This window comes from Paenibacillus sp. GCM10023252 (assembly GCF_042653305.1).
Taxonomy (GTDB): Bacteria; Bacillota; Bacilli; order Paenibacillales; family Paenibacillaceae; genus Pristimantibacillus.
In genome coordinates, this window is the sequence record NZ_JBHSHW010000008.1 from 115344 (window position 1) to 173014 (window position 57671).

Annotated in this window: 45 protein-coding genes and 1 riboswitch (2 of these 46 cut by a window edge); of the genes, 11 read left to right on the forward strand and 34 right to left on the reverse strand. The window is 51.3% G+C overall.

The window, feature by feature from the left end:
* The 10 genes from ACFO9Q_RS05495 to ACFO9Q_RS05540 all read right to left on the reverse strand — a co-directional run.
* Positions 1-1050, reverse strand: partial view of a D-alanyl-D-alanine carboxypeptidase family protein gene (locus ACFO9Q_RS05495; protein WP_379179525.1) — the 5' portion only. It extends 333 nt beyond the left edge of the window; 1050 of the gene's 1383 nt are visible here — the first part of the coding sequence; the start codon lies at positions 1048-1050; the stop codon falls past the left edge of the window.
* A gap of 31 nt (positions 1051-1081) precedes the next feature.
* Positions 1082-1966 (reverse strand): DMT family transporter, encoded by an 885-nt coding sequence (locus ACFO9Q_RS05500; protein ID WP_379179527.1) that lies wholly within the window; start codon positions 1964-1966, stop codon positions 1082-1084.
* A gap of 18 nt (positions 1967-1984) precedes the next feature.
* Positions 1985-2851: an AraC family transcriptional regulator gene (locus ACFO9Q_RS05505; RefSeq protein ID WP_379179529.1), complete on the reverse strand. Its 867-nt coding sequence runs from the start codon at positions 2849-2851 to the stop codon at positions 1985-1987.
* Positions 2852-2959: 108 nt separating this feature from the next.
* On the reverse strand, positions 2960-4345 hold the full coding sequence (locus tag ACFO9Q_RS05510) for an ADP-ribosylglycohydrolase family protein (protein ID WP_379179531.1): 1386 nt from the start codon (positions 4343-4345) through the stop codon (positions 2960-2962).
* Positions 4346-4574: 229 nt separating this feature from the next.
* Entirely contained in the window at positions 4575-4997 is a 423-nt protein-coding gene (locus ACFO9Q_RS05515) for a VOC family protein (protein ID WP_379179533.1), read from the reverse strand.
* Positions 4998-5126: 129 nt separating this feature from the next.
* Complete coding sequence (queF, locus tag ACFO9Q_RS05520) at positions 5127-5633, reverse strand: preQ(1) synthase (RefSeq protein WP_379179535.1); 507 nt, start codon at positions 5631-5633, stop codon at positions 5127-5129.
* Between the two features lie 14 nt (positions 5634-5647).
* A complete protein-coding gene (gene queE / locus ACFO9Q_RS05525) occupies positions 5648-6409 on the reverse strand; it encodes a 7-carboxy-7-deazaguanine synthase QueE (protein ID WP_379179537.1) in 762 nt (253 codons plus the stop codon).
* On the reverse strand, positions 6406-6849 hold the full coding sequence (queD, locus tag ACFO9Q_RS05530) for a 6-carboxytetrahydropterin synthase QueD (RefSeq protein ID WP_379179539.1): 444 nt from the start codon (positions 6847-6849) through the stop codon (positions 6406-6408). Before queD ends, queE begins: the two co-directional genes overlap by 4 nt.
* A complete protein-coding gene (gene queC, locus ACFO9Q_RS05535) occupies positions 6846-7547 on the reverse strand; it encodes a 7-cyano-7-deazaguanine synthase QueC (protein WP_379179541.1) in 702 nt (233 codons plus the stop codon). The genes queD and queC overlap by 4 nt, the downstream gene beginning before the upstream one ends.
* A gap of 133 nt (positions 7548-7680) precedes the next feature.
* Positions 7681-7724: riboswitch (PreQ1 riboswitch) on the reverse strand.
* A gap of 83 nt (positions 7725-7807) precedes the next feature.
* Complete coding sequence (locus ACFO9Q_RS05540; protein WP_379179543.1) at positions 7808-8029, reverse strand: hypothetical protein; 222 nt, start codon at positions 8027-8029, stop codon at positions 7808-7810.
* Positions 8030-8606: 577 nt separating this feature from the next.
* On the opposite strand from ACFO9Q_RS05540, the gene ACFO9Q_RS05545 reads away from it, so the two are divergent.
* A complete protein-coding gene (locus ACFO9Q_RS05545) occupies positions 8607-8900 on the forward strand; it encodes a hypothetical protein (RefSeq protein WP_379179545.1) in 294 nt (97 codons plus the stop codon).
* Between the two features lie 100 nt (positions 8901-9000).
* On the opposite strand, the gene fsa is transcribed toward ACFO9Q_RS05545, so the two are convergent.
* Genes fsa through zwf form a run of 3 tightly spaced genes read right to left on the reverse strand, consistent with a single transcriptional unit; the run spans position 9001 to position 13189 of the window.
* The gene (gene fsa, locus ACFO9Q_RS05550) at positions 9001-9666 is read right to left on the reverse strand and encodes a fructose-6-phosphate aldolase (RefSeq protein ID WP_379179547.1); all 666 of its coding nucleotides are present in this window, start codon (positions 9664-9666) and stop codon (positions 9001-9003) included.
* Positions 9667-9693: 27 nt separating this feature from the next.
* Positions 9694-11685, reverse strand: coding sequence for a transketolase (tkt, locus tag ACFO9Q_RS05555; protein ID WP_379179549.1), 1992 nt, complete (start codon positions 11683-11685; stop codon positions 9694-9696).
* On the reverse strand, positions 11663-13189 hold the full coding sequence (gene zwf, locus ACFO9Q_RS05560) for a glucose-6-phosphate dehydrogenase (protein ID WP_379179551.1): 1527 nt from the start codon (positions 13187-13189) through the stop codon (positions 11663-11665). The genes tkt and zwf overlap by 23 nt, the downstream gene beginning before the upstream one ends.
* Positions 13190-13365: 176 nt before the next feature.
* Here zwf and ACFO9Q_RS05565 point away from each other — a divergent pair, with 176 nt between their 5' ends.
* Positions 13366-14244, forward strand: coding sequence for a LysR family transcriptional regulator (locus tag ACFO9Q_RS05565; protein ID WP_379179699.1), 879 nt, complete (start codon positions 13366-13368; stop codon positions 14242-14244).
* A 1191-nt stretch (positions 14245-15435) separates the two neighbouring features.
* On the opposite strand, the gene ACFO9Q_RS05570 is transcribed toward ACFO9Q_RS05565, so the two are convergent.
* The 4 genes from ACFO9Q_RS05570 to ACFO9Q_RS05585 all read right to left on the reverse strand — a co-directional run bounded on the left by ACFO9Q_RS05570 (position 15436) and on the right by ACFO9Q_RS05585 (position 18287).
* Positions 15436-15657 (reverse strand): hypothetical protein, encoded by a 222-nt coding sequence (locus ACFO9Q_RS05570; protein WP_379179553.1) that lies wholly within the window; start codon positions 15655-15657, stop codon positions 15436-15438.
* A gap of 30 nt (positions 15658-15687) precedes the next feature.
* Positions 15688-16674 (reverse strand): stage II sporulation protein P, encoded by a 987-nt coding sequence (locus ACFO9Q_RS05575; protein ID WP_379179701.1) that lies wholly within the window; start codon positions 16672-16674, stop codon positions 15688-15690.
* Between the two features lie 140 nt (positions 16675-16814).
* Positions 16815-17294, reverse strand: coding sequence for a tetratricopeptide repeat protein (locus ACFO9Q_RS05580; protein ID WP_379179555.1), 480 nt, complete (start codon positions 17292-17294; stop codon positions 16815-16817).
* A 159-nt stretch (positions 17295-17453) separates the two neighbouring features.
* Positions 17454-18287 (reverse strand): helix-turn-helix transcriptional regulator, encoded by an 834-nt coding sequence (locus ACFO9Q_RS05585; RefSeq protein WP_379179557.1) that lies wholly within the window; start codon positions 18285-18287, stop codon positions 17454-17456.
* A gap of 155 nt (positions 18288-18442) precedes the next feature.
* Between ACFO9Q_RS05585 and ACFO9Q_RS05590 the strand changes: the two genes are divergently transcribed.
* From ACFO9Q_RS05590 to ACFO9Q_RS05600, 3 genes are all read left to right on the forward strand, one after another.
* A complete protein-coding gene (locus ACFO9Q_RS05590; RefSeq protein WP_379179559.1) occupies positions 18443-19222 on the forward strand; it encodes a phytanoyl-CoA dioxygenase family protein in 780 nt (259 codons plus the stop codon).
* 147 nt (positions 19223-19369) lie between these two features.
* On the forward strand, positions 19370-20557 hold the full coding sequence (locus ACFO9Q_RS05595) for a styrene monooxygenase/indole monooxygenase family protein (protein WP_379179561.1): 1188 nt from the start codon (positions 19370-19372) through the stop codon (positions 20555-20557).
* Between the two features lie 48 nt (positions 20558-20605).
* Positions 20606-20944 (forward strand): L,D-transpeptidase, encoded by a 339-nt coding sequence (locus ACFO9Q_RS05600; RefSeq protein ID WP_379179563.1) that lies wholly within the window; start codon positions 20606-20608, stop codon positions 20942-20944.
* Between the two features lie 254 nt (positions 20945-21198).
* Here the strand turns inward: ACFO9Q_RS05600 and ACFO9Q_RS05605 are convergent, their stop codons facing one another.
* Entirely contained in the window at positions 21199-21966 is a 768-nt protein-coding gene (locus ACFO9Q_RS05605; RefSeq protein WP_379179565.1) for an SDR family NAD(P)-dependent oxidoreductase, read from the reverse strand.
* A gap of 400 nt (positions 21967-22366) precedes the next feature.
* The gene (locus ACFO9Q_RS05610; RefSeq protein WP_379179567.1) at positions 22367-24850 is read right to left on the reverse strand and encodes a beta-mannosidase; all 2484 of its coding nucleotides are present in this window, start codon (positions 24848-24850) and stop codon (positions 22367-22369) included.
* Between the two features lie 158 nt (positions 24851-25008).
* Between ACFO9Q_RS05610 and ACFO9Q_RS05615 the strand changes: the two genes are divergently transcribed.
* Positions 25009-25995, forward strand: coding sequence for an AraC family transcriptional regulator (locus ACFO9Q_RS05615; protein ID WP_379179569.1), 987 nt, complete (start codon positions 25009-25011; stop codon positions 25993-25995).
* Positions 25996-26038: 43 nt separating this feature from the next.
* Here ACFO9Q_RS05615 and ACFO9Q_RS05620 read toward each other — a convergent pair whose 3' ends face one another.
* Positions 26039-26911, reverse strand: a complete 873-nt coding sequence (locus ACFO9Q_RS05620; protein WP_379179571.1) for a helix-turn-helix domain-containing protein — start codon at positions 26909-26911, stop codon at positions 26039-26041.
* Between the two features lie 140 nt (positions 26912-27051).
* Between ACFO9Q_RS05620 and ACFO9Q_RS05625 the strand changes: the two genes are divergently transcribed.
* Positions 27052-28176, forward strand: coding sequence for a glycoside hydrolase family 88 protein (locus ACFO9Q_RS05625; RefSeq protein WP_379179573.1), 1125 nt, complete (start codon positions 27052-27054; stop codon positions 28174-28176).
* 601 nt (positions 28177-28777) lie between these two features.
* Here the strand turns inward: ACFO9Q_RS05625 and ACFO9Q_RS05630 are convergent.
* Positions 28778-30586 (reverse strand): cache domain-containing sensor histidine kinase, encoded by a 1809-nt coding sequence (locus ACFO9Q_RS05630; RefSeq protein ID WP_379179575.1) that lies wholly within the window; start codon positions 30584-30586, stop codon positions 28778-28780.
* The gene (locus ACFO9Q_RS05635; protein WP_379179577.1) at positions 30583-32169 is read right to left on the reverse strand and encodes a response regulator transcription factor; all 1587 of its coding nucleotides are present in this window, start codon (positions 32167-32169) and stop codon (positions 30583-30585) included. Before ACFO9Q_RS05635 ends, ACFO9Q_RS05630 begins: the two co-directional genes overlap by 4 nt.
* Positions 32170-32329: 160 nt before the next feature.
* On the opposite strand from ACFO9Q_RS05635, the gene ACFO9Q_RS05640 reads away from it, so the two are divergent.
* From ACFO9Q_RS05640 to ACFO9Q_RS05650, 3 genes are read left to right on the forward strand one after another with little or no spacing between them, the layout of a single operon-like run.
* A complete protein-coding gene (locus tag ACFO9Q_RS05640) occupies positions 32330-33250 on the forward strand; it encodes an ABC transporter permease (RefSeq protein WP_379179579.1) in 921 nt (306 codons plus the stop codon).
* 17 nt (positions 33251-33267) lie between these two features.
* Entirely contained in the window at positions 33268-34164 is an 897-nt protein-coding gene (locus ACFO9Q_RS05645) for a carbohydrate ABC transporter permease (protein ID WP_379179581.1), read from the forward strand.
* Between the two features lie 51 nt (positions 34165-34215).
* Positions 34216-35796, forward strand: coding sequence for an ABC transporter substrate-binding protein (locus tag ACFO9Q_RS05650; RefSeq protein ID WP_379179583.1), 1581 nt, complete (start codon positions 34216-34218; stop codon positions 35794-35796).
* 88 nt (positions 35797-35884) lie between these two features.
* Here ACFO9Q_RS05650 and ACFO9Q_RS05655 read toward each other — a convergent pair whose 3' ends face one another.
* The 3 genes from ACFO9Q_RS05655 to ACFO9Q_RS05665 form a co-directional block, all read right to left on the reverse strand.
* Positions 35885-36721: a phytanoyl-CoA dioxygenase family protein gene (locus ACFO9Q_RS05655; RefSeq protein ID WP_379179585.1), complete on the reverse strand. Its 837-nt coding sequence runs from the start codon at positions 36719-36721 to the stop codon at positions 35885-35887.
* 125 nt (positions 36722-36846) lie between these two features.
* Complete coding sequence (locus ACFO9Q_RS05660; protein ID WP_379179587.1) at positions 36847-37911, reverse strand: Gfo/Idh/MocA family protein; 1065 nt, start codon at positions 37909-37911, stop codon at positions 36847-36849.
* Positions 37912-37952: 41 nt separating this feature from the next.
* Positions 37953-38267: a cupin domain-containing protein gene (locus tag ACFO9Q_RS05665; protein WP_379179589.1), complete on the reverse strand. Its 315-nt coding sequence runs from the start codon at positions 38265-38267 to the stop codon at positions 37953-37955.
* Positions 38268-38526: 259 nt separating this feature from the next.
* On the opposite strand from ACFO9Q_RS05665, the gene ACFO9Q_RS05670 reads away from it, so the two are divergent.
* On the forward strand, positions 38527-39840 hold the full coding sequence (locus ACFO9Q_RS05670; protein WP_379179591.1) for a glycoside hydrolase family 28 protein: 1314 nt from the start codon (positions 38527-38529) through the stop codon (positions 39838-39840).
* A gap of 71 nt (positions 39841-39911) precedes the next feature.
* Here the strand turns inward: ACFO9Q_RS05670 and ACFO9Q_RS05675 are convergent, their stop codons facing one another.
* From ACFO9Q_RS05675 to ACFO9Q_RS05715, 9 genes are all read right to left on the reverse strand, one after another.
* Positions 39912-41432: a glycoside hydrolase family 43 protein gene (locus ACFO9Q_RS05675; RefSeq protein ID WP_379179593.1), complete on the reverse strand. Its 1521-nt coding sequence runs from the start codon at positions 41430-41432 to the stop codon at positions 39912-39914.
* On the reverse strand, positions 41422-41547 hold the full coding sequence (locus ACFO9Q_RS05680; RefSeq protein ID WP_379179595.1) for a hypothetical protein: 126 nt from the start codon (positions 41545-41547) through the stop codon (positions 41422-41424). Before ACFO9Q_RS05680 ends, ACFO9Q_RS05675 begins: the two co-directional genes overlap by 11 nt.
* Positions 41548-41563: 16 nt before the next feature.
* A complete protein-coding gene (locus ACFO9Q_RS05685; protein WP_379179597.1) occupies positions 41564-42445 on the reverse strand; it encodes a carbohydrate ABC transporter permease in 882 nt (293 codons plus the stop codon).
* A gap of 18 nt (positions 42446-42463) precedes the next feature.
* Positions 42464-43372, reverse strand: a complete 909-nt coding sequence (locus tag ACFO9Q_RS05690) for an ABC transporter permease (RefSeq protein ID WP_379179599.1) — start codon at positions 43370-43372, stop codon at positions 42464-42466.
* 62 nt (positions 43373-43434) lie between these two features.
* Positions 43435-45177, reverse strand: a complete 1743-nt coding sequence (locus tag ACFO9Q_RS05695) for a hypothetical protein (protein ID WP_379179601.1) — start codon at positions 45175-45177, stop codon at positions 43435-43437.
* A gap of 162 nt (positions 45178-45339) precedes the next feature.
* Positions 45340-46698, reverse strand: coding sequence for a response regulator transcription factor (locus ACFO9Q_RS05700; RefSeq protein WP_379179603.1), 1359 nt, complete (start codon positions 46696-46698; stop codon positions 45340-45342).
* Positions 46691-48448, reverse strand: coding sequence for a cache domain-containing sensor histidine kinase (locus tag ACFO9Q_RS05705; protein ID WP_379179605.1), 1758 nt, complete (start codon positions 48446-48448; stop codon positions 46691-46693). The genes ACFO9Q_RS05700 and ACFO9Q_RS05705 overlap by 8 nt, the downstream gene beginning before the upstream one ends.
* Before the next feature lie 157 nt (positions 48449-48605).
* The gene (locus tag ACFO9Q_RS05710) at positions 48606-51632 is read right to left on the reverse strand and encodes an NPCBM/NEW2 domain-containing protein (RefSeq protein WP_379179607.1); all 3027 of its coding nucleotides are present in this window, start codon (positions 51630-51632) and stop codon (positions 48606-48608) included.
* Between the two features lie 81 nt (positions 51633-51713).
* On the reverse strand, positions 51714-57671 hold the 3' portion of the coding sequence (locus tag ACFO9Q_RS05715) for an NPCBM/NEW2 domain-containing protein (protein ID WP_379179609.1). Its footprint extends 1887 nt past the window's final position; only the last 5958 of its 7845 coding nucleotides appear in the window; its start codon lies beyond the right edge, outside the window — the gene reads right to left on this strand; its stop codon occupies positions 51714-51716.

A 57671-nucleotide genomic window follows, 5' to 3' on the forward strand; every position in this document is an offset into this window, starting at 1 on the left:
GTCCGCGTTACGCAGAGGCAGCTGCCTCATCTCTCCTTCCCGCATGAAGAGGGAGGTCGTGTAGTTCTGGAAGCCGTATTCAAGCAACGCCTGCATATCTGCCTGAATCTCCTTGGAGCTTCGCCCCTTAAGCAGGACGCCAATCAGCTCCGTATCTCCCCGCTTCGCAGATCCGACAAGCGTCTGGCCGGATGCGACGGTATAGCCGTTCTTCACACCCGTCGCCCCTTCATAGTTCCACAGCAGCTTGTTGTGATTCCTCAGCTCGGAGGTCCACTCCGCCCCAACCCAAGGCTTCGTCTTCGTGCCGACAATCTCGCGGAAGATCGGATTGCGCATGGCATACTGAGTGATGGTCGCCATATCCCGTGCTGAAGTATATTGCTCCACATGATGGAGGCCGCTCGGGTTGACGAACTGAGTGCTGTCGGCGCCAATGTCATGAACGAACTTATTCATCCGCTCGGCGAACTTCAGCTTGCTGCCATCCATATGATCGGCTATAGCGGTCGCTGCATCATTGCCCGAATTAATGAGCATCCCTTCCACCAGCTTCCGCATCGTCACCTGCTCACCCTCGGCTAGATAGACACGCGTGCCGTCCTCTTCCCGCGCCTCCTTGCTGACGGTAACCCATTCGTCTAGACTGGAGGACTGTTCAATGGCGATGATCCCGGTAACAATCTTCGTGATACTGGCCGGATACATGAGGGCTTGCTCCTTGTTGGAATAGAGTACAGCTCCCGTTGCGCCATCCATTAAGATGGCAGATTCCGCTCGCAGGACAGGCACGGTCGACGGCACGGTCAACGACACAGTCGACGGCACGGTCGACGACACGGTCGACGACGCAGCCTTAACAGCTGCAGCGGAAGCTGTTGCCCAAGCGACATCAGTAGCTGTAGTTGCTGTAGTTGCTGTAGTTGCTGTAGTCGCAGCACCAGCGGCAGCTGCCAACGCAGCGGTCCTTCCCACCGGGACCAGGAGCAGCAGGGTAATCCAGCAGCATATCGCAATGAAGCTCCATCTACTCCTAAGTGTTCTCAACAATTGCTGCCCCTCCATTAGGTTGAATGATGTGCTACATCTCTCTAGCTGCCTTCACCGTAACCTTCCGTGTAGGAAGATTAAGCAGCAGCAATCCGGCCAGGAAGATGACCGTACCTGCGATAATATACGGGGTAATCGGTTCGTTATAGAACAGATACGCCCAGATAATGGTGAAGATAACCATACTGTTGCTAATAATAACCGCTGCGGAGAACGGAACCCGGCGGATTGCTTCCGAGAATAGATAGAAGCTGAGGCCAGTAATCAGTCCAAGCGTAAGGAGTGCGCCCCATGCTATAGCGGTCACTTCTCCAGTGATGCCTTCTGATTGCCAAGGAATCGGGATCGCCATCAGAATGGAGCACCAGAAGAAGACCGAGAAGTTCATGTTGCCATTGTCCATTGACTGGATGAGCATCTTCTGACTTAGAATATGTACCGCTGCGCCGATCGCGGAGCAAGCATAGAGCAAGGTAGTCAGTGCATTGCCGCTCATGATTCCTTCGGTCTGTCCGTTCCAGCTGATGAACAGGACGCCTATGATGCACAGGGCGGCAGCTGTCCAAGCCTTGCCAGAGACATGCTCCTTGAACAGGAAGATGGACAAGATGAGCAGCACGACGGTCTGAATCGGATAATTCAGAATGATGCCATAGGAATAGCCGATCTGGAGTGCCGTATTCTCGAAGAAGTAATTGCAGCACTTCCCCAGCGCCCCAATCCATATCCACTTCATGCTGGCTTGCAGGGAGATCTTCCTATCCTTAATGAGCAGGAAGGCTCCCAGGAATACAATGCCAAGCGCGAACCTGGCGAACGTAATGATCGTACTGTCCACCATAGTGGATGCTGTCTTCACCAGAATGCCTACGAAGCTCCATGCAAGCGTAGCCAGCAGGAGCAGAATATAACCCAATGATGCCACCTCTTCTGCTTAAGTATTGTCGGTATCTATAGCGAATTGAGAGCGGTTCCGATACACAGTAGGCGACATGCCAACTGTCCTAGCGAAGCTGCGATAGAACGTCGCGAGGCTCTGGAAGCCGCAGGCGTAGCAGATATCCGTCACGCTGGCATCTGTCGTCCCCAGCATTCGCTTCGCATGCTGAATGCGATGCGACAGCAAGTAATCCTTGAACTTAAGGCCGGTAGCTTCCTGTATAAGTCTGGAGGTCTGAGACAAGCTCAGACTCAGCATGTCCGCCAGCGTCTTCAGCTCCAGCTCTTGCTGATAGTTGTCTGCAATATATTGAAGGACAGGACGGATGAAGTGATAGCTTCGAGCGCCTCGCTGCCACTCCTCCTGCTGGAATTCCTCCCTCGTCAGCCTAAGCAGCTGCACGCATAGCAGCAGCATGTGGCTCTTGATCGCCGTTCGGTAGCCCGGGGAACGCCGATCTTGCTCTTCCCATAGCTTCCTGATTAGGACGCGGAGCTCCTCCAGCCTCTCACTGTCTCCAGAGAGACGGTTGCGGAACCGCAGAGGGAAGTACGCGAAGGGCATGAGCAGATCCGGCTCTTCACTCTGAAGCAGGCTAGGGTCGAAGTAGATGAAGATGAATCTAGCTGGGTCATCAGGGTCCGATTGTGCAATATGGTCTTCCATATGATTCACGATGAATAGATCATTCTGTTCGATTGAATAGCTCTTGTCACCGAAGTAGAAGCGGCCTGAGCCCGACTCACACAGTCCGATCTCGAAGCTGTGATGATAATGCTGCTGTTCCCTTGAAGTAGAGGGCGACCAACGGAAGATATCTACCGGCAAGTCCATATCCTCGTACTTAATCTTCTGCTTCATGATTCGTCTCCTCATGATGGTTCGAACTGCACTCCTTCCTATTGTAGCAAAAAAGCACTCTTCAAGGGTATCCCTACCCTCGAAGAGTGCTGCCTTCATGATCAACTATTAACCTTGGATCTTCTTAAATACCTGATAGCTGCGTTCCGCGCATTCCGAGATCGCAATCGGATGGAAGCCTGTGACTGCTGAATACAGCTGGTCATTCAGCGGCTTCACCCAATGCTCTGGTAGTGCCTTCGACCCAAGCGCTGCCCCCATAATGGAGCCAACGGTCGCCCCGTTGCAATCCGTGTCCCAGCCGCCAAGCACAGATACAGCTATGGCGGTATTGAAGTCACCCTTAGCGAAGATTAAGGAAGCCGCTACAAGCGCAGCATTATTGTTCGTATGAACCGGATGGTAATGCTTGAACGCTTCCCATATACGGTTCACCAGCTCCAGCTCATCCTTCGCATCCTTGGCAATCTCTACCGCGGTCCGAATATCATGAGCCAGCTTGCAGTTGGAAGGAATCTCGCTGAGCCCGATTCGGACAAGCTCTTCGGGATCCGACTCCGCGAAGGCAGCGGCGATCATGGCGCCGCAGAACATCTCGCCATAGATTCCGTTGCCAATATGGGAGAAGGATGCATCACGCCATGCGAACTCAGCAGCTAGCTCTGGATTCCCAGCCGCCCCGTAGGCGAAGCCGTCTACACGGATCTGAGCGCCAATCCATTCCCGATAAGGATTGAGATACGTGCGCACCCAATGCTTCTTCTCTTCCCAATCCTCCGGCTTCTCTGCATCTGCGCCGTAATGAGAGGTTACCTGCGTGAAGTTCAGATAAGCTTGTGTCTCGGCCGTGCACACCTGCTGGTAGGTTAGGAGCTCGTGCCACATCTTCCCGATATCCCACGAGTCCCAATCTCTCCCCTTACGCTCCAGCATGATGAGCCCGAGCACGGTGTATCTAATATCATCATCGGTCTCCATGTACTGGATACGCTCACGCGTACTCTGAAGACCGAAGCCAGCGAGGGCGATGCCGAACTCTTCGGAGGCTGTTGAGCTGCCTGGCGTATAGCCGGTAATCGGCCAAGCATCGGCTCCCTTGAACCAGCGGTACACATTCTGCCAGCCCGGGCTGTCTTCCGATCCGAACATGAAGGAAGCGGACTCCAGCGGCTTGCCCAGTGCACATCCGATGCTTCTGCCAAGCCAAGCCCCGTAGAACCGGTCCCTCCACTCCTCTTCGGAATAAGTCTCACTTAGTAATCGCGGCCCTTCAGGTCGTAGCTGGCGAATCGCTTCCAGCTCGTTAGGCTCATCATACGGATAACTAATTGGCTTCAGTGCTGTAAGCTCCTCATACACTCTCATGAGCTCCTCACGATTATGACTGTCAATTGCTTCAATACGCTCATCGAAGCTGTCTACACGGCAGCCTTCATCACGCCTCTGCTTAATCTCTTCCTCTATTAATTGCTTCAACGGTGCCCATCCAGCCATGTTAGGTAGTCCTCCTAAGTCTTGTGATAGGCCTAGTATAAGGGCTATATAAGGGGGACCGCTTCTCACTCTAGCGAGGTGATTCTCATTATTTGCACGGATTGCCTAGCCAAGCTAAGTCCGTACAGCCAGTTCGACCAAGCTTGTCCAGGTACAGCGCCAATAAGCCGAACCCACTTCCGCTCGGGAATGGGCTCGGCTCCTCGTAGAGATATGAACTAGACTATGCTTATTGTCCTGCCGTAGATACGTGGAACGTGACACCGTACTTGTCCGTAACCTGGCCGTAGGCTGGGCTCCAGAACGTCTCTTGCAGCGGCATGCCGACCTCGCCGCCTTGCTGCAGCTTGTTGAAGATGGTCTTCGCCTCGCTTGCATCCGTTACGTTAATCGAGATTGTCACATGGTTACCCTTCACATGCGGCATGCCGGGGAACGTGTCGGACAGCATGAGATCCGAACTGCCAACCTTCAGGTGGGCATGCATAATGCGATTCTTCGCTTCCTCCGGCGTTGGATAGTCCGGATTAGATGGAGCCTCACCGAACGTCTGGCTCATGAGCACCTCCGCACCAAGGGCATCCTTGTAGAATTCGACAGCCTCTGCACCGTTGCCGTCGGTTACAAGATACGCACTCAAGCTAATAGACATGATCAATCATCTCCCTGTTCTTGGTTATAGACAGTCTGGCTAACGATCTGGAAGTCAACTTCATCAGGTTAGGCTTACTTGCTTCTAATTATAACGGGAACAGGCGTTCTGGTCAATTGCAGATTATTTTCACCGATTGTCGATCTTCTCGGGGTACAGATCATGGTTCATCAGCCGGTGCTCGGCCATCGCCTCGTACTTCGTCCCTGGACGGCCCCAGTTGCAATATGGATCTATGGAGATGCCGCCGCGCGGAGTGAACTTGCCCCATACCTCAATGTAACGCGGATTCATCAGCTCGATCAGGTCGTTCATGATGATATTCATGCAGTCCTCATGGAAGTCCCCGTGGTTGCGGAAGGAGAACAGGTACAGCTTCAGCGACTTGCTCTCCACCATCCGAATGTCGGGGATGTACGAGATGTAGATCGTTGCGAAGTCCGGCTGTCCCGTCATCGGGCACAGGCTCGTGAACTCCGGACAGTTGAACTTGACGAAGTAGTCGCGGTTCGGGTGCTTATTGTCGAACGCCTCCAGGATGGAAGGCGAGTATTCGAAGGTGTAGCTGGTGCCTTGATTGCCTAACAGGGATATGCCTTGCAGCTCTTCTCCATGTCTTCCTGTCATTCCTGCCATTGCTGCTTCCTCCTCTATACGCCTCTCTTGTTGCCCCACAGCCACGCGTGCAGCTGGGGAAGTACTCGAACGTGATTCAATTGCTGGGACTCTGTTACCCGGCTAACGAGCCATTCGTAACGGTCGATCAGCTGATGGCGCAGCACACTCGGCTCCGCCTCGGTTAAGTTATTGTTGCCGCTCTGCACGAAGAAGGGAACGTCCGGGTGCCTCGCATGCAGCTGAACGGCATAATCTAGATCGCCCTCGTCGAAAATAACCACCTTAAGAGAAAACACCCTTCCCCCCTCGCTAAGCCTAGCGATGATGGAATCCAAGATGGCGAAGTCCGTCTTCATTCCGGAACTCGGCGGCTTCGGGGACAGGGTCAGCTCGTCGATGTCGAGCAGCCAATCCTGCCAGCGGCTGCCCTGCGTCTCGACGGCAACGCGCACTTCCCGGCTATGCAGCGCTCGGACGAGCTCCCCCATATAGGGAAGCAGGGCGGGATTGCCGCCGGATATCGTCACATGCGCGAAGGCTTCGCCTCCGAGGGCGTACAGCTCTTCGAAGATCTGCTCCGCAGTCAGCAGGCGAATGTCCTCCTTCGCTGATCCGTCCCATGTGAAGGCGGAGTCGCACCACGAGCAGCTGTAGTCGCAGCCGGCGGTGCGGACGAACATGGTTTTCTGACCGATGACCATGCCTTCGCCTTGGATCGTTGGGCCGAAGATCTCGAGGATCGGGAGCCTCGCTGCTGCTGCCGGAGCTGCCGCTGCTGAGTGTGCTGCCATCATACCGCTCTCCCCCTCCGCTTCGGGCGATACACGACGTAGCTCGAAGGGGTCTCCCGCAGGAACACCTGCAGGCATTGCGGCCGGTTGGCCGCTCCATCCAGATGCTGCTGGACGATCTCATAGATCGTTCGAGCGACCACCTCCGTCGTTGGGAAGCGGTCCGCATCCAGCGGGCTGAACAGCTCTCCATGGTCGTTCAGGTTCGTATGGTCGAACCGGCTGTGGATGAGCTTTTTGACCGTGGCGAAGTTGATTAAGAACCCCGTGTCGTCCAGCTCATCGCCGGCGATTGTTATATTGACGAAGTAAGTGTGTCCATGGACCTGCTGGCATTGCCCCGCACGCTCGCTCGGAATGGAATGCGCCGCGTCGAACGTGAAGTCCTTGTTCAGCTCGTAGGAATAGGGATGGTCGACCGTTGGATAGATCTGTTGAATCATTGGGCGGCCGCCCCGTCTCTCGACGCGATATACTCGGTCAGCCCTCGGCTGCGCAGCTGGCAGGCCGGACATTCCCCGCAGCCGTCTGCGATGACGCCATTGTAGCAGGTGAGCGTCTTCGTCCGCACATAGTCGAACGCCCCAAGCTGGTCAGCCAGCTCCCACGTCTGCGCCTTGTTCAGCCACATGAGAGGCGTGTCGACGACGAACGGGTAATCCATCGCCAGGTTCAAGGTCACATTCAGGGACTTGATGAAAATATCCCTGCAATCCGGGTACCCGCTGAAGTCCGTCTCGCATACCCCGGTCACGATATGCTTCGCGCCAAGCTGCTTGGCCAGCACCGCCGCGAAGGTCAGGAACAGCATGTTCCGCCCGTCTACGAATGTCGTTGGGGGACCGTCTCCCAGCTCCTTGATCGCGATATCCTCTCGTGTCAACGCATTCGGCGCCAGCTGGTTAAGCAGAGACATATCGAGTATATGATGCTTCACCTGCAGCTCCTCCGCGATGCGAGCAGCGCATTGGATTTCCTCGGAGTGGCGCTGTCCGTAGTTGAAGGTGACCGCTTCGACCTCCTGGAATCGCTGGAGCGCCCAGAACAGGCACGTCGTGCTGTCCTGTCCTCCGCTGAAGACGACTACTGCTTTTTCTTTTGATCGTGTTGCTTGTGCTGCTAGTGTTGCTAGATTACTCATGATGCTTCTCCTCTCCTCGCCTGTGAGAAGAGTTCCGTGAACAGCTCTGTGTTGGGTAAGGTGGGCGGCGGGATGGCGTTGTGTAGACGACAAAAAAGACGGCATCTCTAAGAGACACCGTCTAACCGCCCGTTTGTCCTTAGTTTTTTATAGAGGGAGTTCGCGAACCTCTCCTGAGACCTATCGTCCCAGACTTGTTATTCGGCTTAATTGTAACCACCCGTACTATACCACAGGGGGATGGGGGTTGTTAAGGGACTTTAACCGAAAATGCTAATGACCAGAAAGATTAATCCCAGCAGAAGTAAACCTACTCCATTTAGTATAGTTCCACCACTTGAAAATATCATTTCGAGAAACAAAAATTTTCTTAGTTTGTCTGCTTGTTTTTCAGATTCTTTATAAAACAAATATGAGTCGTGTAAGAATGATACTCCACCAGCTATACATCCAAGTCCTATCACAAATAATGTAATTTCCATCCTAGACCTCTCTAACTATTTGCGAATTATTCTTTCAAGTCGTTTGTACATTGGCATTGTATTTCCCTTCAATAAAACCGTCCAACCGCTCCTACTAGATATGCTTACGGAAATTACAGCCTTTATTTCGTCATTTTGGCCTCATTTTCGAATCTTACGGAACTATGAGCCCTTATTGAGCACTTTCTAAGCGGGGATTCCATCTTTAGAGGCAAATAAAGGCGCTCAGTTCCGTAAGATTTGCAGATTGCCGACTTTTATGCAAATAAGGTCTGTGAGATCCGTTAGCTGGCTTCAGTTCGCAGCCAACAGCTCAGTCCGCATGGCTTTACACCCACTCCATAATCAAGCTAACTATCATGATAATGCCAAACAAGAACATGATTATAGAGATGACTGCGTTCGAAGATTCAAGAATCAGAGTAACTATATCAGCAGGAGCAGCCGAACGTATATTATGAAAATATGGAAATTAGATGACGATAGTTACTTGAGACAATACCCAACCTAAGGTTGTAATATTTACTAAACTCTATATAATAAATTTGTTGTATAAAGAAAAAAAGGGGAGAACAAATTGGATAACTATCAACAACCGCAAGTGAATTCAGGTGTACCAGGTCACGGCTACGCAGAGCAGCAACAGGTATCACCGATTATTAGCATTAAAGAATGGATGCTGATTTTGTTTATTCTCTTCATCCCATTGGTTAATATTATTATGATGTTCGTCTGGGCATTCGGCGAAGGAAATCCAACGAAAAAAAACTATTTCAAAGCTTCCTTGATCTGGAGTGCTATTGTTCTAGGAATCTACGCTATTATTGCAATCATTCTCATTGCAACGGCAGCCTCAAGCACAATGAATTAGGAGCATAGAAAAAAGGGCATCCTCATGCGGAATTAATCGCATTTGATGTCCTTTTTACTACTTTAAGGAAGTGAAAGCTTCGTCACTTGCAGTGAGTACGTTACAGAACTGTTTTTTTCCAATCGGCAGCGAATTTGTCCAGACCTTGATCGGTCAGTGGATGCTTGGAGATCTGCTCGATGACGGCGAACGGAACCGTAGCAATATGAGCGCCTGCCATCGCTACACGAGTCACGTGATCCGGGTGACGAACAGAGGCTGCGATAATCTGAGCATCCAAGCTGTGCGTGCGGAACAATTCAGCGATCTTCACAACAAGCAGAACGCCATCCTCAGAGATATCATCCAGACGACCAAGGAACGGAGATACATAGGTAGCGCCGGCACGAGCAGCCAGCAGAGCTTGATTCACGGTGAAGATCAACGTCACATTCGTTTTTACGCCTTTTTTCGTAAGGTAACGGCAAGCTTCTAAGCCTGCTAGAGTCATCGGAAGCTTAATCGTAATATTCTTATCGTTGTTATTAATCTTGATTAACTCATTCGCCTGAGCAATCATCTCTTCAGCAGTTACCGCATCAGGCGTCACTTCAGCAGACACAGATTCAACCTCAGGCACCTCGCGCAGAATCTCAGCGATTCGATCCTCGAACTTCACGCCTTCCTTGGCAACTAGTGAAGGATTCGTTGTCACACCGGAGAGAACGCCGATTTTGTAGGCTTTCTTAATGTCTTCCACGTTGGCCGTATCGATGAAAAATTTCATTCTAATCAACCTCCATCATGATATGAATTATAGAATTTCCTTCGTTAGACGAACGACATTATCGACGGAGAAACCGAAGTAATCCAGCACTTCATTCCCAGGGCCGGAAGCGCCGAAGGTGTCGATCGACACAACCTTGCCGCCTAGTCCTGTATAACGCTCCCAGCCAAGTGAGATACCCGCTTCAATAGCGACCCGCTTCGTCACGGAGTCTGGCAGCACACTCTGCTTGTACTCGGCAGATTGACGGTCGAACAGCTCTCTGCTCGGCATAGCAACCACTCGAACGGACAGATTATCCTTCTCTAGCTCGGACTTGGCATTGACAGCTAGCGCTACCTCTGAGCCTGTTCCAATCAGGATCACATCTGGCCGATCGTTCGTCTCCGTCAGGACATAAGCCCCTTGGGATAACGCTGCGATATTCCCCTTCGTCGCTTCATAGATCGGAAGATTCTGTCTGCTTAAGATGAGAGCTACCGGACCTTCTTGCTGCTGCAGCGCATAGGCCCAAGCACTCCCCGTCTCATTCGCATCCGTCGGTCGAATCACGGTAAGTCCAGGGATGGTGCGCAGGGCAGCGAGATGCTCAACCGGCTCATGCGTAGGTCCATCTTCACCAACGGCTATGGAATCATGAGTGAAGACATAGATGACAGGCAGCTTCTGCAGTGCAGCTAGTCGAATCGCCGGGCGCAGGTAATCACTGAATACGAAGAAGGTGCTGACGAATGGCTTCACGCCTCCATGCAGCGCCAGCCCATTGCCGGCTGCTCCCATCGCATGCTCACGAACGCCGAAGTAGATATTGCGTCCCGAATAGGATTCGACCGCGAAGGTCTGCTCTCCCTTCATATCCGTCATTGTGGAGTGGGATAGATCCGCACTGCCGCCGAAGATGGAAGGAACAGTCTTCACATAATGATTAATCGCTTCCCCGCTTGCGACACGCGTAGAGATGGACTTGGACGTGTCAAAAGTAAGGATGCTAGATGCGTCTATCGTCAAGGAACCATTAATGACCTGCGAGAGTTCCTTGCCTTGCGATGGGTACTGCGCCTGATAAGCGGCGAGCAATTCGTTCCAAGCTTCTTCCTTATCGGCACCTTGACCCTTCAACTGCGCGAAGTGAGCCTTGACCTCTTCAGGAACGGTGAACTCTTCCTCATACGCCCAGCCATAAGCGGCCTTCGTCGCCTTCGCTTCTTCTAGGCCCAGCGGATTGCCATGCGCCTTGTTCGAGCCCGCTACCTTGCTTCCATAACCGATAATCGTCCGAATCTCGATCAGCGTTGGCTGCGAGTCATTCTTTTTAGCTGCTGCAATGGCTTCGCTAATTTGGCCGATATCGTTGCCATCCTCAACACGCAGATATTGCCAATGGGCAGATTCTGCTCTTTTTTGGATATTTTCACCGAAGGATAGATTCAGATCACCATCCAATGAGATGTCGTTAGAATCGTATAAGACGACTAGCTTGCCAAGCTTCATATGCCCTGCCATCGACATGGCCTCATACGAGATGCCTTCCATCAAGCAGCCGTCTCCGACTAGGGCATACGTGTAATGATCGACGACCGGGAAGCCGCCCTTGTTGTACTTGGAAGCGAGATGAGCCTCAGCCATAGCCATGCCGACTGCCATTGCAATCCCTTGACCTAGAGGTCCTGTTGTTGCATCTACGCCATCGGTATGACCGAATTCGGGATGCCCTGGCGTTAAGCTGTTCAGCTTGCGGAATTGCTTCAAGTCTTCCAAGGAGACGTTATATCCAGACAGATGCAGCAGACTGTATAGCAGGGCTGAGCCGTGACCAGCCGATAGGACGAAGCGATCCCGATTGAACCACTTGGCATGAGCGGGATTGTGACTGAGGTGCTTGCTCCATAGGGTGTAGGCCATCGGCGCGGCTCCCATTGGAAGTCCCGGGTGACCGGAATTGGCACGGTTGATGGCGTCAATCGACAACGTTCTGATTGTATCAATCGCTAACTGCTCAATGGTTTGTGTGATTGGCATATTGTTCTTCTCCTCTAGTATGGCTTACTTGTTCATCCTTATCATCTAACCACCAATGGTAGCCGTCTTCGGCCAGCAGCGCATCAGACTCTGGGGGTCCGTACGTGCCCGCTTCGTACAGATGCAGGGGAACCAAGTTCTCTTCGAATGCTTCCAAGATGGGCTGAACCCATTGCCATGACAGTTCCACTTCATCCCAATGGGCGAAGAATGTGGAGTCTCCGTTCAGGGCATTATGAATCAAGTTCTCGTAAGCCTCTGGAACATCGTCACCACTCGCATGAAGATCTATATGAACGGGCTTGAACCGCCCTTTGTGTTCACTGTCCTTCTCGTTAAGCTGCAGCGTTATGGCCTCGCCCGGACTCATCTCGAACACTAACAGATTAGGGACTGAGCCATCGTCCTTCCGTTGCGGGGAGTACTTGATCGGCTCCTTGAACTCAATGACAATTCGTGTTGATTTCTCTTTCATTCTTTTACCTGTTCGAATGTAGAAGAGTACGCCCCGCCAGAGAGCACCATCCATCTCTAATCTAGCGGCGATGAAGGTATCGTTCATGGATGACGGATGGATTCCTGGTTCCGATCTGTAGCCCACAACTTCCTTGCCTTGCACGCTTCCTTCCTTGTACTGCCCGCGGACGACGTTCAACTTGACCTTTTCTTTGTGTAGTGGCTCGAGAGCTTCCATGACCATTTTTTTCTTGAAGCGAATCATCTCAGCTCCGCTCTTATGCGGGAGGTGAATCGCAATCATCATCAGCAATTGAAGCAAATGGTTCTGGAACATGTCTCTTACAGCGCCTGCCTGATCGTAATACCCCGCTCTACTCTCCACGCCTACCGTTTCATTCGCTGTAATCTGAACGTTAGCGATGTAACGATTGCTCCACAAGGCTTGAACGATCGGATTGTTCTGCTGCAAGGCTTCAAGCTTCTGCACCATCGGCTTACCGAGATAATGATCGATTCGGAAGACCTCTTCCTCCGCGAAGGATCGGCTCAGCTGCTCATTCAGCTCACGTGCGGATTGCAGGTCATGACCGAAGGGCTTCTCAATGACTAGGCGCTTCCAGCCGTTCACGGAGCCCAGTCCGCTCCCTTGAATGTTCGCCGCGATGGTCGGGAACAGCTCGGGTCCAACCGATAGATAGAATAAGCGATTCTGAGGAAGGTGAAGTTCCTCCTCCCTCTGCTGAACAAGCTGGAGCAGCTTCTGGTAATCCTCTTGTTGATCGATGTCGAGAACATGATAACGGAAAGCATCTAAGAATGGTTTCATGGATGCTGAATCTTGAAGGTCACGTCGTGAGAATTTCCGGAGCGATTGCTCAACCTTCGCTTGGAACGCTTCATTCGACCATTCTCTTCTTCCAAGCCCGATCAATGAGAAGGACGGCGGAAGCTTCTGATCGAGGAACAAGTTGTATAGGGCCGGATATATTTTACGCTTCGCTAGATCTCCAGTTGCTCCGAATAAGACAATTGTGGCTGATTCCATCTTCCTGTCTCCTTCTAGCCGAGCCGCATCATCGTTGTCCGATGCGTTAGCATTGAATTCTAATTCGTAATCCCACTATAATACGAATAGCAGTTATACAGGTAATCGATAAATTAGACAGGAGTCATAGATGGGGTCTATGACCTTGTATAGGACAGGAGCTATAGATGAAGCTTATGAATAACAACTACGAATTGTACAAAGTATTCTATTGGGCAGCGAAGACCGGAAGCTTAACGCAAGCAGCCAAGGCGTTGTATATTACACAGCCAAGTGTCAGCCATGCCATCAAGCAGCTGGAGGACAGCTTCGGCATTATTTTGTTTTATCGGAATTCCAAGGGAGTCGAACTGACACAGGAGGGAGAGATTCTGTATTCGTACATTGAGCAGTCTCAGATTTTAATTACGCTTGCTGAGGAGAAGATGGCCGCCTTGAAAAACCTGGACAGCGGGGAGCTTCGCATAGGGGGAAGCGATTCCTTGTTCAAGCATTATTTGCTGCCTTATCTGGAATCCTATCATCAGAAGTATCCGGGGGTTAGACTGCATCTCAATCATGGGACAACCCCAGAGATTATTTCTTTCCTGAAGGAAGGTGTCATTGACCTCGGCGTTGTACGTATGCCCATCGTAGATCCTCAGCTCGAGGTACGAGAGAGTATCCAGCTGCAGGATTGTTTTGTCGCGGGGTCCCGGTTCGCGGAGCTGAAGGATGTCGTTATATCAATTGATGCGCTGCTCCAACATCCCGTCATTCTATTCTCCCGCAACAGCCGGGCCAGGATGGCGATCACCGAGCTATTCCAGAGCCGGGGCTATCATCTGAAGCCTGAGATTGAGGTAGGAAGCGTGGACCTTCTCATTGAGTTCGCACGAAGGGGCCTCGGAATTTCCTATATCACGAGAGAATTCGTATCGAAGGAGCTGGAGGAGGGTTCCCTGTTCGAGGTTCAATTAGACATACAGCTGCCGCCCTCCCACGTTGGCATCATGATTATGCGCAACATGCCGCTGTCCAGCTCTGCAAGCAAGTTCATTGAACTGGTTAGGTGAGAGTATGGCAAGACCAAGCTGTAAATCAACGTAGTATTAGAGATATAACAACAACGACAACAATGACTAGTCCCACACTAATCATAAATTCTATTGCAGAATTTATGATTGATCTCTGTTCGGAATGTCTGTGAATATAATATAGTAAAAAGAACGAGCCAATCCCAAGAAAATTGGTAACGCCTAGGTTTAAACTTATTAGCTTACCTAACAATGGATTTGTAATCCATCCTATAGATAAAATAATGATTATGAAATAAAGAAATATTCTTTCAAGTCGTTTGTACTTTAATTTTTTCAACGTTTTTCTTCTTTCACGAAAACCGTCCAATCGCCCAACCGCCGCCCTCCTACTAGATATGGCTTCGTTTCTCAATGAGATACCTCCTCGCAGGATGTAATTAAGGGCAGCATGCATAGCCGACTTTGCTGCACTCAATCGGATGAAAGCTGTTAAGCTTATCCATTAGCATAAAATTGGTTAAGTCCCCTCCGTGATCCGTAAGCTCGATCCATATAAAAGCGATTACCGCCTTGTAACGCACAATTGACCTCAGGAATCCCCTTTTCTACTCTGTCTACATAATTAATCATTTTCCCTTTATCGTTGCATGTATAGTGCTGAATGATTAGCGGATATATGACGGTTCACCTCTATATGCTGAAATAGTAAATTGTTAGTGGCTGCTTGTTAAAAATAGTAGATGCTTACGGAACCTACAGCCCTTATTTCGTCATTTCGGCCTTATTTTCGAATCTTACGGAACTAGGAGCCCTTATTGAGCACTTTCTAAGCGGGAATTCCACCTTTCGAGGCTAATAAAGGCGCTCAGTTCCGTTTAGCAGGCTTAGTTGGCACTAATCATGCAGCTATCCTGGGTAATGACACTACTTACACCCACTCTATAATTGAACTAATTATCATAATAATGCCAATCAAGAACATGATTATAGAAATGACAGCATTCGAAGATCCTAGGATTACAGAATCCAGAATGACTATAGGCCACCCTAAATACCATAAAAACAATGCCTTATTCTGCTTAAGTTCGTGATAAGAATGGATGTGCTCCTTGATTTCTGCAATCCTTGCCTTAAAGGACCTGGCATACATAAAAATGAAGAAGAAGCCAACAAACAAAATGATAATAGTATCTTTCAACAGTAAATCATGCCTTTCAACTGATTAAACTAAATAATAAAACCAAGAATGATGAGCAGGAACCCTACTATTATGGTGCCGATTGACTTCACAATCTGATTGCTTATGATGGTGAGAATGAGAAAAATTATAAAATGAGCCTTACTCTCTGCATGAGCTAAGGTATGCTTCGCTGTGAACCGCTCTTGCTTGAGCTCGTAATAACCAAGGAGCATGAGGAGCAAGCCAACTATATAAAAAATGAAATTCATTAGTCCTCCAATCTCCTAGCAGTCGATCGTCTATACTTTCTCCGCATCACGTATGAGCTTAGCTATCACTTCTGCTAGTACATCTGCTGTGTTATAAGCTTCCTGCAGGGTGTTCTCAACTCCGCCCACTTCAATGACCAAGCTGTTGGGAGAGAGCGACTGATTATATTCTCCGTTCCCGTTCGCTTTCTCCCTAATCCCTCTAGATAGCCCAGGGTATTGCTTGTCCAGCATCTGATCAAGCTTGGCAGCAAGCTTATAGTTGATTTTCCAGTTCGCATTCCGTTTGCCAATGACAAGATACACCTTTGCATACTTCTTTCCATCTATCGTTGCTGTCGTATATTTACGGGGAGGCGAATCCCTGTGCAGGTCAAAAAAGTATGCAAAATCCTTGTTGCTGATCATCGCCTCTTGGACCGTTTTTTTAGAATATTTGTAGGATAGGGCATACTTAAAATCTTTAATTAAGCTGTAATAGTCAGTATTCGCTTGTTCCGCTCCAACCCCGTGTTTCTCTAATTGTGCCGCTACCCTCTTACCTACATATGTAATGTTTACCTTGTCAGAGGTAGCGAACTTCGCCCCCTTGTCCAGCTCAGGGAAGTAAGACTCCCGGTTATGTGAGTGGTAGATGAAGACGACCTTCTTCTCATTCTTACTGGATGAGGGAGTTGGCGGTGCTGTTGCTGCTGGAGCAGCCGGTGCAGCCGGTGCAGCTGGCTTCACTGCAGCATTCTTATTCTCATCGCTGAACTCAACGTTGTTCACGACTGCGTCATGAGTTCCCGCGGTCTGCACCTCATCCTCTGGGTTACTAACATCCACATCAGAGAGAGTCTCTTCTAACCCATTCATTGCAGGCAGCTCGCCCGCTAATAAGCTTCTTGGCAGGTTAAGGTTAATGCCTGTAAGCCACTCTATTAATACAGCTCCTGTATGCCTGCCTGTTACAGAGGTTGCATTCGCATGATATGAAGCAGCCAAGGTTAGAAAAACCATCATCGAACACGTCATTAGCAAGAAAAAGGTTCTGCCGGATCCAAGTGTACGTCTAAGGCGTAAGCTTAACTTGTCCAATCTGCGATAGTGGCCAGTCATAGCTTCCTCCTAGTCTACTGCGTTTTTACTAGTTTATGAGGATGGCTCACCTTTTATCACAATGTCGATTGAATCCCCAACTTGCCCTCTAACCTCTTCAGCTTACGGAAGTCCGGGTCGAATGAAGCTCTTGCCAGCAGCTGGCGATAGACCGCAACTGCTCTCTCCTGCTGTCCCACTGCCTGATAAGCTTCCACTATACGAAGAAACTTGCTGTCATAGTAGAATTGCACCTCCATGGCAGCTTCAACAAACTGGTCGAAGTAATCCACAGCTGTGCTGTTGTCCTTCAAGTCAAGGTGGTACATGCCGATCCTAACAAGCAGGTCCGCACGCTCCTTATCCGACACAGTTCTTGTGTGGAGCGCTGTCTCCAACGTGGCAATCGCTTTCTTCCTCAACCAGACCATGTCGTAGACGTGAGCAAGGAAGAGGTAGTTGCTGGGTCGTCTTGACTTGCGGAGGAACCAATAGTAGAGGAACAGAGGGGTGACTACGATCCCAATTATGTACTTCATTAACAACTCTTCGCTCATGGCTAACCTCACTCGTTCTTAGTCAGAGCAACTATATCAGCTGGAGCGGGCGTAGGTATATTATGAAAATATGGAAACAAAAAAAGACGGTGCCTCTAAGAGGCAACATCTGTCAGCGATATTTGAAGTTATTAAAAATTGTTCCAATGACTTTAAGTCCTATTGAAGGCGGTTCTCCTTCCGGTACTGCCCCGGTGTGACACCGACCTCGCGCTTGAACAGGGTCTGGAAAGCGGTGGAGCTCTCATACCCTACCGCTTCAGCGATGGATGCGAAGGAGAGCTCGGTCGTGGCTAGGTATCGCTTGGCGGCGTTGATCCGTTGGTGGATGAGGTACTGTATTGGGGCTAGCCCCACTTGCTGCTGAAAAAGATGACTCAAATACGAAGGACTGATGTATACCTCGTCAGCCAGCTTCCTCAGCGTGAGCGCATCGGTATATCGCTCCTCAATCGTACGGCGCACTTGGCGGACAATCCCTTGCGCCGTCGGTCTGCCAGGGGGCGGGCTCGGGTGCAGCTTCGCTCGGTGCACCTCCAGCAGCAGCCGCTCTAGAAGCAGCCCTGTCCCGCTCAGCGGCTCGGGCCATCCGGCGCGCCCTTCCGCGCACAGCTCACGGAACAGAACGGTCAGGCGATTATAGTAATGGGGAAGTGCGAATACCGGTGCCTCTACCTCTGCCGCTGCATACACGCGATAAGCGGGCAATCCCTTGAATTGGAGGGAATGGAACCCGACATAGTAGAATTGAAAGGCTCCGTCCGGATCGGACCGTTCCTCATGCCAAGCGTTCGGATGAAAGAGGATGACATCCCCCGCCTTCGCAGAGTAATGCCGACCTTCAATTGTATACGCGCAGTGGCCCTCGGCAATAAACAACAGCTCCATATTCGACTCATGCCGATGCAGGGGAAAGATCCAGCTGTCTCCCGCTTCCCTGCGAAACTCATTAGCGTCCATATAGACCGGCCGGCTCTCGAAGCGGGCGTCCATCGCATGTCCCTCCCATGGGGTAAGGTAGTCAGCACACAAATAGCAAGATTCGATAGGCAATTCAACAAGAGAGGTTATCGTGTAAAGGCTGATCTCAGCTTATCATGGGGATTGTAAACTTTCCACTCACTTGATGATCAATGGAGGTTCGGCCCATGACGATTAGACCGAAAATTAGCAAAATCGAAGAAGCGCTGCAGCAGTTGGGCGTTACACCTGACATCCTCTCTCAGGAGGAACGGGACGGCTTGGACCATGACGGGTATGTGGTATTCACGGACGTACTGTCTCCCGTCCAATTGGAAGGGCTGCGGGAGAAGTACGAAGAGCTTATGGCACGTGAAGGCATGAACGCGGGAAAAGAATTGCATCAGGAGCATGGCACGAGGCGCTTGTCTGATCTGGTGAACAAGGGGGAGATCTTCGATGCCATCTATACGCATCCGAAGGTGCTGGCTGCTGTTCACCATGTGCTGCAGAGAGACTTCAAGCTCTCGTCCTTGAACGGACGGGACGCCATTCCCGGTGAAGGCCTGCAGGCTCTCCACGCAGACTGGGGCACGCGGGAGGCTGACGAGCAGTTCCATGTGTGCAACTCGATCTGGCTAATCGATGAGTTCACGACGGAGAATGGAGCAACCCGCGTTGTGCCCGGCACGCATCGGCTTGCAGGCTCCCCTAGCGATTACCTTGACGATCCGGCCGCCCCTCATCCCGATGAGGTATTAATCGTTGCGCCAGCCGGCTCCGTCGGTGTGTTCAATTCCCACCTCTGGCATGGCGGTACCCTTAACCGAACCACTCACCCCCGCCGCGCGCTCCACAGTTACTACACCGCCCGCGAGCACCGCCAGCAGCTCGAACAGGCCGAGTACCTGCGCAAGCGAACGGACGACCGCATCAGCCCGGCAGCCCGGTATTTGCTCGACGTATAGGCTGTTCCCTTCGCTAGCTAATGAGACTCAATCTTGTAGGACTTCGTTGTGATAACGATGGACTTATATGCGACCTTGTTCCCTTCTCAGCTGCCCGCCCATTCGTTATGATAGGGGAGATTTCTACCAGAAGGAGGGAATTAAGGTATGAAAAGACGGATTGGCCTTATAGGCTCAGGAACGGCTGCGCTTCAGTTAGCTTACGCGCTAAAGGATGTGCATGAGGTGACGATTGTGCATGCTCAGGACCATGATGAGGTACTTAGGGGCAGAGTACGTTCCACGCAAGTTCACTTCGGACCAGCTCGGGCGAGGGAGCGCCGGCTTGGGATGCCGGAAGTGGGTGAAGCACCATCGATTAATTTCATTCACTTCAGCTTGGGCAGTCAGAAGCTGTTCGCTGGTGCGCTGGCGGAGCCAGCCTCTTCGGTGGACCAGCGTCTGTTCTACTCGATCGCCATGAAGGAGTTAGCCGAGGACGGTGTAATATTCCGGAAGCAACGCGCTCAGCGGGAAGAACTGGATGCGCTGGCTGCTGAGTTCGAGCTTCTTATTGATGCTACGGGCAAATCAGGGCCGATTGCTCCCTTCGAGGTAGATGAGGAATTAAGTACGGTGAATGCTCCACTGCGCAAATGCGCAGTCGGTTACTTCCAGGGAGTAGCTCCTGTGCAGCCAGGGGGCGTGTCTATAACAGTACTGCCAGGCGTAGGGGAAATGTTCGAGATCCCTACACTCACAGAGCATGGACCTTCCACTATCCTATTCGTCGAGGCTGTACCGGACGGCGAGCTGGATGTATTCCGCGGAGTTAAGAGCGCAGCGGCGTTCACCGAGCAGATGGCTAACGTCGTCGCGCTTAACTGTCCAGAGATTCTGAGTAGAATAGACTTGGAGCAATTCGCCTTAGTGGATGAGGAGGCTTATCTGCTGACAGCAATCACGCCAGCAGCGTATCGGCCTTATGTGACGGTAGGAGATGGTACCCTGGTATTGGGCTGTGGGGACAATGTGCTCCTTAATGACCCGATCACCGGTCAAGGCTGCAATACCGCTTCCTATATGGCTGAGCAGTTAGTGCAGACCCTAGAGGATTACAGAGATAAGGAATGGACAGAGGAGCTGGGGGCTGAATATTGGGAGAGAACGAGGCCTTATGCGGAGGCGGTAACGGGCTGGACCAACGCTATGATGAGTCCCTTGCCAGCACACGTTGGGCAGATGCTCATGCAGGCTGCCGGTAATCAGGCAGCTGCTGATTGCATTGCGGCTTGGTTCAGTAATCCTGCGCTAGGTTATGAGGCCTTCTACCCTGGGAAGGCGGCTTCTACCTAGTCCGACGCCTGCCCTCTCACATATGGTAGTACGAGAGGAGTGAGCACCATGCCTTCATATCGTATTATCGTCGATCTGTCAGACCGTCAATTGTATCTGCTCGACGGCAACAAGGTAGTCCGGGGATTCCCCGTCGGTATTGGCAAGATGGTCACGAGGACCCCGACCGGCGAGTTCACCATTATTAACAAGCAGGCCAATCCTGGCGGTCCGTATGGGGCCTTCTGGATGGGACTGTCCAAGCCCAGCTATGGCATTCATGGCACGAATGATCCGTCATCGATTGGCCGTGAAGTATCTCGCGGCTGCATCCGCATGTACAACCAGGATGTGCTTGCGCTGAAGGATCTGGTCCCCGTAGGCACGAGGGTAACCATTCGGCCTTAGCGACCGGCAGGGTGGCGGGGGCGGCAGCGGCGGCGCTGGGGACACTGGCGGCGCTGGAGCCGCTGGTGGCGGGGCTGCAGCATCAGATTCTGATGCTATGGCGCTGGGCCAGCCGCCTCCTGCTCCTGCAGCTCTGGCGCTGGGCCAGTCGTCTCCTGCTCCTGCTCCTGCTCCTGCTCCTGCAGCATCAATATTCTGATGGTGTCCTATTCGAACGCTTCCCGCACCGCACCACACACCTCACCACATCTCACCTAGATTGCCGGCATCACATTGCCGCCGCTCACCGGCACGTAAGCGCCTGTGATGAAGCTGGCTAAGTCCGAAGTCAGGAACGCGACGACGTTCGCGATCTCCTGATCAGTACCTCTCCGGCGCAGCGGAACACTTGCCGTATAGGTCTCGTCCCCCTGCTTCCCAGCAGCGCGGTCAAGATCGCTAATCGTCCATCCCGGCGCGACTTGATTGACCGTGATGCCATGCGCTCCAACCTCACGTGCAAGCACCCGATACACCCCGTCCATCCCGCGCTTGCCAGCAGCATAGGCGGACTGGCCTGCGAAGCTCTGCATCGCACACTCCGTATTGATTCCAATGAATCGGCCGCCTCCCTTAGCCATCATGCCGGGAACGAAGGCCTTAGCCAAGTACACGCTCTGCATGACGCAGCTCTCGAACTGCCCCGCATAGTCCTCCGGAGCCTGCTCCAGCACCGACGTCCAATTATATTGAATGACGGCATTAGCTACGACGATATCAATACCAACACTCCCTAGAGCGGACTCTGCCTCCTCCTTCATGCGAGTAATATCCGCCTGCTTCGTCACATCGCCTTGAACAATGACGGCCCGTCTTCCCATGGCTCCTACTTCTTGGCGAAGCTCTTCCGCCATCGCAGCATTACTATTGTAATGAATGACGATATCGGCTCCGCATGAAGCGAGTGTCCGCACCATCACTCTTCCCAAGTTGCCGGTAGCTCCCGTAATTAAGGCAACCCGTCCAGTTAGTTCGATTTGCACCGTGATCCACCTCTCCTGTCTATAGAATTAATCTAACCGGCGAAGACCAGCCCTTCCTTTCATTTCCAGATATCAGGATTGTCGATCGTTAGATTCTCTCCGCGAACTTGCCGCTTGCATTACGTACAAGGAACTCAGTCACTTTCCCTCGACTTCCCACCGTCTCATCAATTTCCGCAGGTAATTTTAGATATAGATAACCTCCATTCACATCATCGGTATACTCGAATTCCAGGGTTAATAAGACGACTAACAAGTAAGCAAATTTCATATACCCCCTATACTGTTGCCAATATATTAACATAACGTCCCTTCTCTTATCAGTTACTATAAAAAAAGTGTACCTGCATAAGGGCATTACTCCCTATTACAGGCACACCTCGATTCGGCTTATTAGCCGTTAGCGCACATACGTATCATATAGGCTGCGCAGCTTCAGCTGCCCACGCAGCTCTTGTACACCTGCCGCCTCTCTTAAGCCGCTCTTCGCAATGTATATCCGCTTCGTGTCTCCGCCCGGCAGATGGAAGAAGTTATCACTCAGGCTGGCATCCAGCTCCGTGAAGGACAATTCGATGAATAAGGCAAGTTCCTCCGCCTTGACGTCCACTACGTATCGCTCTTCTTCTTCCGCAACGGTCACCTGCAGCTGCGGATCCTCAAGCGGAATGTGCTTCGGTCTAGCGAGCAAGGTGAGGCCGTCCGAGATGACTTCACTTCCAGCTGTCAGCTTGTAAGTGACATAGTGCTGCCGCAAGGCAGCTTCATTCGGCAGAGCTGCACGGAAGTCGAGCTCGAGTGCAGGCTGCGCAGACAAGGCTGCCACCTGGACCTCGGTCTCACCTGACTGTATGACTACTGATCGGATGTCACTCAGCTCCCACTTCAGCACCGCGTTCACTGGCTGCAGCGTATCGTTCGTGACGACCAGCTTCACTGCCGCCCCCTCTTCCTCCGCAGACAGCAGCACCGGTGCATAGAAGCGCTTAACGGAGTAGTGCAGCGCCTTCCACCTTCCATAGTAGTCTATGCTTGACCAAGAGGCCACCGGCCAGCAGTCATTGAGCTGCCAATAGACCGAGCCCATGCAGCGGCCGCGGTTGCGGCGCCAATGCTCAACGCCGTATCGCATAGCCTCCGCTTGGAGCAGCTGGGACACATACAGCAGCGAATCGAAGTCCTTCGGATAGAGGAAGTGCTGAGACACCCCTTGCAGAATCTTGCTGTTGCCGCCTTCATTCTTCTGATGACTCTCCATGACCGGGGTGAAAATATTCCGGTCACCAGCGGCCGTGAACGCCTCCACCGACTTCAGGGAAGGGAAGGACTGGAAGCCGAATTCCGAGCAGAAGCGGAAGTAATGCTGCCTATACTCGGTGAATGGCTTGCCGCCATGCCACACCTCCCAATAGTGGACATCGCCGCGATGCGGCGCATTCGGCTCATCGAAGCCTCCTCCGGAGGAAGGGGAAGCCAGCCAGTAGAAGGTGTTAGGATCCGCTTCCTTCGTAATCTGAGGCAGCAGAATCTCGAACTGCTTAATATAGTCCGTTCGCAGCTTGGCGCGCTTCGGGAACTTCCAGTCTACCCAAGCCCATTCCATCTCATTGTTGCCGCACCATATGCCGAGCGACGCATGATGGCGGATCCGCTTCACATTATCGATCACTTCCGCCTTAATCTCTTCTGTGAATTCCGCCGTCATCTCATACTCCGAGCAGGCGAAGAGATGATCCTGCCAGACGATTAGACCATATTCGTCGCATAGGTCGAAGAAGTAATCATCCGGGTAGAAGCCGCCGCCCCATACGCGAATACAGTTGAAGTTCGCGGCCACACAGTCTTGCACGAGGCGTTCCGTCCGCTCCCGGTTATGCTTGCTGCGAATATTATCCTCCGGAATATAATTCGAGCCCATTGCGAAGATCGAACGTCCGTTCACAACGAATTCGAACGACTCTCCCCACTCATCCGGTTCATTCCTCACCGTGAGCGTACGAAGGCCGATTCGCAGCTCCTTGACGTCGATCAGGCTCTGACCGCTCATGAGTCTGACCTCCAGCTTGTACAGCGGCTGCTCGCCCAGCCCGTTCGGCCACCAGAGCTGCGGCTTCTGGACCACAAGCTGCAGACAGCCTGTGTCAGATACAGCCGCAGCCGATACTTGCTGGGTCTCACCGTTGGGCGTCGTAAGAGCAGCTTGAAGAACAAGCTGATTCCCTTCCTTTTCACCCCATTGTTCAACCTCGGTATTAATGGTGACGGTAACTTGGCCGGAAGTGTCATGCTGCTGCTCCACATAGACATCCTTCAATCTGGCATGCTGCGCACCTTCGATGTAGATATCCCGCCAGATGCCGCTGTCTGGAAGCTTAGGTCCCCAGTCCCAGCCGAACATATGATGCGCCTTGCGAAGATGCGGATAGCCCTGCACGACATAGTTGTCATTAGCTGCCCAGAGATAGCTCTCCTGCTGCTTCCGCTCCACATACTCGACAGGAGACCGGAATACGATGCGAATGCGGTTGTCCCCGGCGTTAAGCAGAGGCCTGACATCGAAGCGATAGGTGCGATGCATGTTCTTCGTACAAGCAAGCAGCGACCCGTTCACATCGATCTCCGCGATCGTATCCAGCCCTTCGCACACCAGCTCCAATCGCTCCATCGCGAGCAGCTCCGGGTCGATATGGAAGCTTCGTTCGTATTCATAGTCGGCTCGGAATCGATCGAATACTTCATACTGCTCATCGCGGTAATATGGGTCGGCTATGATACCCTCACGCAGCAGGTCTGACATCACCGAGCCCGGCACCTCGGCCTTCCACCATTCCTTTTCATTCAGCGCTCTCATCTGCCATGCACCGTTAAGCTCCAGCTTGACCATCGTTATTCTCCTCACTTACCTTCATGATTTGCCTTAATCATAACGAATGAGGAATTTTACAGACTATCATTTTCACAAAAGTTTATCCCATAATCATAACGGAATAGTTATAATGACCGTATAAGAAGGCATTCATAGTTATAAAGGAGCTGTAGCAGATGACTTACCCTCAGACGTTTGATGCTGAATTTTTTCCCATACTCGCCTCTAATCTCCCATTAATCGTCTCTGTGAATACGATTCACCACAGCTTCCCCTCCCACCGGCATGATTGTATGGAATTCTCTCTCGTCATAGAGGGAGAGGGGACTGAGTGGGTGAACGGGATTCCGCATCCGATGATGCCCGGCACCTTCACGTTCATCATGCCCTATCAATTCCATGAGATTAGAGTCACAGGAGATCGACCTCTGCGGCTGCTCAACTGTATGTTCGGCACCCAGATGCTTACCTCCCTTGGAGCCGACAGTACGGAGCTGATGAGAACGCTGCTCCCCCGCGAGTCCTCCTTCGATCGGCATACGATGCAGCTGCAAGAGCCCCTGAATCAGAAGACTCAGGAGCTGATGCAGGAGCTGTATGAAGAATTCAACGCTCAGTCTCCGCTGCGAAGCACGATGCTCCGAGCGAAGCTCAGCGAGCTGCTTGTTCTCATTGAACGTAGCCGAATGAAGGAGACTGCTGCATCTGCTGGTGCTTCTGGGACAGAGACGGGGAAGGCAGTGGAGAGGACGAATAGTACGCGGCAGGGAGCGGCGACGGGGATGCATCGAGGAGACGCGATGGCTACGAAGACGCAACCAGTTCGCCATTCCCATAATCTAGCCTCTACGATTCTCCATGACCTCTATCTGCATTACCGTGAGGAGCTGACACTGAAGACGCTCAGCACAGCCCACGGTCTAAGCACCGTGCATATCTCGGGGCTGCTTAAGCAATTAACCGGCAGAACGTTCGTTCAGCTGCTGCATGAGATTCGCCTGCGTCAGGCTTGCTCGCTGCTCGTCACGACCGATATGAAGATTGCCGATGCTGCCGTTGAAGCCGGCTTCCAGTCTACTCAGACCTTCTTCCGCGTGTTCAAGCAGGAGATCGGAGTGACGCCTGCCGAATATAAGGCGCGTTACCAGCAGTCTCAATTGTAGACAACAGCGATTAATGCCCCGCCCAATCGCGCTGTTCCCAATCTTACTCATAAGCAGCAGCGGTTGCTGCCCGGTAAGCTTGAGGGGTCACTCCCTTATGCCGCTTGAAGAGCTGGCAGAAGTAGGAGAAGCCAAGTCCTCCGACCGATTCCCCGATATCCTTGACCGGCCGGTCCGTGTTCGCTAATAGAGAGCAAGCCTCTCGAATCCGCCTCTCCGTAATATAGCTGGTCAACGTGCTTCCAGTATACTGCTTGAACAAGTGAGACAGATGGTAAGTGGATAAGTGCAGCTCAACAGCCATTCTCTCCAGCTCGAAGGGATCCTTATAGTTCTGCTCCACCCAATCCATCATCCGATTAACATGCTCTGCCGTGCGTGTGCTTCGCTGACCTCCCGGCTCCCACTCCACCAGGATATGCTGCTGGAGATGCCGGAGCAGCGAGATGAGCAGCAGGGCGCGCTCCTCTTCCAGATCCTCTCCGCTTAGCCCCTCCAGCTTGCTCGTATCCTCAACAAGCTGCTGCAGCCGTTCATCCTGAATGCGGTGGAATACTTGCTCAGGCAGCGTACCTGCCTCGAGCAGCTTCAAGAACTGAAGGAGTCTAGGGAAGGGACCTAGATAGGACTCTAGCGCACGCGGGTTGAAGGTGAAGTTGGTGCGGATATACACTTCCTCCCCTTGCAGCGGGACATCCACCTTATGCAGCTGATACGGCTGGAAGCAGATTAGCGTCCCATCCATAAGAGGATAGCTCTGCTGATCCACGGTAATCGTTCCCTTGCCTTCATGAATATACAGCAGCTCAATACCTTGATGAGCATGATACATCTGCCAGTGGGTATCTTTGGACTGCAGACGGTAGGAGACAGCAATGGACGAAGGACCAAGATTCATAGGCACGATTCGATTCATCGCAGCGGCTCCTCTCTCTACTGATTTTCGCAATATAGCTACATTTTAGCACAACAGAGTGTTAGGTATGTAAGGTTATAATAACGGAAGAAGCAAGCGTATACATCCATTCAATTATTATCATACTGGAGGTTAATCCCATGTGGCAAAAGGCAATTGAGCGTACCCTACCTATTACAAGAGCAAATATAGAGCGATTCGGCGATGGCTTCCCGATCGTCAGCAATGGAGATGGCAGGTACCGTCTGACCGATAATCGCGATTGGACCGAAGGGTTCTGGTCTGGTATTCTATGGCTGTCCTACGAGTATTCGAAGGATGAGCGTATACGGGAAGCGGCTGTGCAGACCGTGAAGCAGCTCGGTGAGCGGGTGAAGCAGAACATCGCAATGGACCATCATGATATCGGCTTCCTCTATTCCCTCTCTACGAAGGCGCAATGGATCATTGAAGGGGATGAAGAAGCGAAGAAGCTTACCTTGCTCGCTGCGGATACGTTCATGAAGCGCTGGCGGGAACGGACACAGATTCTGCAAGCTTGGGGACCTAAGGATGATCCGGACAATGGCGGACGAATCATTATTGACTGCTTAATGAACCTGCCGCTGCTTCATTGGGCGTCCGAGCAGACGGGTGATGACAAGTACCGCGAGATTGCAGCCATCCATACCGAGCAGAGCCGCCGCTTCCTGGTGCGCGGCGATGACTCTTCCTACCATACCTTCTACTTCGATCAAGAGACAGGGGACTCGCTGCGAGGCGGAACGCACCAAGGCTTCCGCGACGGCTCCACCTGGACACGCGGTCAAGCGTGGGGCATCTATGGCTTTGCACTGGCTTATCGCTACCTGAAGCAGCCGGAATTGCTGGAGACCGCTAAGCGACTGGCCCGCTACTTCATTGCACGCATTCCGGAAGACGGTGTCGTCTATTGGGACTTCAATGTTCCGCAGTCTGCCGAATCGATGCGCGACAGCTCGGCTTCGGCTATTGCCTCTGCTGGACTGCTGGAGATTATCGGCTTCCTGGATGAGGGAGACGCGGAGCGCGAAGTGTTCCAGGCAGCAGTAGAACGGTCGATGACCGCTCTCGCCACGACGTATGCGAATGACGATACGGAGGAGCAAGGCTTCATCAAGCGCGGCTCCTACTCTGTACGAGGGGGCAGTGCACCTGATGATTACGTCATCTGGGGCGACTACTTCTACCTCGAGACGCTGCTTCGCCTAGAGACGGGCAAGACGGGTTACTGGTACGAGCGATAGGCAGGTGTTTTTGTACCTCTAATGAGCTCCTGAGTGGCTACTTTGAGCGATTAGAGGTATTTTTTACCTCTAATGAGCTCCAGAGTAGCTGCTACGAGCGATTAGAGGTATTTTTTACCTCTAATGAGCTCCTGAGTGGCTGCTACGAGCAATTAGAGGTATTTTTTACCTCTAATGAGCTCCTGAGTGGCTGCTACGAGCAATTAGAGGTATTTTTTACCTCTATTGAGCTCCTGAGTGGCTACTTTGAGCGATTAGAGGTATTTTTTACCTCTGATGAGCTCCTGAGTGGCTAATTTGAGCGATTAGAGGTATTTTTTACCTCTAATGAGCTCCTGAGTGGCTACTTTGAGCGATTAGAGGTCCTTCTCCACCTCTAATCAGCTCCATGCTAGCTACTTCGAGCAATTCGAGGTCCATCTCCCCCCTAATCAGCTCCATGCTAGCTACTTCGAGCAATTCGAGGTCCACCTCCACCTCTAATCAGCTCCATGCTAGCTACTTCGAGCGATTAGAGGTCCTTCTCCCCCCCCTAATCAGCTCCATACCGGCTGCTTCGGCCGTTCCTTAAGCGTGAAGCTTAGTGACGGCCACTTGCCATTCAAGCAGGAAGCCGCTGCAAGGGAATTCGTATCGTCACCGTCGTTCCATGCCCCAGCTCACTGTGGAAGGACAAGCCATAGTCCGCACCATAATACAGGTCGATTCGCTCGTGAATATTGCGAAGCCCGTATCCGCTTCCTCTAGATTGGCGGTCCATCTTAACCGACAGCAGATTCGCGAGAGCATTCGCAGACATCCCGTCCCCGTCATCGATGACACACAGGACAATATCTCCCTTGTCCATGCCCCCCGTAATTCGAATAATACCCGCTTCCTCCTCCGTGCACAGTATGCCGTGGATAATGGCGTTCTCAACGATTGGCTGGAGAGTTATCTTAAGGATTCCATAATCCATAATCTCTTCCTCCACCTCCACATCGAACACAATCCTGCCTTCATAGCGAGTGCTCTGGACCTGCATGTAGCTGCTCACATGCTGCAGCTCGTCCCGGATAGAGATGACCGTGTTGCCCATGCTCAGGCTGAGCTTGTAGAACTTGGACAAGGAAGCGACTACCGTCTGCAGCTTGTCATTCCTATCACTGCGCGCCATCCACTGCATCATGTCTAGCGTGTTGTACAGGAAGTGCGGATTAATCTGCGCTTGAAGCGCCTTGAGCTCCGCATTCTTCACTTCCTGTCCGACCTGGTACTTCTCCTCTAGCAGCAATCCGATCCTTCCCACCATATAGTTATAATTCTCAATCAGCTCACCGAATTCATCCCGTGAGGGGGGCAGAGAGAGAGCGGCGATCTGACCGCTCTGCACATTGCGCATCTTGCGCATAATCTGTGTGAGCCGAGAAGTCATATAACTGGATATGAGAATGGACAGGAGGAACGCAACTAGCGCAATAGCAATGAGTAAGAGCAGTGAAGTTCTGAACATCTCCTTACTCTCGGAAGCAATCTCCTTCAGAGGAACAGCTGTCACCATGAACCAATCTGTCTCGGGAATAGGCCTGCTCTCCAGATAGACTTGCTCGGCCGAATTGGCGAGCTTGACGAAGTGAGGTCCACTGCTTGCTGATGCTGTAATCTCCTCTAGATTAATCTGATATTGCTCTTGCAGTGCTAGGCTTGAACTGGCAACGACTTCGCCGCTGGAATTCTGAATATAGGTGAGGCTGTTGCGAATCGTAGTCGCATTATTCAACACATCAATAACGGCATCCTCCGGAATATCCAGCCTGACAATACCGAGGAACTCCGAGAAGTCATTCTGATTGCGTATAGGCCGCAGGACAGACAAGAATCTCCCTTCTCCCGCATGCTGCTCCCCATCCTGGAAGTAGGTCCCTGGTGCCCATAGAATGCCCTGGCCGCTATCCATTAGCCGCTTGTACCAATAGGTCTGACGCGCCTTCTGCAAGCTGAACAGATTCGTATTCTCCTCGGAATAGAATAGCTGATCATTGACGAACAGCTTCACACTCCGGATATCCTGCCCATTCTCGAACGAAGACAGGAAGGGGCGGATATTAAGGAAGTCTCGGTACTGGGTGAAAAAATCAACCGCACTAGCCTCCGAATCCATGACGTCGTTAAGCATCTTCTCCGAGACAAGAATATCACTGGCCGCCCTTATTCTCTGAAACTTATAGACCAGGAAAGAGAACGACTGATCGAAGTTCCTGGCGACGGAGAAGGTCGTTCGATTCAAGGATTGCTCATACGATTGTTCGGATGACAGATAGAAGAATCCGCCTAGAGGGAACACAATCAGCGCAAGGAAGGACAGAATCAGCTTCTGTCTCAGCTTCAAATCCATAAAGAAGCGGACTACTCGCCATGACTTGATCCTCATCCTCCTAGGTCCTCCCTGAACGCGGAAGGATTCTTGCCTGTAATCTTGCGGAAGCACTTCGCGAAGTAGTCTCCGTTGCTATAGCCTACGCGCAGCGATACATCTGCAACCTTAAGCGTAGTATCTCGCAGCAGCTCCTTGGCCTTGCTCACTCGATATTCTGTTAAGTACTGATTAATGGTCAGACCCGTCTCCTGCTTGAATCGATTGCACAGATACGAGGCTGTAAGCAGCGTATGCGTGCTGATCTGTCCGATGGACAGATTCTCATCGTCGTAATGCTGATGAATATAGGTGAGGATGCCGTCCACCACTGCGCTATACGGGGACTGCTCCTTGATGCTCCTTGCGTAGTGCTGAATCATCTCTTCGAGGAAGTCCCTAAGTTCACTAAGGGTATGGAATTCACTCATCTTATTCCACAGATTGTTGTCAGCCCTATCGAACAGCTGAATATCTCGTTCGCCTGCTTGCGTGACTAAGATGAGCAGCAACTGGAAGTAGATCTCCTTCACGCTGTTCACCATTGTATTCTTATGCTGCTTAATATCGAACGTCAAGCTGTGAATCAACTTCACCGCCTGCGGGATGTCCAGCTTGGCCAGATGCTGTGTGAACACGGTAGATATCCCAGCGTTATAGGTGTAGGCTGGGGACTGGTTCTCACTATAGCTGTAGAAGGGGTATCCGTTGAAGAACATATGCTGCAGAGTGATAGTGGCGCTCCTGTACGATTCTTCTGCGTTCTTCAGCCCAATGACCGGTTTGCCCGAAGCGATGAACACCATATCCCGATCAGGGAGGGTGTCTAGGAAGTTGGAGGCGAATCGATCAACCGCGTCTTGAAGGACGTCAGACCTGCCGGAGGAGTCATATAGATGAACGACAAAATGGGACTGGTCCTTCACCGCAGCGAAGCCGGTTGTATTCGGCTCGGTCAGCAGTCCGGCAGCCAGTCGGAACACATAGTCCATCATCGCCTCGGACGAATCCGACTTGGCAATCGTCTTGTTCCTTATCTTAATAAGCAAGGTCTGGAGCCGCATTCTTCCTGGGAACGAGAAGCCAGCAAGCTCAGAGAGCTCTGTCATTCGCTCGGCATTCGCCTGCGGCTTCGTGATCGCTAGAGCCAGCTCACTAGAGATGAGAGGAACCGCTGCAGCAATCTTCTTACTCTCGGCCTCAGGGTTGCGGAGAAGCTCTCGGCACTGAGCTACTGCAAGCTGAAGAGCAGACTGAAGCTCCTCGGTATCTATAGGCTTCTCCACGTAGGAGACCGCTCTAATCTTGATGGCTGACTTCAAGTACTCCTTGTCAGAGAATCCGCTCATGAATACGATCTCGGCACTTGGCTCGAGCTGCCGGTAAGCGCTTGCAAGTTCGATGCCATCCATCTTCGGCATTCTCACATCGGTTAGCAGCAGCTGCGGCCGCTCCTGCAAGGCAATCTGATACGCCTTGCTTCCGTTGCTGGCCTGATAGATGGTGCCAATGCCAATGTCTCTCCAAGGAATGGCGCTTATAATTCCTTGCAGCGTGAACGGGTCATCGTCTGCGATCAGCAGCTTAAGCATAGTAATCATCCCTTCTCCTAATGACAGGTGAGTGTCCAGCTATGATTCCAACAGTACAATATATTTGGCTAGATTACAATCCTGTTGGGTTCCACTGGAAGCTGTAATCCAGCATACTAAGAGCATGGATTAAGAGAGGTCAATCTATAAGATAGGGGGGATTCCAGCAGTGAAGCGCGAATCATTACTGCAGCATCTAGTCAAAAATCGGCTCTTAGTCCTCATGTCGCTGCCAGCCGTTATCTTCTTCTTCATATTCAGCTACTTGCCTATTGCTGGATTGCTCATTGCCTTCAAGCAGTATAATTACCGGGATGGCATCTTCGGCAGCCCCTGGGCCGGAATCGAGAACTTCAAGTTCTTCTTCATCTCCGGCAAGGCCATGCTCGTCACGAGCAACACCTTCCTGTACAACCTTGCCTTCATCGTCATCAATAACTTACTAGAGATTATACTAGCTATTGCTCTAGTTGAGATTACGAGCAAGTGGTTCCGCAAGGTGACGCAGTCTCTTCTGTTCCTGCCTTACTTCGTCTCGTGGGTAACCGTCGGCTTGCTGCTGTTCGGCTTCGCGAACTTCGAGTCCGGCCTTATTAACGGCTTCCTGAGAAGCTTCGGGTCAGAGCCGATCGACATCTACAATACACCGGGTTACTGGCCGCTCCTTATCATACTCGTTAGCGCCTGGAAGTCGGTCGGATACGGCATGGTCTACTACTTGGCAGCCATTATGGGAATGGATCCGGAGATTTATGAGGCGGCGGAGATTGATGGCGCTAACATTTTCCAGCGAGTCTGGCATCTTACTCTGCCGTTCTTAATGCCGACGATGGTGATCCTCATCTTGCTTGCTGTGGGCAATATTTTCCGAGGGGACTTCGGGTTATTCTATCAGCTTGTTCAGAATAACGGCGTGCTGTACGACAAGACTGACGTCATTGACACGTTCGTCTTCCGTTCCCTGCTCCTGACGAGGGAGGAAGGCATGGCAGCCGCAGCAGGGTTCTATCAATCAGTGCTATGCTTCGTTACCATCCTTATCGCGAATTATGGGGTTAAGAAGTACAACAAGGATTACTCACTGTTCTAAGAGAGGAGGACTTCACCATGCACACCGCAACCTGGGATCGCATTACCTTCAATATCATTGCCTATGTTATGATTGCTGTCTTCTCTATTCTATGCTTCCTGCCCTTCCTGATGGTCATCTCCTCTTCCTTAACGAGTGAGCAGGAGATTATTAGGAATGGATACTCCTTATTCCCTGCATCCTTCTCACTTCAAGCTTATGAAGTCGCCTTGAAGAATCCGCTTGTCATCGTGCGGGCCTACGGAGTGACGGCACTAGTAACCGTTGTCGGCACCATTAGCAGCGTATACCTGATGGCGATGACCGGTTACGTTATCCATAAGCGAAGCTTCCGAATCGCGAATGGCTTGTCCTTCTTCTTCTTCTTCACCACTCTGTTCAATGCCGGGCTTGTGCCTTGGTATATTCTTATCATCAAGTACTTGAACTTGAAGGACAATCTGCTCGTGCTCATCCTTCCGATGCTCTTCAATGTCTTCTATATTATCGTGCTGAAGGCCTTCATGAGGGGTATTCCCGAAGCGCTTAGCGAATCGGCTTACATCGACGGGGCGAACGACTTCCGCATCTTCAACTCGATTATCCTGCCTGTCAGCAAGCCGGTGCTGGCCACTGTCACCTTGTTCGTCGCTCTTCACTATTGGAATGACTGGTACTTGTCCATGCTGTTCATCTCGGAGGAGAATCTCCGTCCGCTGCAGCTGCTGCTCTACAATCTCGTCACGAATTCCGATGAACTCCTCAAGGTGATGGAAGCTTCCGGAGGTGCCGCATCCGTCGACATGTCCAACATGCCTCAGAGCTCCCTGAAGATGGCGGTAACCGTTATTGCAACAGGACCGATTATTCTGCTCTACCCCTTCATTCAACGTTACTTCGTAGCTGGGCTGACGCTTGGCGCAGTTAAGGGTTAATTCCGGCCTCACGCCGGTCTAACATATAAAATATGAGTATGGAGGGTCAATATGAGAAAAGTGCCATCATCCCCATGGTTCGTCCTGCTTGCCTTCGTTATGTTATGCTCCGTGATCTTGTCTGCTTGCTCTGGGAACAGCAATGCTCCTGCTAATAACGAAGCAGGCAAGGATGCGAACGGGGATAAGAATGCTGCTGCAACCCAAGAGCCGGCTCCGAATGAGGAGCTGAATGAAGTGACGCTCAAGATTATGCTGCTTGGCGACAAGCCGAAGGATGCGGATCTCGTCTATGACGAGCTAAGCAAGCTTGCGAAGCGAGATATTAATGCCAAGGTGGAAGTCGAGAACTTAGCTTGGGGGGAGTGGACGCAGAAGTATCCGCTGCTGTTCTCCAGCGGAGAAGACTTCGACTTGGTATACGTAGCCGATTGGACCGGATATCAAGGCTATGCCGGCAAGAACGCCTTCCTGGAATTAACGGATGACTTGCTGTCTAAGCACGCACCTATCACATGGGAGAAGACGCCTAAGGATGCATGGGAGCAAGCGAAGGTAGGCGGGAAGGTGTACGCTGTGCCTCAATCCGTACAAGAGAATGCTTCACAAGCGTTCCTCATCCGCGGCGATCTGAGGGAGAAGTATAACGTTCCGCCTGTGAAGGATATGGCCGGATTCGAAGCTTACTTGATGGCCGTAGCGAAGAATGAGAAGGGAATTATCCCCTTCGCCTACCAGCTGCAGACCGAAGCCTTCATTATGAAGTTCTTCGATGACCCGCAGGCTTACTCCAATGGCAGCGTGCCCTCTAACTCTGCACTGAACTGGAACTATTGGAGCAAGGAAGCCATGAAGGCACAGGACGGGTTCGCCACACCTGGGTACAAGAACTTCTCAGCTACGATGTACAAGTGGCAGAAGGCCGGTATCATCTCCAAGAATGCACTGACCCAGAAGGAGAGATCGTCTCAGCTCTTCGATGCCGGGAAGTCCGCTACATCCGCTTGGTCGCTTGATCAGCTCTCCAATCAGGCGGTTAATGTCACGAAGGCTCATCCGGAATGGAAGCCGGAAGTGTTCATTCCACAGATAGCGATCGTACCATCCAAGTTCACGCAGAATGGCGTGGCCGTTAACGCTAATTCCAAAAATCCAGAACGTGCACTTATGCTGCTCGATCTGCTCAAGTGGAACCTCGAGTACACGGACCTGACGTGGTACGGCATTAAGGGCAAGCACTGGGAGCCGGCCGGAGACGATCGCTTCAAGTCTCTGCCGGATGCGGTGAACTACCCTCCTTCCAGCAATGACCCGTGGGGCTGGCGCGGACCTAACGAGCGGTGGAGTGTTGATCAGCCTGATGAGATTGTCGCTCAATTGAAGGGCTACCGCATGGAGACTCATGAGTATCCATACGGTATGAACTTCATCTACAGCGATGCGAAGGTGAAGAACGAGAATGCCGCCATTCAGAATCTGGCGCAGCAATATATGAATCCTGCAAGCGTAGGATTAGTGGATTACGAGACTGCCTACGGTAAGTTCCAAGCAGCTGCGAAGAAGGCAGGACTCGACAAGGTGCTGAAGGATCTACAAGAGCAGATTGATACGTACAAGGCTAGCCATCCTTAAGTTAAGTACAATGCGAGTCATCCTTGGAACAAACAGCCGGAATGAGGATAATCCCTCATTCCGGCTGTCTCTGTTAATCAAGCGTATGCTATGACTTCGAACGTGAGTAGACAAGCGGATTAATCGGACTTGCCGCCATGTCACCCGGCTTCAGACCTGGGAACCACTGTGCAAGATCACTCTTGCGGGCATTGCTGTCAGGCTCGGCAATGACGGTGTCGTCCGCGACATAGATGATCGTCATCACCTTGCGCATCGTGTCCGTCGGGTTGCCCGGAGCGCTGTGCAGCGTCCATCCGGCATGGAATGTAGCATCCCCAGCCTTCATGGCGCCATAGCTGACCTTCTCGAAGCCCTTGCCTTCGATATACTCCGCTAATGTCTTGTGTGACTCATCGGAGATCACCATCTTGTTAATGTAGCCAACCTTGTGCGACTCGGAAGCGAAGGTCATAGAGCCTACTTCCTCAGACACATCAACGAGCGGCATCCATAGCGTAATCGTCTTGTCCGTATCGAGCGGCCAGTAGATCTGGTCCTGATGCCATGGGGTATGCCCGCCTCCCGGCTCCTTGAACAGCGCTTGATCGTGGTAGATGCGCACTCCATCTACACCCATGAGATCTGCAGCAATCTTCGCGAACCGTCTAGCGAGGGTGAATGCTGCGGCCTCTTCACTATGCTGCCACAGATTGCCGACCTGGATGAATGCCTTGCCGTAGGTGTCTCTCTCTTCGAGCGGCTTATCATGGTTGTTCAGACGCTTAACGACCTCTGTAATGACTGGCTCATACGCCGCAATCTCCTCTTCCGTTGCCGCCTGGCGCACCATGACATGGCCATTCCTTGCGTAATGATCCAATTGCTCCGTTGTCAGCTCATACTCACTATCCATAGCAGGCAGTACTCGTACGTCCTGTTCCATTCGAATTCCTCCTCAGCAAGCTGTGTTGTATGCTTCTAAGTATAGAATCGAACGAGCGATAAGTCTTTGTCACAACCTCTTAATCTATTGTCAAAAACAACTGTTATATATACGCGCCTTCATCATCACACTTCAATCCAGCTGCCGCCTTCAAGTGCACTCTGATGTTCAGCTAGATTGGTGCGTATCGTATGGAGATTGCTCTTCGCCGTTACCATTGGGCTCCGACTGTCCTCTATCGCGCTTAGGAAGTCTCCCATTGTTGCGCAGAAGGAAGGTGGCATGTGAAGCCCGCTTGAATCCACTCTCCGCTCTCCTGTAGAGATAAGTCTGGAATCTATAATAATCTCGTCATGGAAGTCGAACAATAAGGTTCCTTCCGAGCCTTCGACACGGCAGAACACGCCTTCCTTACTGCTTCTTAGGAGCTCATTATGAACGATATGTCCAGTCAATCCTGGACCAAATTCACTAATGCCAAGCATTAAGTTATCGCTGACGAAGTGCTGCCCTTCCATCCGTGAGGTCTTCACCCATACCCGACTTGCATCCCGGCCTGACCAGAAACGAAACAGGTCAGCTATGTGATTGTTCCATTGAATCGTCAAGAAGTCCGGGCAGGTGGAATAGAAGGGATGATCAGCGAGCATCACATCCTGTGTTCCTTGAATCTCCACACTCATGTAATAAGGCTTGCCAATTAGACCTTGCGTGATGAGGTGATGCGCCAGATAACTGTTCCTGTACCAACGGTAATTCTGATGAACAGCGAACGGAACCCCAGCACTCTCAGCTAACTCAACCATGCTTAAGCATTCCTCTATAGAGGTTCCCAGTGGCTTCTCCGTGATGAGAGGCTTGCCAGCCTTCATTGCCTCTCGAACAACGGGTAGCCGCAATGTCGGCTGAGTCAGTAAGTCTATAACCTCAACCTCAGCGTCTTCTATTAGCTCAGCATAGTCTTCATACACCTTGGTTACCCCGAACTTCTCCACTGCCTCGCGCCTTGCGCTTGGATCAGGGTCAGCTACAGCTTCTATCTTCCAACCGTTCTCCTGATACGCCTTAGCATGTGCACGAGCAATACCGCCGAAGCCAACCATTCCTATACGCCAATCTTGTCTTCGCGGCTGAGGGAAGTTCGGTATGCCGAGATCCTTCGCTAATATAATCGGAATATCTGTACTCATAGGTTGTCCTCCTCCGTGTAGTTACATGAATGATTGATCCGCTATCTGTGAAGATGCCCTCTGCGCTTCTGACCTGTCAGCTCTGTCTCCGCCCAGAAGTATACAGTGTCCTTAACGATCTCCAGCAGCTCATGCTCGTCTCCTGCTCTAGTGACGAATACATCTCCCGACTTAAGTGTGTAGATTGCACCTTCCGAGTGCAGAATGCATTCGCCCTCCACCATGAATATGAACTCATCGCAATCATGATAATGAAGCTCTGTTACGTTCCTGAGCCCTGCTTCGAATCGAACGAGCCCCCAAGCTGGGAACTCATCGGTTGCAGGAGGTAACCCTGCTTGTTGAATAAATGGCAACTTGCATGCCCCCTCTAATATGGATAGTTAAGATAAGGATACCTAGTTAATGATAGCCTGAGCGCGCAGCCTGTTACCCACTGTTATGGTAGGCACAAGGTTAGAATTCCGTCTTCTCCTGAATCCCGCAGTATGCGAAGTTCCACGTGTATAGGACCAGATTCTATCCTGCAAGCGCAGCTTCACCCCCTATAATTAGATTGCCGTATTGCTTCGTCCTAGACGGTAATCCTATTCCTAAGCGAGGTTAATCATAACGATGCGAACTAGTACCATCTACCACAATGATCCACCCTCCATTGTTCCTGCTTCCCAGCATTATACGGTTCGAGTGAATGGCCAGCCTGTATTCGTCTATTCCTGTGAAGTCGCCTGCTACGCTCTGCTGTCAGGTGAAGGCGCAATGCAGGTTGAAGTTGAAGCTCGACGTTCCTTCAGCAAGGTGGTGGTGCGCCCTCTAAGCTCCGAGACCCAGATTGCTGTTGAGGGGTCCACCGTCCAGCTCGATGTCGCTGCACCAGCTAAGCTCAGCGTGGAATTCGATCATGAGCTGAGGAGACCCTTATTCATCCTGATTAATCCACCGGAGAAGGAACCTCGTCCAGACCCTCTAGACCCTATGGTCCATTATTATGCAGCAGGCTCAGCGTACGAGATTGGCCTGCTCAGACTGAAGAAGAATGAGATTCTCTACATTGAAGCGGGGGCCGTTGTCTATGGCGTGGTCGAGGCTGAGGAGGCCGATCACCTAACGATCAGAGGCAGGGGAATCCTAGATGGCAGCAAGTGGTCTCGTGAGGGTGAGCTGCGTGAGCAGCGCCTGATGAAGCTGACGGATTGCAAGCAGGTTACGGTTGAGGGGGTTACCTTAGTAGACGGCCCTTGCTGGCATCTGGTGCCCGTCGGCTGCAAGGGCGTGGACATCTCCAACCTGAATATTATTACATTCGTAGGAGGCGGCGACGGTATAGATCTTGTTGCCTGCCAAGACGTCACTGTTCACAACTGCTTCATTCGTTCCAAGGATGATTGTATTGCGATTAAGGCCTATCAAGGTTCGGAGGCGAGCCAGCGCAGCGTTCATAATATTCAGGTAACCGGCTGTGTATTGTGGAATGCAGAGTGGGGCAATGCCTTGGAGATCGGCTATGAGACTACGTGCGAAGAGATGACGAATATCGTGTTCGAGGATTGCGACATTATTCACTGTGAGTTCGAAGGGTACCAGTCTGGGGGAACCTTCACCATTCATAATGGTGATCGAGCCTCCATACGGAATGTTCGATACGAGAATATTCGAGTAGAGGATTCACAAGAGAAGCTGATTGATATGAAGGTGCTGTTCGCTCAATACTCACGTGATGAACAGCGGGGGCAGATTGAGAATATTGTGTTCCGCAACATTCAGGTGGTAGACGGACCGTTCCCCGTATCTATCATTCGAGGGTTCGACGGAGATCATATGATTCACAATGTGAGCATTGAGCATCTTATCGTTCACGGGAACAAGATAAGTAGTGCCAATGCCGCTAAGACCGTTATCGAGCTGTCCAAGAACGTTCGGTTCCAATAGCAACTGCAGAGCTGCTGTGCAGAGAGAGACAGCTCCTTCCTCTGTACAGCAGCTGCAGCATCATACTATTCTCATTCATCTAGCCCTTCGTATTCGAACCAGTCGAAGTGAGCAGGCTGCTCGCAGCTCCGCCCATTGCCAGTAGCATACATGCCCGCATATACACCGGTGAATCCTCCAGCAACCTCTTGGGACAGTAAGAGACTCTCCCCTGTTCCAGCCATATGCCATTCTCCTGTGGTTCCTTCACGATAGCTGAATTGGTAGCCTTCGGCTGCAGCCATTATTCGCAGAACAACGGCCATAGTAGACTGTATCTCTTCGAATTGCTCCACCGTCAGGTCGGCAACCCGCTTCCGTAACAGAATGCCTCGCTTCCCTGCTTGCTGAGTGATGCTTATCTCATAATGGAAGCGTTCATTCATTCGTACGGTTAGACCAGCTTCCTCTCCGTCGCGGCTCGGAACGAACTCACACCATGCTTCACATCGGCATTGGAAATGCTGCTGTCTTCGTCCGACGAAGGAATGAAATGCAATGTCGCTTAGAGTCGGCGCCTCACCCTGAATGGATAACCAGCCCGGCCGTCTCGTTAAGGACCATAAGGGCTGCCCCATAGGATTGCGTAGCGTATTCCAATGTAAGGGCAGCTCTCGATGATTGAAGTCATCTCTAGTCGGTTCAGCTGGCCAGGGGTGGAGCTCGTAATCCTCAGCAACTTCCATCGTGAGTGCGATAGGCTCCCCTTGATTGACCATGGGCCAGCCATCCTCCGTCCATTGTACAGGGGCGATGAAGGTCTCCCTGCCTAGATGATGATTCCCCCAGCCGATTCGTCTAACTCCAAGGAACACAAGCCACCAGGTACCATGATGACTCTGAATGAGGTCGGCATGACCAATGGACTGAATAGCTGTCCAGCCTAGACTCCTATGAGTCAGTATCGGATTATGCGGACAGGACAGGAAGGGCCCGGATGGCGAAGGTCCCTTGGCGATGACAGCCATATGCCCATGGTAGGTCTCCCCTTCCGCAGCCAGCAGATAATACGATCCATTGATCTTGTACAGATGAGGGCCTTCACAATACTTATCCTCATAGCCCTCCCAGATGACGATCTCCTCGGATAGCTTCACTCCGGTATGCAGGTCAATCTCACATTGCTTAATGTTACCGTCGCTTGGATGATACGAATAGTACACCTTGCCGTCGTCGTCGAAGAATAGGTCTGGATCGAAGCCGTCTCCTTCAATGAAGACAGGATCAGACCACTGATCAGCAGGCTCCTTGGCCGTTACATAGAAGTGTCCTTGCCCCCTGACATCTGTTGTAATCATGTAGAACAAGCCGTTATGATACCGAAGAGTGGGGGCGAATATGCCATGAGGACCATACAAGTCCTGTAGCTGAAGCTGGGAATGCCGAGTTAGACAATGTCCAATCTGCCTCCAGTGGATGAGATCCTTACTGTGGAAGATCGGGACAGCAGGCCAGTACTCGAAGGAAGAGGTGACGAGATAATAATCTTCACCCTTCCTGCAGATACTAGGATCCGGATAGAACCCCCTCAGGATTGGATTCCTATATCTCATCTCCTCTCCTCCCCTGCAGCTTCACCTTACACCTTGCCTCTACTCGGCCAGCTTCAAGCTCTGTCAAGGTCGTGCCGTCAGTCATAGTGGTTAGGTCTGAATAATGATTGGTCATCTAGGCTCCATGCTCCTTATTCCTTGACTGAGCCAAGCGTAATGCCTTGGATGAAGAATCTCTGCATAGGCGGATATATGAATACAATCGGCAGCATCGTAAGCACGATCTTGGCGGCATTCAGTGTCTGGTTCGATACCTCGCTAAGCATCACGCCGACTTCTTCCGGCTTAGACGGGTCAATCTGAATAACAATCTCTTGCATATAGGTCTGCAGCGGGACCAGACTGCGATCATTAATGAAGATCATGGCTTGTACATAATCATTCCAGATCATGACGATGGTGAATAAGGATATCGTCGCCAGTACGGGGAATGACATTGGGAAGTAGATATGAAGCAGCTTCGTCCAAGGACCTGCCCCATCTATGCTGGAGCAATCGTCAAGCTCCTTCGGCAGATTCCTCCAGAAGTTGAACACAAGCAATACATTGCCGAAGTTGAACAGGTAGGGCAGCACGAGTACCCAGAAGTTGTCATACAGCCCTAACATCTTCGCATTGAGGAATCCTGGAATGATGCCTCCGCTGAAGCTCCCGACGATGAGTATCGTCCATAGGTAGATATTGCGCATTTTGAACTCTTTGGTCTCACGAGAGAATGGGTAGGCTGCCAAGTAAGTGACGATCGTACCTAGCAGGAGAACCGCTGCGATCCGCAAGGCAGACACCCCGAAGGAGACGAAGAACTGATCATCTTCCATGACCTTCTCATAGGCCTTGAGACTGAGCTTCTGCGGGAATATCGTAATCTCTCCCGCACCTGCTGCAGCCGAGCTGCTGAAGGATACGGCAATGGTGTGCAGGATGGGGAACATCGTGAGGATGGACACCAGAATGAGACTCGCATAGAGGGTGATATCATAGGCACGTGAGCCCCAAGTTTTAGAACGAACCATAATCTATTCCTTTCTGCCTCAGAAGATCCGATAATTCGCAAATCTATAGGCGAGAGTATACGTAATTGCGATTAGAATTAATCCGAATGTACTGTTCACTAATCCGATTGCCGTTCCGATCTCATATTGCGCACCAATTAGGCCGTTGCGGAATACCCAAGTATCGATAATATCAGCCGTATCATAGACTAACACATTGTACAGATTGAAGATCTGGTCGAAGCCCGCGTTAAGTACACCATTCAAGCTAAGGGTAGCCAGAAGAGCAATGGTCATAGAGATGCCAGGCAGCGTAATATGCCACAGCTGTCTGAAGCGAGAGGCGCCGTCCATGACTGCTGCCTCGTATAGTGCAGGGTTAATACTGGTCAAGGCAGCCAGATAGATAATGGTAGAGAACCCCATCTCCTTCCATACGTTTGATAGGACCATAATAGGCCGGAACCATTCATTGCTGGCCAAGAAGCTGATGGGCTCGATGCCGAGGATCGAGGTCAGCATTCCGTTAATGACGCCGTGGTTAGAGAAGATATCCCGGAATATACCGGCCAGCACTACCCAAGACAAGAAGTGAGGCAGATAGGTAATCGTCTGTACAGAACGCTTGAATAACTGATGCTTTATTTCATTCAGCATAATAGCAAGTACGATAGGTATGATTAACATGGTGACAAGTTTAGCTAGAGCGATAATGATGGTGTTTTCGAGCACCTGCCAGATCTCTGGATTTTTTATTAAGAACTGATAATGCTCCATGCCTACCCACTCTGAACCGAGTACCCCTTTCGTCGGTGAGAAGTCTTTGAATGCCAGCACAATGCCATAGATCGGAAGCACACTGAACAGGAAGAACAGGATGAATACAGGCAGCAGCATCACATGATATGTGAACTGATTGGATCTCAGTATTTTTTGAACCATCATCATTCACCTCTATAACACGATTGGCGCTAAAAAAAAGCTTAGCGCCAATCCGCGATTATTATAGCTTATTTATTTTTTTGAACGACTTCGTTAATTTCTTTTGTAATCTGATCGCCGCCTTGCTCTTTCCATTCCTTAACGAATGTATCGAAGTAATCAACGGGTTCTTTACCCATAATGATTTTGGTGAAGGCGACAAGCTGCTTATCGTTCAATGCACCCATCCGATCATCATACGTCGGGGTTGTATCTTGGAATGCGTTGAACTTCACATCCATCTTGGCATTAGCCAAGCTGCCCAGTGCATAGATCCAGTTGATATATACTTTGTAGGCGTTTAGAACTTTTTTAGGATTTTCTTGGTTCAGCTTAATATCTTTCCAGATATCCTTCTCACCGCGTGTGAGATCTTCTTCTGTCGCTTTTCCTTCAATGATAGCTTGGAATTTCTTGGAACTGTCGAACTGCTCGGACACCGACGAGATTGAGAATGCTGGAAGAATGGTTGGAGCTTCTGTCTTGCCATCTGGATTCTGCGTCTTCACTTCTTGCTCGTGGTCCATATACTTCGGGAAGCTGTTGTCATGCTTGTATCTCTCCGTTACATTCAACAGCTTCACCAGTGCTTCAGGATGCTCATAGCCCTTGCGGACAACATAGAGTATGTTCGTTGGATTATCGAAGGCAGCGCGAATGGTACCGTCAGGTGAGAAGGTATAGGCGCGCCAATCCGCCTTCGGATCACTGTCAATCGAACTGCCTAGCGGCCAATAGGCGCTCCACCAGGAAGCGAACGTCATCCCGATCTTGCCGCTTGTAATCAGCTCACTATTCTTGTTGCCATCTTGCTGAGCGAATTCATCATTTAATAGGCCTTCCTTATACATATCAGCAAGTATGCTTAGGGTTGACTTCGTTTCTGGCTGGATGCCTCCCCATACGACTTGGCCCGAGCTGTCGTTCAACCAAGTTTTAGGATACGAGTTATTGTAGTAGAACAGTGCCCCGCCATCGGTTGGTGCTCCCGCATAGATATCTTTATTGAAGGCTAAGCCCATCGTGTCTTTTTTGCTGTTGCCGTCAGGATCGTTATTGACGAAGGAGCGTGCTACCGTAATTAACTCTTCCAACGTTCTCGGAGCTGGAAGGCTGAGCTTATCCAGCCAATCCTGTCGAACCCACAGCACTGGAGCTTGAGAATACGTGTCTCCCTGAGCAGGCAGCGCATAGAGCTTGCCATCTACTGAAGCATTCTCAAGCGCTTTACCATTGTCGAATGAGTTGTATATCGATTTCACAGAATCGGAAGCGTATTCTTCGTAGACCTTGCTCAGATCTTCAATCTGCCCTGCTTCGACTAGCTCCTTCAATATAGTTCTAGCAGACTTGCCGCCGCTGCCTTCAATGCTGAATACATCAGCCAGATCATTACTGGCAATCATCAAGTTATACTTCTGCTTGTAGGAATCGCCTGCAGGAGCTGTCCACTTCACCTTAGGCTTAATGTTAAGATCTTCAAGATACAGGTCATTGAACCAATTGTCCTCGTAAGTAGATCCTTCGATGAACTTCTTCTCGGATTCCGCATTGTGCTGGTAGATGACACTCATCTCTACCGTGCTGTCATACTTACTGAAGGGATCCGCAGCTGGCTTATCTGTCTCCTTAACCGTGTTCCCGTCCTGAACATTGTTCGTGTTGCCACCTTGATTGCCCCCGTTATTATTACCTGAATTGCTGCAGCCTGCCGCTGCTGTGAGCGTTAATACGGCTGCAATTGTTAATGCGATAACCGACCGTTTATTCATTCCTGCACCCCTTCTAACAGAATAGTGTATCTCACAGACCCATCATACACGAATACTATGTAACCGCTTAAGTGAATACGGTAAGACGGCATGAGGAAATTCGTCATTTGATTCCCCATGCCGCCTTAGCCAACCAGTATAATCTCACTATTTTCTACCAATCTACTTCTCCTTATGTTGACTTCGGTACTCCGAGGGCAAGACACCTGTCTGCTGTCTGAACAATCGGCTGAAGTATCGCTCATCCTTGAAGCCTGCCTGCTCGGCAATCCAATAGATTGGATACTCATTCTGCTGAAGGTACCGCTTCGCAATCGATAAGCTGTACTCCTTCACATAATCATTGAACGACAGACCTAGCGTATCCTTGAATACTTGAGAGAAGTATCCTCTGCTCATATTGACCTTCTGTGCCACCAGGTTCTGGCTTAAGCCTTCCGGCAGCAACTCCGTTATAACGGGCAGTGACCTCAATGCACTTAGCACAATGTCTTGGGAATACGGCTGCTTCCCAAGCTGTTGCTGCAGATGGAGCCGAGTTCGATCCAGAACCGCTCGGTACTCTGACCAGCTGTAGAATTCCCCTGACAGCAACGGGAGATATTGCTCTTGCTTAAGTATAGAGGCGTGACTCCACTCCTCATAAGTGCTATGCAGCATCGTCTTCAGCTGCTTCGGGGCAGGCTGCTCTTCTCGAACGAGCTGCAGCCATTCCTCCCATAGACTATCGCTGAACAGCCAGCTGAAGGACTGCCAGATATCCTTGAACCGGGTAAGTCTCTTGCTGCTTTGCTTGTTCGATTGTTCCAGCACCTCTTGAAGAGTGACCGTGACAGCCTCAGCTAAGGAAGGTTCATATCGGTAGAAGAACGGACCTTGGATGAAGTCCACAAGATGAGCCGAGTAATTCGCCCAGTCCGACGGCCCAAGCCCCTCTACAATTAGGAGAATGAGATCGGAGCTCAGCAAGGTGTCCTTCAGCATATGGTCCATGTGAGCCTCCGGCATATAAGCAAGGAAGGAATGGGAAGGGTGGGGGACAAGAGCGTATTGAGACTTCAATCTCTCCAACGCCTCACAAGACGTTCCGGATCGATTCATCCATATCCACCCTGCCGATCGAGTCGGTTGATTTCGATTCATCTGATGGATTCTGTCAGAGATGCGGCTTAAGCTCTCTTCAAGCTCCATGGATTCCAGCTTAGTCTTCACCATGTAGTCAATCGCACCGAGCCTAAGCGCTTCTTGAATATAATCGAAGTCACGATGACAGGTAAGTACGGCAACAGGCAAGTCTGGCCTAGTTGTACTCAACCGCCTCATGAGCTCTATTCCCGACATGACGGGCATCGTTAGATCGGTAATGACAAGATCAGCATCCAGCTGTGCAAGCAGCTCAAGGGCAGACTCCCCATTGTCTGCTTCTCCGATAATCTCCATGCCGAAGGCTTCCCAGGGAAGGGAATGAATTAGTCCTCTGCGAATATAGAATTCATCCTCAACGATAATCGTCCTAATCATATGCATCCTCCTTGATTCTGATCGGAAGCTGTATCTCAATCGTCATGCCTTGGCCGAGCTCAGAATGCACACGCAGATCATACTGTTCTCCGTAGAACACCTGAAGCGTGTTCTGCACATAACGCAGACCGATGCCTAAGCCAACCTTCTGAGCTTGATCTTCATTCTGGGAGAACAGCCTCTCTACCTGCTCTTGCTCCATGCCTCCGCCGTTATCCTTCACTTCAATGATGAAGTAGTGCGGATTAGCTGCCTGCCTGATGCGCACTTGAATCTCACCGTCCTTGTGCTTGAACCCGTGATAGAGCGCATTCTCAACAATTGGCTGCAGGATGAATCGAGGCATGGGATAGCTGGTCACATCCTCGGACGTATCATATTCCACGTGAAAAGCATGATTATACCGGATCTGCTGCAGGTTAATATAATCCTTCAATGCCTGAAGCTCCTGCTGTACCGTGACAATCTCGCCTTCCTTACCTAAGTTGTAGTCCATGACCTCTATGAACAGTGTGATCAGCTTGAATATTTCCTGCTGGTTGTTGATCTTGGCCATCCATTGTACCGTATTCAAGGTATTATGGATGAAGTGAGGGTTAATCTGATACATCAGCTTCTCTACTTCAAGCTTGCGCTTGTTGCGCTCCTTCCTGCCTACCTCTGCAACCAGGTTGCTGATCTCGGTATTCATGCCTTGGAACTTCAGGAGCAGATCATCGAACTCATGTACACCCGTTACTTGAATGGGCTCGTTGAACCGGCTGCTGGCCGTATAATGAATATGCTTCCTCAACCACATAAGCGGAGAGTAGATGGTCTTCCATATTAGCCAAGCCAGCGCCAAGCTAATCAAGATAGAGACTGCTGCAATCACATAGAACTTGTTCAGGAAGAGCTTCATCTCTCGATTGAAATCCTTCTTATGCACGACAGTCATTAATGACCAGCCTAGGTCGCTAGTAGACGTGAAGAATAAATAATCCCCATATTCCACATACCCATCATGCTGTGAAGGTGGAATGGCTAACTGGCTCCCCTGTCCGAAGGACGACTCATTGTCGCTGTAGAGCACGACATTGTCCTTATCCACGAGCAAGTGCTGAACAGGTACGCCATACGTCTCTTCATTTAGACGATTTTGAAACACTTTGAAGTTCGTTTCAATGTAGACTAGTATTTTTTTGTCACCTGAGCCTTGGTCAATAGATCGAATGACTGACAGCACTTGATTGTCACTATACGGGTACAAGGTGCGGTGAGGTCCATGGAAGGACAGATTGTAGCTTGCTCTCGATGCGAGCAGGTGGTTCTCGATATCGACGCCGGTTCTTATATTCATATTCGGGAATATGTACTGCTCATCCTCAGGAACGTAGAACGTCATTAGTCCAAGGTCAGGATTCGTATAGTTGACAATAGTCATATAACGGTTCACATTGCGCTCAAGCTCAGCTCTGACTAGAGGATCAGATTGGCCTACGTAGAGGTTATAGCTGTCTCTTATATCCCCATAATAGGCAAGCTGCTTCGAAGCATAATCCAGATTGTTGAAGGCGTTCTCCAGTCCCTTCCGCTCTTGTTCAAGGGTCGTAACGAAGCCTCGCTCTACCTTGTTCTCCAGTATGGAGTAGATAGAATGCAGCGATACTCCTCCAATCATGGCAACGGGGATGAAGGAGGCTAACAGCAAGGCAATGAGCAGTCTTACCTTAAGAGATCCAGGCAATAGACGTGAGACTACGGACTTCATACCATGTCCTCCCAGCAGCTAGAATGGTTGTGCAGCTTGGCAGAGAGGATTACTCTGAGCCAGTATACTCATACTGCCAGCAACTTACTTCCAGTGTCAATCCTAACGCAACAGACAAGAAGCCGGAGAGGATCTCCGGCTTCTTGTCGCAATCTCTCTAATTCAGGGACACTTGTGATACTTGAATGGGTCCCGTCTTGCAATACAGCCGTACACTATGAAGTCCGCCAGGTACGCCAACAGCTGCAGCCGTGTAGGTCAGCGTCTGTCCAGAAGTGCCGCTTGTCGTAAGCGTGCTGACATAGTTGCCGTCTACATGTACTTCTACCTGAGCTGCATTACTAGCAGAATAGGTGAAGGATGGTGTCACGGACCCAGCGGCACTCGTCTTGAAGTTGTAGGACGTCCAACGGATAGGAGCAGAGCCATATTGATCTGGCTCATGACGCAGCGTTACTCCTCCGGCAGTCGGAGTGCCCCACCCTCTGGAGTTCAGAACCCAGCTGTCTCCGCTTGCCGAACCAGGGACCGCAATTCCATAAGTAACAGCTTCCTTGGCACCGTCCGCGAGGCTCTTGATTGCAGCTAGCTTAGGCGAGGTTGCTACGGGATTGTTCATATCCTTGACGAACTCCCACTGATAATAACCAGTGTTGCTAAGCGCAGAGAAGGTGAAGTACATCAGAATATCACCGCCATATTGCTCCCAAGCTTGCTGATGCTCCGTTACTTCAGCGGTCATACGCGAATCGTTCCAAGCTTGCAGCTTCACACTCTCACTATGACCTGTATTGTCCAGAGACGGCCCTCCTTCATAGGCTGTTCGCTTCAGTCCGAACATAGCCGCCCATGAAGCATCAATCTTCTGTGCATTCGCCCATGTAGCAGGATCCATATCCCCATTGCTCCAGAAGTTCGTCAGGCTCAGTGTGTCACTATGATTATCCGGGCTGTAGTAAGCAGACCCGCTGCCCCCCCAGATGAAGTAATTCACCGGACGAGGAACTGCCACATGATTCCCATCCTTGTTGCTGTACCAATTATCAATGAAGGAGAGCATCGTTCCTGCTGTACCCTGTCCGTCTCCCTGCTGCCACTCTAGAACAGGTCGAATACGGGTCATCATCTCACTATCTCCGAAGACTGCTCGGAATGCATTACTAATCTCCACTGTACGCTTCGCTTGACGTCTCCAGCCAAGCTGCCACACATTGGTTGTTCCATCATAATTAAGGATGGAACCGCCTGCATTAACTTCCGCAACGGCTTGATCCTTGTTCCATGTCGATTGGGTGAAGGCGCCGGCCGTATTCCACAACTCATTGCTATACTCGACATACAGCTTACGGCCGGCTTCCAGCCCTGGATATACCGGGTTAGCTTGCGTGCTGGTATAGGGTGTCACGCCATTCGTCCCATACTTGAATAGCTGGGCAAGCTTTGTAATATAGTCATCATTAACAGCGGTAGGTACACTAATCCACGCATCTACATCCAGTTCATTGCAGAGCATGACAATGTATTCCCACGCACCGCCCTTGCCTTGCCAGCCGTATCCCGTCCCGCCGCCAAGCGATTGAACCATAGCCGGCGTTACACGATCTGACCACTGCACCTCACCAGTCTTGCCATTCGTAGCGGTGAAGTCCATGAATCGAATGGCCTTAGCCTTGAATTCATTCTTAATGATGTTCTTGAACGTATCCGAGAATACCGTTGAAGCAGGATAGCTTGTCGATGACCCCGGCGAGACCGGACGCATAATCTTCATATTGGTTACCCCAGTGTTCGCTGCTGAGCTGCTCGTTCGCTTCGTATTCGTGAACTTCAGCGAGACCGTGCTGTTCGTATTCACGACCATCGTCCCAGAGCTTGTATTCGTCGCCGAGTTATACGAGATTCCTCCTGGAATAGAGGCATCACCCAGTGTAACGGCTACCGTTGCCTGCCCGTTGAAGCTAATCGCATAGGACCCTTGCGTATCATTAATGAATCCGCCTGCATCCCACATGAACAGGCCGAAGTCTTGATAGGGATCACCACTCGAATCCACAGGGAAGGTGTAATCGGCAGGGGAGTTAGGGCTTCCAATTCTCACAGTTTTATAAGCGTTAGCGAATATTTTCAAGTTGGAAGAGTCACTAGGATGCTCAATATTAATGCCCATGTATCGTTCGGCTATAGAGCCGCCTGTTCCTCCGGATCCTCCTTGTGCTGCGTACAGCTGACTCTGAGGAATAATCTGCTTGGCTATCGTAGGAGTTGACCAGTATAGCTTAGCCGCTGCACCATACCCGTTCTCATAATACTCCAGCTTAATATCCATCTTCTGCCCTGCAGCCAGTGATACAGAGCCGCTCCATTCGGTAGGGGACTGATCAACCCACTTGTCAATGATAAGCTGGTTGTTCACCCACAGCCTAGCGCCGTCATCGGTATTCGTATAGAAGGTATACACCTCAGAAGTCTGTGCTTGTACCTGTCCGGTCCAGCGGACGGAGAAGGTGTCGCTTCCTACCAATGGGTCCGGAGAGCCGTTCACCCAATCGAACTCAACCTTGTTATCTGTCCGAACAAGCTTGGAATTGGTCAGATCGGCATTGTCATAGTACTCGCCTCGAAGCCCCGTTCCCGTGCCTGTACCACCCGTTGAATCGTTAATGACACGTGCTCCCGCCCAATCGGCATGATCGCTGCTATTCCCATCTCCAGCATCCGTTGCAATTAACTGAAGCTGGGTCTTGCCTGTGATGTTGACATCAATGGTCTTGGTAGGTGTTGTGTTGTTCATGACACCGCTGTCATACAGCTTCGTTCCGTCAGCCCACACCTGGAAGACGACTGTGCCCCCCCAAGGATTCTGTTCGTCATCGATTCCAACATCGGAGACGAACCGGGTATAACCATTATTGAGCGTGTACGTAATCGTAGAGGCCGCATGTGTCCCTAATCCCTTCGTATACGTCACACCGTTCAATGTAATCGTATTGCCGTCAATGCTCTTGTCCTTCTGGACTGTACCGAACCCCGTCGTTGCCGTGGTCCAGCTCAGATCACTAATGTAAGTGGTCTCTGCTGCATACGCGACTTCTTGCCTCATCGTCCCCATGGTGAAGACTGTGAAGAATAGAAGCCAAGCCATCATTCCAGCCATCATCTTGCGGTACGTGCGTTGTGTACTCATGAATGCCTCCTCATAGACTTGTAATAGTCTTGGCCGGCCAGTCACTAGACCGGCCAAGCAGGAATTCCTCTTATTCGTCCATTACCTCCGCAGCAAGCTCGCTCTAATAAGCTGAATCCCTTCATCCAGCAGCTTCGCGTAATCCTTCGTAATCTTCTTGCCTGACTGTGCAGCAATCTCATTGTGCAAGGATCTTAATCTGGCCGCTGTCAGGATGGGATACTTCGATCCCTTCTGCGCCTTCTCCACCTTAGCGTAGAGACTCTTCACCCACTGATGGTCCTTGATGCTTCCGTTGTCGAGCCCCTTCCGGATAAGCTCATCCAGCGTATCTAGACTTGCAGTAACGATTAGCTTATAGGCCGAATCAGATACATTGCCTGCTCGATCCGTTGCCCGAACGGCAATCGAATGCTCGCCATATCCAAGCTTGAACAGATCGGCAGTAATAGGTGAACTAACGATCTCCCCGTCCAGCCGCACGACGGTGGAAGCCACTCCGCTAGCTGAGTCTGAAGTCTGCACATCAAGCTTCAGCTCTCCCGTTATATCCACAGTAAGCTCACCGCTCATATGAATAGCTGGCCCGCTGCGGTCGATGCCGACATAGATCGTTCTGAGCTGTTCTTGATTGCCTGCAAGATCTGTCGCACGATAATCAATACGGTTCATCCCCTCTGCACTCACTTGTACAGAAGCGGACACCGTCTTCCAATCCCCTTGATTCATCCGATATTCGATCGACTGCACACCAGATCCGCCTGATTCATCAGCGGCAGCGAAGGTAAGACTTACACTTCCGCCATTGTAAGAACCTTGACCTGTTGCACCGCTCGCCTGCACAGTCGTAACCGGTGCTTGCACATCTGAGGGCTGCGGCTCTGCCAGGAACTTAGCTGCTCCGAAGTAGGATGTATTCTGCCACATGTCATTGGAGCTCGAATGCCAGGCCAGCTTCGATCCTGTCCCATCCCGATCATCAGTAGCTGCATCGAACCCGACCAGCTTCCCAGTGAAGTCATCCGGCCCATTCAGATTAGCTAATGGAATCTGAATCTCCATGACATAGCCGCCTTCCACTGCATCAACGCTGTACACAATCCCTTGCGTTGCATTCTGCCTCCATTCGATGACTCCCGACTGATCGTACGGGAAGATGAATTGGAAGTCATTCGAACCGTAGCTCGGCGACTTGCTGTTGTCGGCATCTATATAGAGCTCTACATCATCCTTCGCCCCAGCTGCATTCGCGCCGACATGATCATCCTTCACTTCAACCCAGGCGTATAGATGCTGATCATCCCACATGACCTTGAATTGACCGGAATGCTCAGCAAGACTTGGCAAGCCTGTAATCTTGCGGTCTAGAGGATACGCAGCCGCCTGAGACCAGCTGTTATCGGCTACTCCATCAATTACGATTGGGCTGCTCACCTTGGCAACGGCAATTCCGTCGAACGGCTTCAGCTGCAGCACAGCTTCCCTGCTCATCTTCACGCCATAGGGAGAGCTGATCCTCACGGAATACTTGCCAGCCATGCTCTCATGAATTCCCTTCAGCTCTAGCCGGTTGCCTTCCACGTTAGCGATAGGCTCACCGTTGAAGAACCATTCGTAGGACAACTCTGGCGTGCCTGCCGCTTCTACAGTGAGAGCAGCAACCCCACCTTCAGAGACAGTCACATCTTGCGGCTCCGTAATAATGGATGGAGCTGATTCCGCATCAGCTTGCGCGAGACTTCCAACCAACGTCACGATAGACTTGGCCGGCATATAGAAGGTATCGCCTGCTTGAAGGTCTGCCAGTTGAACAGCCTGCTCCCCTTCCGACGAACGATACACCTCGAACTGCTCAGGCAGATTGTTCCCTTCCATCGTCAGTGTGACCTTCTTGCGTGACTCACTCGTATTGACCAGTACGTTCGTGAGCGTCCTGTCCTCCCGGTGAAGGAAGGAGCTGACGAGCAGCTCTTCGTCACTTGCACTGCTCTCGACTTGAACAGCTCCCGGTCTAACGAAGCGGGAATAATGCTTCATGGCATATAGAAGATTAGACGGGCTGCCATCTCTTGCATACAAGCTGTAGAATGGGCTATCTGAACGAATCGTCCAGTACACCCATCCGCTGACGCGGCCGTACTTGAGCGCGAGATGCATCGCTTGTGCATACTCCATGGCCCCGCCCCAGTGCTGACCGTAGCCAGAGGTCTCCGTCATCCATAACGGCCGATTGTACTTCTCTGTAATCTTGCGAGTCTCCGTCCAATTGGAAGGCGTGGGGTCATCCTTCGTCGAACCATCTTGGCCATAGCCATGAACAGCGAATAAGTCCAGCAGCTCCAGCGCCTCAGGATCATCTCCTGCTGTCGTCATATAGTCGAGAATTCTCGGCAGATAGCCAATGTCCTCCGGCATGAACAGCTTCGTCGTTATGCCTTCCTTCTCGAATCGCTTGCCAACCACCTTCAGCAGCTCCTTGAGCTCCCATGACGTATAGACGGCAGATTGATAGAACTCATTGAAGGCTGGCTCATTCTGAATACTCAGGTACTCCACATCCACGCCTGTATACTGCTTGACGAAGCTGATATAGGCCACTAAGCGCTCAGCGAATTCCTCCTTAAGATCATTCGGCGATTCACTAGAGGCAATATGCCCCATAATGAGCTTATTCCAGTTGCTGTCGTCTCCGAAAATACATCTGGTATATTTCATCCAATATGGTGGACTCCATACCGATACCATGAGATGGAAGGGCTCGCCTGCTGCATCAGCAGCTGCCTTCATATCCATAATCGGCTGGAACCGTTCTTGAAGCGGACCTTCTTGATTCCTGCACATATCATTAGGAGTCAGGCTGCCATCTATATTCCAATTCGGAGAATTCCAATCGATGACATTCGGATCATCATTGTCATTGGCAATCTCGAAGTTCGTGGGCAAGCTGTCTCTGAATATAGTGAAGCCGAACTCATTCACCTGCTGATCCGGGTACTTAGAGCCTGAATCAGGGCCGAAGCCGCCGAAGCCGTCAATCCTCTGATATTCCTTCGACTTGTCAATTGCAATCTCAACGGGCTGCGGTGTTAACGTTGTCAGCTCAACTGCAGCACTCTTATCCGATTCATTGCTTGATGGATCCACGGCGCTGACACGGAAGCTGTAGGCAGTATCCTCATCAAGCCCTTCCGCCTTGAAGCTCGTTCCCTGTACAGTTCCAATGAGATTATCCCCTTGATAGATCTGATAACCGGATACGAACTGATTATCTGTAGAGGGCTGCCAAGACAACAAGACCGAAGACGTAGTCACCTTCGAATAGACAAGATTAGCTGGTACAGCAGGAGCTTCTTCATCCTGCGGGATCGGAGAGACACTTGCGTATGTCGTTCCGAATCGAAGCTCATCGACCTCTCCTGCCCCAGGTGCATGGCCCGGGTTGAACATCCATGAGGAGATAACCTTGTTATTCGCGATCGTGACGGCGGCATCTGGTGTTGCTGGTGCTTGCCCGCCGAGGAAGGTTGGGTTCACATACAAGCTGTAACGGGCAGGCGCGCCGAAGTCCAAGCGAAGGACGAGCATGGCAGCTTCTCCTGGCTCAATGGGAACCTTAGTCGGATAAGTCTGTCCCGCAATCTGCAGCGCCCAGTAACGGGTTGGTCCGTTGTCATTGCCGAAGTACCCCGCCTTGATGCCGCTCCAGTCACTGCCTATTGTGTAGAAGTCCCCGTCATCACGATTCTTACGAACGATGGCACTCATCCACAAGGTCGTACCTGGCTTGCCTATTCCCCCTTCTGTCAGATAGGCTGCGAAGGGACCATTAGCCGAGGTGTCCAGCTGGCGGGTTGAAGTCAAGTAAGAATAGCCGCCTGATGCATAATTCCCTTGCTGCTCCAGCGACAGATAGCTAAGCGGATTGTCCGCTCGTGTCTCGTATCCTGGTACCGTCGTATCATTGTTCTGCACAGACCAAGGATTGGCCCAGCCGAAGCCTCCGCCTGCCTGGTGAAGAGAGCCAGTCTGAGCCTGGAAGGAGTCATAGGCCAGCAGCTCATCTGTTGCTCCACCTCCGCCGTTCGGCAAGGTTCTTACCTTCAGCATCTCAGTGCGCTCCGACTCATTGCCTGCGGCATCGACGGCGCTAATCTGGAAGGCATACTCGGTGTTCTCATATAAGCCCGCTGCAGCATAGGTTGTACTGCGGACCGTGGCTACGTACACTTGATCGCGGTACACCCGATACCCGCTCACCGTCTGGTCCCCGCTTGAGTCCGCCCAGCTTAATTGGACAGAAGTGCTCGTTACGTCCGATGCGGTAAGCTGCTCCGGACGAGCAGGAGGCTCATGATCTTCAGCGATAGGCGTAACCTTAGCGTAGCTTGTCCCTATGCGCAGCTCATCCAGTGCGCCTTGTCCAGCCTTGCTGCCTGGAGCAAGCGTAATTCCTGTGAACGCAATGGAGGAGTCCGTCACAGCTGAGGCATCCGCTTCCTCCGGGGCGTTGCCGCCTAATTCTATTGGATTCACATAGAGACTAACCTTATCCTCAGCTCCGAATTCCAGCTTCAAGACGAGGAGAGCTGTCTTCCCTGCTTCCGCTCGAACTGTAGTCGGGTAGAGGATCCCAGCTGCTTCAAGCGCCCAATACCGATTCAGTCCTTCACCTGTAGTCGTCAGCTTGACCGGCTGCGCTCCGCCTCTGGTGCTTAATACGTAATAATCATTGTTATCCTCTTCCTTGCGAACAAGGGCACTGATCCATAGAGCAGAGTCATCACGACCTATTGAACCGCTCTCCAGATAGCTGCTGAATACCCCGTCATCGCTTACATCCAGGTTCCTCCAAGCTTCAAGATAGGATTGACCTCCTGATGCATAGTTGCCGGAATGTTCAAGACTTAAGTACTGCAGCGGCTTCATATCCGATACACCGAATCCTGGCAGTACGTTCGACTCATTCTGTACTTCCCAGCTGCTTGCCCAGCCCGTACCGCCATCGGCCCCGAGCAGCGGGCCGGTTGGTCCTTCGAAGCCGTCGTACGCTAAGAGTTCCTCCGGCTGTGCCGATCCCGCTCTGAGCAGAGCTCCAGCCCAGTTCGCATGGTCGCTGCTGTTCCCATTACCGCCGTCTGTTACCACAAGCTTCAGCTCTTGCTTACCGCTGATGTCAATATCCACCTGCTTAGTCGGCTCATCCGACTTCAGCAGACCGCTGTCATACAGCTGCTCCCCATCGGCCCATACCTCGAAGGTAACCGAGCCCGGCCAGGCGTCTACCTCGTCATCCACCCCAATGTCGCTTATGAATCGATGATATTGCCCGTTAAGAGCATAGCGCAGCTCTGATTCTGCATGCGTCCCGATACCGCTCTCATAGCTGATACCGTTAAGAGACATCGGATTGCCGTCCACACTCAGGTTCTTCTTCGGAGTGCTGAAGCCCTGTGTCATGAAGGTCCAGTCCAAGCTGCTGAGCATGACATCCCCAGTTGGACTGCCAGTAGGTGTTGGTGTCGGCGTTGGTGTTGGCGTTGGTGTTGGCGTTGGCGTTGGTGTCGGTGTCGGCGTTGTTCCTCCCCCATTACCGCCCGGTGCTACTAATTCCTTCGCTTGGCTGGCGGAGGACCACTTCAATCTTGCTGTTGCCCCGTATCCGCTGTCGTAATATTCCATCTTCACACTGTAAGTCTGGTCTGCCTCCAGCTGAATAGTGCCGCTGAACTCTGTAGGTGCTTGATCTTGCCACTTGTCGATGATGAGCTGATCATTAACCCACAGGCGGGCACCATCATCCGACTCCGTATAGAAGGTATAGCTCTCTGAGTACTTGGGCTTAATCTCACCCAGCCAACGGACAGAGAAGGTGTCTGCGTCGATAGAAGCATCAGGAGAGCCGCTTCCCCAATCATAGTCAATAAGTGCATCCTCACGAGTAACCTTCAAGTCCGTGAAGTCCAAGTTATTATAATAGAGCCCCTGCCAGCCCGATGCAGTGGCCGAAGTTGATACAACTAGCGGGGTACTTGCTTCAGA

What these genes read in the sequence shown, in the direction of transcription:
- ACFO9Q_RS05565 (WP_379179699.1), top strand. Translation starts at nt 13,366, where the DNA reads ATGAATAACAACTACGAATTGTACAAAGTATTCTATTGGGCAGCGAAG.
- ACFO9Q_RS05655 (WP_379179585.1), bottom strand. Translation starts at nt 36,721, where the DNA reads ATGGAACAGGACGTACGAGTACTGCCTGCTATGGATAGTGAGTATGAG.
- ACFO9Q_RS05515 (WP_379179533.1), bottom strand. Translation starts at nt 4,997, where the DNA reads ATGTCTATTAGCTTGAGTGCGTATCTTGTAACCGACGGCAACGGTGCA.
- ACFO9Q_RS05595 (WP_379179561.1), top strand. Translation starts at nt 19,370, where the DNA reads ATGAAAAGACGGATTGGCCTTATAGGCTCAGGAACGGCTGCGCTTCAG.
- queD (WP_379179539.1), bottom strand. Translation starts at nt 6,849, where the DNA reads ATGATTCAACAGATCTATCCAACGGTCGACCATCCCTATTCCTACGAG.
- ACFO9Q_RS05610 (WP_379179567.1), bottom strand. Translation starts at nt 24,850, where the DNA reads ATGGTCAAGCTGGAGCTTAACGGTGCATGGCAGATGAGAGCGCTGAAT.
- ACFO9Q_RS05585 (WP_379179557.1), bottom strand. Translation starts at nt 18,287, where the DNA reads ATGGACGCCCGCTTCGAGAGCCGGCCGGTCTATATGGACGCTAATGAG.
- queC (WP_379179541.1), bottom strand. Translation starts at nt 7,547, where the DNA reads ATGAGTAATCTAGCAACACTAGCAGCACAAGCAACACGATCAAAAGAA.
- ACFO9Q_RS05685 (WP_379179597.1), bottom strand. Translation starts at nt 42,445, where the DNA reads ATGGTTCGTTCTAAAACTTGGGGCTCACGTGCCTATGATATCACCCTC.
- ACFO9Q_RS05680 (WP_379179595.1), bottom strand. Translation starts at nt 41,547, where the DNA reads ATGACCAATCATTATTCAGACCTAACCACTATGACTGACGGCACGACC.
- queF (WP_379179535.1), bottom strand. Translation starts at nt 5,633, where the DNA reads ATGGCAGGAATGACAGGAAGACATGGAGAAGAGCTGCAAGGCATATCC.
- ACFO9Q_RS05645 (WP_379179581.1), top strand. Translation starts at nt 33,268, where the DNA reads ATGCACACCGCAACCTGGGATCGCATTACCTTCAATATCATTGCCTAT.
- ACFO9Q_RS05675 (WP_379179593.1), bottom strand. Translation starts at nt 41,432, where the DNA reads ATGAGATATAGGAATCCAATCCTGAGGGGGTTCTATCCGGATCCTAGT.
- zwf (WP_379179551.1), bottom strand. Translation starts at nt 13,189, where the DNA reads ATGGAATCAGCCACAATTGTCTTATTCGGAGCAACTGGAGATCTAGCG.
- ACFO9Q_RS05660 (WP_379179587.1), bottom strand. Translation starts at nt 37,911, where the DNA reads ATGAGTACAGATATTCCGATTATATTAGCGAAGGATCTCGGCATACCG.
- ACFO9Q_RS05575 (WP_379179701.1), bottom strand. Translation starts at nt 16,674, where the DNA reads ATGACGTGTTCGATGATGGTTTTTCTAACCTTGGCTGCTTCATATCAT.
- ACFO9Q_RS05625 (WP_379179573.1), top strand. Translation starts at nt 27,052, where the DNA reads ATGTGGCAAAAGGCAATTGAGCGTACCCTACCTATTACAAGAGCAAAT.
- ACFO9Q_RS05620 (WP_379179571.1), bottom strand. Translation starts at nt 26,911, where the DNA reads ATGAATCGAATCGTGCCTATGAATCTTGGTCCTTCGTCCATTGCTGTC.
- ACFO9Q_RS05590 (WP_379179559.1), top strand. Translation starts at nt 18,443, where the DNA reads ATGACGATTAGACCGAAAATTAGCAAAATCGAAGAAGCGCTGCAGCAG.
- ACFO9Q_RS05510 (WP_379179531.1), bottom strand. Translation starts at nt 4,345, where the DNA reads ATGGCTGGATGGGCACCGTTGAAGCAATTAATAGAGGAAGAGATTAAG.
- ACFO9Q_RS05650 (WP_379179583.1), top strand. Translation starts at nt 34,216, where the DNA reads ATGAGAAAAGTGCCATCATCCCCATGGTTCGTCCTGCTTGCCTTCGTT.
- ACFO9Q_RS05540 (WP_379179543.1), bottom strand. Translation starts at nt 8,029, where the DNA reads ATGGAAATTACATTATTTGTGATAGGACTTGGATGTATAGCTGGTGGA.
- ACFO9Q_RS05670 (WP_379179591.1), top strand. Translation starts at nt 38,527, where the DNA reads ATGCGAACTAGTACCATCTACCACAATGATCCACCCTCCATTGTTCCT.
- ACFO9Q_RS05630 (WP_379179575.1), bottom strand. Translation starts at nt 30,586, where the DNA reads ATGAGGATCAAGTCATGGCGAGTAGTCCGCTTCTTTATGGATTTGAAG.
- ACFO9Q_RS05615 (WP_379179569.1), top strand. Translation starts at nt 25,009, where the DNA reads ATGACTTACCCTCAGACGTTTGATGCTGAATTTTTTCCCATACTCGCC.
- ACFO9Q_RS05580 (WP_379179555.1), bottom strand. Translation starts at nt 17,294, where the DNA reads ATGAGCGAAGAGTTGTTAATGAAGTACATAATTGGGATCGTAGTCACC.
- tkt (WP_379179549.1), bottom strand. Translation starts at nt 11,685, where the DNA reads ATGCCAATCACACAAACCATTGAGCAGTTAGCGATTGATACAATCAGA.
- ACFO9Q_RS05705 (WP_379179605.1), bottom strand. Translation starts at nt 48,448, where the DNA reads ATGAAGTCCGTAGTCTCACGTCTATTGCCTGGATCTCTTAAGGTAAGA.
- ACFO9Q_RS05505 (WP_379179529.1), bottom strand. Translation starts at nt 2,851, where the DNA reads ATGAAGCAGAAGATTAAGTACGAGGATATGGACTTGCCGGTAGATATC.
- queE (WP_379179537.1), bottom strand. Translation starts at nt 6,409, where the DNA reads ATGATGGCAGCACACTCAGCAGCGGCAGCTCCGGCAGCAGCAGCGAGG.
- fsa (WP_379179547.1), bottom strand. Translation starts at nt 9,666, where the DNA reads ATGAAATTTTTCATCGATACGGCCAACGTGGAAGACATTAAGAAAGCC.
- ACFO9Q_RS05700 (WP_379179603.1), bottom strand. Translation starts at nt 46,698, where the DNA reads ATGATTAGGACGATTATCGTTGAGGATGAATTCTATATTCGCAGAGGA.
- ACFO9Q_RS05690 (WP_379179599.1), bottom strand. Translation starts at nt 43,372, where the DNA reads ATGATGATGGTTCAAAAAATACTGAGATCCAATCAGTTCACATATCAT.
- ACFO9Q_RS05570 (WP_379179553.1), bottom strand. Translation starts at nt 15,657, where the DNA reads ATGAATTTCATTTTTTATATAGTTGGCTTGCTCCTCATGCTCCTTGGT.
- ACFO9Q_RS05695 (WP_379179601.1), bottom strand. Translation starts at nt 45,177, where the DNA reads ATGAATAAACGGTCGGTTATCGCATTAACAATTGCAGCCGTATTAACG.
- ACFO9Q_RS05600 (WP_379179563.1), top strand. Translation starts at nt 20,606, where the DNA reads ATGCCTTCATATCGTATTATCGTCGATCTGTCAGACCGTCAATTGTAT.
- ACFO9Q_RS05710 (WP_379179607.1), bottom strand. Translation starts at nt 51,632, where the DNA reads ATGAGTACACAACGCACGTACCGCAAGATGATGGCTGGAATGATGGCT.
- ACFO9Q_RS05635 (WP_379179577.1), bottom strand. Translation starts at nt 32,169, where the DNA reads ATGATTACTATGCTTAAGCTGCTGATCGCAGACGATGACCCGTTCACG.